This window comes from Blautia sp. JLR.GB0024 (genome assembly GCF_037000545.1).
Taxonomy (GTDB): Bacteria; Bacillota; Clostridia; order Lachnospirales; family Lachnospiraceae; genus Blautia; species Blautia celeris.
The window spans coordinates 1-57,671 of the sequence record NZ_JBANBF010000013.1 but is presented as its reverse complement, the minus strand read 5'-3'; the positions used below and the strand labels follow the sequence as shown (position 1 = coordinate 57,671).

The 57,671-nt window shown below is 47.3% G+C and carries 54 protein-coding genes (1 of these 54 running past the window's edge); 44 read left to right on the top strand and 10 right to left on the bottom strand.

Annotation, left to right across the window (positions count from 1 at the left end; all coding sequences use genetic code 11):
- A protein-coding gene (locus V8Q34_RS21800) for a TM1812 family CRISPR-associated protein (RefSeq protein WP_256282810.1) crosses the window boundary here: on the top strand, positions 1-1,492 show its 3' portion. It extends 158 nt beyond the left edge of the window; the window shows 1,492 of its 1,650 coding nt (coding positions 159-1,650); its start codon lies off the left edge, out of view; the stop codon is at positions 1,490-1,492.
- A 230-nt stretch (positions 1,493-1,722) separates the two neighbouring features.
- Here the strand turns inward: V8Q34_RS21800 and V8Q34_RS21795 are convergent, their stop codons facing one another.
- Entirely contained in the window at positions 1,723-2,079 is a 357-nt protein-coding gene (locus tag V8Q34_RS21795; protein WP_052099077.1) for an ATP-binding protein, read from the bottom strand.
- 511 nt (positions 2,080-2,590) lie between these two features.
- Between V8Q34_RS21795 and V8Q34_RS21790 the strand changes: the two genes are divergently transcribed.
- The 3 genes from V8Q34_RS21790 (at position 2,591) to V8Q34_RS21780 (ending at position 4,235) form a co-directional block, all read left to right on the top strand.
- Positions 2,591-2,923, top strand: coding sequence for a PadR family transcriptional regulator (locus V8Q34_RS21790; RefSeq protein WP_227210353.1), 333 nt, complete (start codon positions 2,591-2,593; stop codon positions 2,921-2,923).
- The gene (locus tag V8Q34_RS21785) at positions 2,904-3,407 is read left to right on the top strand and encodes a DUF2812 domain-containing protein (protein ID WP_158588592.1); all 504 of its coding nucleotides are present in this window, start codon (positions 2,904-2,906) and stop codon (positions 3,405-3,407) included. Before V8Q34_RS21790 ends, V8Q34_RS21785 begins: the two co-directional genes overlap by 20 nt.
- A gap of 78 nt (positions 3,408-3,485) precedes the next feature.
- Positions 3,486-4,235: a creatininase family protein gene (locus tag V8Q34_RS21780; protein ID WP_033140026.1), complete on the top strand. Its 750-nt coding sequence runs from the start codon at positions 3,486-3,488 to the stop codon at positions 4,233-4,235.
- A gap of 256 nt (positions 4,236-4,491) precedes the next feature.
- Here V8Q34_RS21780 and V8Q34_RS21775 read toward each other — a convergent pair whose 3' ends face one another.
- Positions 4,492-5,967 (bottom strand): alpha-L-fucosidase, encoded by a 1,476-nt coding sequence (locus tag V8Q34_RS21775; RefSeq protein WP_227210354.1) that lies wholly within the window; start codon positions 5,965-5,967, stop codon positions 4,492-4,494.
- A gap of 369 nt (positions 5,968-6,336) precedes the next feature.
- Here V8Q34_RS21775 and V8Q34_RS21770 point away from each other — a divergent pair, with 369 nt between their 5' ends.
- Both V8Q34_RS21770 and V8Q34_RS21765 read left to right on the top strand, forming a co-directional pair.
- The gene (locus V8Q34_RS21770; protein WP_227210355.1) at positions 6,337-7,203 is read left to right on the top strand and encodes an AraC family transcriptional regulator; all 867 of its coding nucleotides are present in this window, start codon (positions 6,337-6,339) and stop codon (positions 7,201-7,203) included.
- Between the two features lie 151 nt (positions 7,204-7,354).
- Positions 7,355-9,367 (top strand): DUF2264 domain-containing protein, encoded by a 2,013-nt coding sequence (locus V8Q34_RS21765; protein ID WP_227210356.1) that lies wholly within the window; start codon positions 7,355-7,357, stop codon positions 9,365-9,367.
- Between the two features lie 46 nt (positions 9,368-9,413).
- Here the strand turns inward: V8Q34_RS21765 and V8Q34_RS21760 are convergent, their stop codons facing one another.
- A complete protein-coding gene (locus tag V8Q34_RS21760; RefSeq protein ID WP_227210357.1) occupies positions 9,414-11,660 on the bottom strand; it encodes a helix-turn-helix transcriptional regulator in 2,247 nt (748 codons plus the stop codon).
- Positions 11,661-12,019: 359 nt separating this feature from the next.
- Here V8Q34_RS21760 and V8Q34_RS21755 point away from each other — a divergent pair, with 359 nt between their 5' ends.
- The 8 genes from V8Q34_RS21755 (at position 12,020) to V8Q34_RS21720 (ending at position 21,753) form a co-directional block, all read left to right on the top strand.
- Positions 12,020-12,964 carry an ABC transporter permease gene (locus V8Q34_RS21755; protein ID WP_225305202.1) on the top strand — a complete coding sequence of 315 codons (945 nt, stop codon included), beginning with the start codon at positions 12,020-12,022 and terminating at the stop codon, positions 12,962-12,964.
- Between the two features lie 12 nt (positions 12,965-12,976).
- Positions 12,977-13,876: a carbohydrate ABC transporter permease gene (locus V8Q34_RS21750; protein ID WP_033140021.1), complete on the top strand. Its 900-nt coding sequence runs from the start codon at positions 12,977-12,979 to the stop codon at positions 13,874-13,876.
- Between the two features lie 22 nt (positions 13,877-13,898).
- Positions 13,899-15,461 (top strand): extracellular solute-binding protein, encoded by a 1,563-nt coding sequence (locus tag V8Q34_RS21745; RefSeq protein ID WP_335836310.1) that lies wholly within the window; start codon positions 13,899-13,901, stop codon positions 15,459-15,461.
- A 16-nt stretch (positions 15,462-15,477) separates the two neighbouring features.
- On the top strand, positions 15,478-16,623 hold the full coding sequence (locus V8Q34_RS21740) for a glycoside hydrolase family 88 protein (protein ID WP_148391827.1): 1,146 nt from the start codon (positions 15,478-15,480) through the stop codon (positions 16,621-16,623).
- A 209-nt stretch (positions 16,624-16,832) separates the two neighbouring features.
- Positions 16,833-17,528, top strand: a complete 696-nt coding sequence (locus V8Q34_RS21735; RefSeq protein WP_298077228.1) for a response regulator transcription factor — start codon at positions 16,833-16,835, stop codon at positions 17,526-17,528.
- Positions 17,516-18,436 (top strand): sensor histidine kinase, encoded by a 921-nt coding sequence (locus tag V8Q34_RS21730; protein ID WP_335836309.1) that lies wholly within the window; start codon positions 17,516-17,518, stop codon positions 18,434-18,436. Before V8Q34_RS21735 ends, V8Q34_RS21730 begins: the two co-directional genes overlap by 13 nt.
- A gap of 92 nt (positions 18,437-18,528) precedes the next feature.
- Positions 18,529-19,212, top strand: coding sequence for an ABC transporter ATP-binding protein (locus V8Q34_RS21725; RefSeq protein WP_033140016.1), 684 nt, complete (start codon positions 18,529-18,531; stop codon positions 19,210-19,212).
- A gap of 12 nt (positions 19,213-19,224) precedes the next feature.
- Positions 19,225-21,753, top strand: coding sequence for an ABC transporter permease (locus V8Q34_RS21720; RefSeq protein WP_335836308.1), 2,529 nt, complete (start codon positions 19,225-19,227; stop codon positions 21,751-21,753).
- A 109-nt stretch (positions 21,754-21,862) separates the two neighbouring features.
- On the opposite strand, the gene V8Q34_RS21715 is transcribed toward V8Q34_RS21720, so the two are convergent.
- A complete protein-coding gene (locus V8Q34_RS21715) occupies positions 21,863-22,042 on the bottom strand; it encodes a hypothetical protein (RefSeq protein WP_054351777.1) in 180 nt (59 codons plus the stop codon).
- Positions 22,043-22,179: 137 nt separating this feature from the next.
- Between V8Q34_RS21715 and V8Q34_RS21710 the strand changes: the two genes are divergently transcribed.
- Both V8Q34_RS21710 and V8Q34_RS21705 read left to right on the top strand, forming a co-directional pair.
- Entirely contained in the window at positions 22,180-23,004 is an 825-nt protein-coding gene (locus tag V8Q34_RS21710) for an AraC family transcriptional regulator (RefSeq protein WP_103731157.1), read from the top strand.
- Between the two features lie 13 nt (positions 23,005-23,017).
- Positions 23,018-23,521 carry a GNAT family N-acetyltransferase gene (locus V8Q34_RS21705; protein ID WP_335836307.1) on the top strand — a complete coding sequence of 168 codons (504 nt, stop codon included), beginning with the start codon at positions 23,018-23,020 and terminating at the stop codon, positions 23,519-23,521.
- Between the two features lie 68 nt (positions 23,522-23,589).
- On the opposite strand, the gene V8Q34_RS21700 is transcribed toward V8Q34_RS21705, so the two are convergent.
- Positions 23,590-24,939, bottom strand: coding sequence for an ArnT family glycosyltransferase (locus V8Q34_RS21700; protein WP_148391832.1), 1,350 nt, complete (start codon positions 24,937-24,939; stop codon positions 23,590-23,592).
- Between the two features lie 253 nt (positions 24,940-25,192).
- On the opposite strand from V8Q34_RS21700, the gene V8Q34_RS21695 reads away from it, so the two are divergent.
- Together V8Q34_RS21695 and V8Q34_RS21690 are read left to right on the top strand one after the other, a co-directional pair.
- Positions 25,193-25,732, top strand: coding sequence for a DUF3887 domain-containing protein (locus tag V8Q34_RS21695; protein ID WP_103731142.1), 540 nt, complete (start codon positions 25,193-25,195; stop codon positions 25,730-25,732).
- 99 nt (positions 25,733-25,831) lie between these two features.
- Entirely contained in the window at positions 25,832-26,983 is a 1,152-nt protein-coding gene (locus tag V8Q34_RS21690) for an amidohydrolase (RefSeq protein WP_335836306.1), read from the top strand.
- A 210-nt stretch (positions 26,984-27,193) separates the two neighbouring features.
- On the opposite strand, the gene V8Q34_RS21685 is transcribed toward V8Q34_RS21690, so the two are convergent.
- Both V8Q34_RS21685 and V8Q34_RS21680 read right to left on the bottom strand, forming a co-directional pair.
- The gene (locus tag V8Q34_RS21685; protein WP_335836305.1) at positions 27,194-27,910 is read right to left on the bottom strand and encodes an AroM family protein; all 717 of its coding nucleotides are present in this window, start codon (positions 27,908-27,910) and stop codon (positions 27,194-27,196) included.
- A 56-nt stretch (positions 27,911-27,966) separates the two neighbouring features.
- Positions 27,967-28,899, bottom strand: coding sequence for a DUF1177 domain-containing protein (locus V8Q34_RS21680; RefSeq protein WP_033140008.1), 933 nt, complete (start codon positions 28,897-28,899; stop codon positions 27,967-27,969).
- 239 nt (positions 28,900-29,138) lie between these two features.
- Here V8Q34_RS21680 and V8Q34_RS21675 point away from each other — a divergent pair, with 239 nt between their 5' ends.
- The 7 genes from V8Q34_RS21675 to V8Q34_RS21645 all read left to right on the top strand — a co-directional run bounded on the left by V8Q34_RS21675 (position 29,139) and on the right by V8Q34_RS21645 (position 37,303).
- On the top strand, positions 29,139-30,800 hold the full coding sequence (locus V8Q34_RS21675; RefSeq protein WP_033140007.1) for an ABC transporter substrate-binding protein: 1,662 nt from the start codon (positions 29,139-29,141) through the stop codon (positions 30,798-30,800).
- Between the two features lie 94 nt (positions 30,801-30,894).
- Positions 30,895-31,857: an ABC transporter permease gene (locus tag V8Q34_RS21670; RefSeq protein WP_033140006.1), complete on the top strand. Its 963-nt coding sequence runs from the start codon at positions 30,895-30,897 to the stop codon at positions 31,855-31,857.
- Positions 31,858-32,760, top strand: coding sequence for an ABC transporter permease (locus tag V8Q34_RS21665; protein ID WP_033140005.1), 903 nt, complete (start codon positions 31,858-31,860; stop codon positions 32,758-32,760).
- A gap of 14 nt (positions 32,761-32,774) precedes the next feature.
- On the top strand, positions 32,775-33,956 hold the full coding sequence (locus V8Q34_RS21660) for a M20 family metallopeptidase (protein ID WP_033140004.1): 1,182 nt from the start codon (positions 32,775-32,777) through the stop codon (positions 33,954-33,956).
- Between the two features lie 13 nt (positions 33,957-33,969).
- Entirely contained in the window at positions 33,970-34,989 is a 1,020-nt protein-coding gene (locus V8Q34_RS21655) for an ABC transporter ATP-binding protein (protein ID WP_033140003.1), read from the top strand.
- Complete coding sequence (locus V8Q34_RS21650) at positions 34,979-35,965, top strand: ABC transporter ATP-binding protein (RefSeq protein WP_033140002.1); 987 nt, start codon at positions 34,979-34,981, stop codon at positions 35,963-35,965. Before V8Q34_RS21655 ends, V8Q34_RS21650 begins: the two co-directional genes overlap by 11 nt.
- 75 nt (positions 35,966-36,040) lie before the next feature.
- Positions 36,041-37,303, top strand: coding sequence for a M20 family metallopeptidase (locus V8Q34_RS21645; protein WP_187370538.1), 1,263 nt, complete (start codon positions 36,041-36,043; stop codon positions 37,301-37,303).
- A gap of 729 nt (positions 37,304-38,032) precedes the next feature.
- On the opposite strand, the gene V8Q34_RS21640 is transcribed toward V8Q34_RS21645, so the two are convergent.
- Positions 38,033-38,896, bottom strand: coding sequence for an AraC family transcriptional regulator (locus V8Q34_RS21640; RefSeq protein ID WP_148391837.1), 864 nt, complete (start codon positions 38,894-38,896; stop codon positions 38,033-38,035).
- A 351-nt stretch (positions 38,897-39,247) separates the two neighbouring features.
- Here V8Q34_RS21640 and V8Q34_RS21635 point away from each other — a divergent pair, with 351 nt between their 5' ends.
- The 10 genes from V8Q34_RS21635 (at position 39,248) to V8Q34_RS21590 (ending at position 49,458) form a co-directional block, all read left to right on the top strand.
- Positions 39,248-39,700 carry a VOC family protein gene (locus V8Q34_RS21635; protein ID WP_033139649.1) on the top strand — a complete coding sequence of 151 codons (453 nt, stop codon included), beginning with the start codon at positions 39,248-39,250 and terminating at the stop codon, positions 39,698-39,700.
- 33 nt (positions 39,701-39,733) lie between these two features.
- Complete coding sequence (locus V8Q34_RS21630) at positions 39,734-41,188, top strand: extracellular solute-binding protein (RefSeq protein WP_103731146.1); 1,455 nt, start codon at positions 39,734-39,736, stop codon at positions 41,186-41,188.
- 84 nt (positions 41,189-41,272) lie between these two features.
- Positions 41,273-42,130, top strand: a complete 858-nt coding sequence (locus V8Q34_RS21625; RefSeq protein ID WP_103731147.1) for a carbohydrate ABC transporter permease — start codon at positions 41,273-41,275, stop codon at positions 42,128-42,130.
- Between the two features lie 12 nt (positions 42,131-42,142).
- On the top strand, positions 42,143-43,027 hold the full coding sequence (locus V8Q34_RS21620) for a carbohydrate ABC transporter permease (RefSeq protein WP_103731148.1): 885 nt from the start codon (positions 42,143-42,145) through the stop codon (positions 43,025-43,027).
- A gap of 8 nt (positions 43,028-43,035) precedes the next feature.
- Positions 43,036-43,770, top strand: coding sequence for an SDR family NAD(P)-dependent oxidoreductase (locus tag V8Q34_RS21615; RefSeq protein ID WP_335836304.1), 735 nt, complete (start codon positions 43,036-43,038; stop codon positions 43,768-43,770).
- A 25-nt stretch (positions 43,771-43,795) separates the two neighbouring features.
- Positions 43,796-44,947, top strand: coding sequence for a Gfo/Idh/MocA family protein (locus tag V8Q34_RS21610; RefSeq protein WP_335836303.1), 1,152 nt, complete (start codon positions 43,796-43,798; stop codon positions 44,945-44,947).
- Positions 44,948-44,976: 29 nt separating this feature from the next.
- On the top strand, positions 44,977-45,447 hold the full coding sequence (locus V8Q34_RS21605) for a VOC family protein (protein WP_335836302.1): 471 nt from the start codon (positions 44,977-44,979) through the stop codon (positions 45,445-45,447).
- 16 nt (positions 45,448-45,463) lie between these two features.
- Positions 45,464-46,297, top strand: coding sequence for a sugar phosphate isomerase/epimerase family protein (locus tag V8Q34_RS21600; RefSeq protein WP_054351784.1), 834 nt, complete (start codon positions 45,464-45,466; stop codon positions 46,295-46,297).
- Between the two features lie 152 nt (positions 46,298-46,449).
- Positions 46,450-47,805: a GH1 family beta-glucosidase gene (locus tag V8Q34_RS21595; protein WP_335836301.1), complete on the top strand. Its 1,356-nt coding sequence runs from the start codon at positions 46,450-46,452 to the stop codon at positions 47,803-47,805.
- A 186-nt stretch (positions 47,806-47,991) separates the two neighbouring features.
- Positions 47,992-49,458 (top strand): alpha/beta hydrolase family protein, encoded by a 1,467-nt coding sequence (locus V8Q34_RS21590; RefSeq protein ID WP_335836300.1) that lies wholly within the window; start codon positions 47,992-47,994, stop codon positions 49,456-49,458.
- An 89-nt stretch (positions 49,459-49,547) separates the two neighbouring features.
- On the opposite strand, the gene V8Q34_RS21585 is transcribed toward V8Q34_RS21590, so the two are convergent.
- Entirely contained in the window at positions 49,548-50,861 is a 1,314-nt protein-coding gene (locus V8Q34_RS21585) for an FtsX-like permease family protein (RefSeq protein WP_335836299.1), read from the bottom strand.
- A complete protein-coding gene (locus V8Q34_RS21580) occupies positions 50,851-51,618 on the bottom strand; it encodes an ABC transporter ATP-binding protein (RefSeq protein WP_335836298.1) in 768 nt (255 codons plus the stop codon). The genes V8Q34_RS21585 and V8Q34_RS21580 overlap by 11 nt, the downstream gene beginning before the upstream one ends.
- A 198-nt stretch (positions 51,619-51,816) precedes the next feature.
- On the opposite strand from V8Q34_RS21580, the gene V8Q34_RS21575 reads away from it, so the two are divergent.
- The 9 genes from V8Q34_RS21575 to rplA all read left to right on the top strand — a co-directional run bounded on the left by V8Q34_RS21575 (position 51,817) and on the right by rplA (position 57,618).
- Positions 51,817-52,974 carry a radical SAM protein gene (locus V8Q34_RS21575; RefSeq protein WP_335836297.1) on the top strand — a complete coding sequence of 386 codons (1,158 nt, stop codon included), beginning with the start codon at positions 51,817-51,819 and terminating at the stop codon, positions 52,972-52,974.
- The gene (locus tag V8Q34_RS21570) at positions 52,964-53,578 is read left to right on the top strand and encodes a TetR/AcrR family transcriptional regulator (RefSeq protein ID WP_335836296.1); all 615 of its coding nucleotides are present in this window, start codon (positions 52,964-52,966) and stop codon (positions 53,576-53,578) included. The genes V8Q34_RS21575 and V8Q34_RS21570 overlap by 11 nt, the downstream gene beginning before the upstream one ends.
- A gap of 179 nt (positions 53,579-53,757) precedes the next feature.
- The gene (locus V8Q34_RS21565) at positions 53,758-54,906 is read left to right on the top strand and encodes a hypothetical protein (RefSeq protein ID WP_335836295.1); all 1,149 of its coding nucleotides are present in this window, start codon (positions 53,758-53,760) and stop codon (positions 54,904-54,906) included.
- Between the two features lie 3 nt (positions 54,907-54,909).
- Positions 54,910-55,239 carry a DUF1622 domain-containing protein gene (locus V8Q34_RS21560; RefSeq protein WP_033139662.1) on the top strand — a complete coding sequence of 110 codons (330 nt, stop codon included), beginning with the start codon at positions 54,910-54,912 and terminating at the stop codon, positions 55,237-55,239.
- 193 nt (positions 55,240-55,432) lie between these two features.
- On the top strand, positions 55,433-55,582 hold the full coding sequence (gene rpmG / locus V8Q34_RS21555; protein WP_018597038.1) for a 50S ribosomal protein L33: 150 nt from the start codon (positions 55,433-55,435) through the stop codon (positions 55,580-55,582).
- Between the two features lie 21 nt (positions 55,583-55,603).
- Entirely contained in the window at positions 55,604-55,807 is a 204-nt protein-coding gene (gene secE / locus V8Q34_RS21550; protein ID WP_033139663.1) for a preprotein translocase subunit SecE, read from the top strand.
- Positions 55,808-55,822: 15 nt separating this feature from the next.
- Positions 55,823-56,338 carry a transcription termination/antitermination protein NusG gene (gene nusG, locus V8Q34_RS21545; protein ID WP_033139664.1) on the top strand — a complete coding sequence of 172 codons (516 nt, stop codon included), beginning with the start codon at positions 55,823-55,825 and terminating at the stop codon, positions 56,336-56,338.
- A 79-nt stretch (positions 56,339-56,417) separates the two neighbouring features.
- Complete coding sequence (gene rplK / locus V8Q34_RS21540; protein WP_033139665.1) at positions 56,418-56,843, top strand: 50S ribosomal protein L11; 426 nt, start codon at positions 56,418-56,420, stop codon at positions 56,841-56,843.
- A 79-nt stretch (positions 56,844-56,922) separates the two neighbouring features.
- On the top strand, positions 56,923-57,618 hold the full coding sequence (rplA, locus tag V8Q34_RS21535; RefSeq protein ID WP_033139666.1) for a 50S ribosomal protein L1: 696 nt from the start codon (positions 56,923-56,925) through the stop codon (positions 57,616-57,618).
- Positions 57,619-57,671: the final 53 nt, after the last annotated feature.

Genomic DNA, 57,671 nt, shown 5'->3' with positions numbered 1-57,671 from the left:
GAATATGAGTATATTACGTAGTGACGGGAATATTACAGAAAGCTCATATTGTTATAACGGAATTACAGTTAAAGGATTCGGACAATTGGAAGCGGTTCCTAAATTATTAATAAAGGAAGGTAAAACGCCGGATATTATCATTATACTTGCATCAGCTGCTACGAGAAAAGAAGTGGATTTTTCTATTCAAAGTGAAGATAGTACAATTGCAAAACGAGGTTCGGCAGTAGACTTTTTTAAAGAGCAAATAGCTGAAGCGAGTGGAAATTCTGTTTCCTTTAAAGTGGTAGAACTGGATAAAAGAAATGCATCTCATGTGGAGCATTTAAAAAATGGAGAAAATCGAGAGCAGGAATTGAATAAAAAAGACGTTGTTTCCGCAGTAGGAAATGTAGTTGATATTATCCGATTATTAAAACGTAATAATGAGAAAATTAATTTGTATTTAGATATTCATGGCGGTCCAAGGGAAGATCAGGTGGTAATTGAAGCTATTATTAATCTGCTTGCTATGGAAGATATCTGCATTACAGATGCGTTTAGTATTAGTGGTGGTGGTCAGAATGTTCCTATTATGAACGTTACCGAACTCTTTAAAATCTTTAACTTCGTATCAGCAATGAATGAGTTTACGAACTTTGGGCTGGGTAAAAGTATAAAGGAATATGTGAGTGGACTTTCAAGAGAGGCATATGAGGACGAATTTTATAAGGAAATATCCAACGGTATTGGAAGAATTTCAGATGCATTGCTGTTGTGTAGAGTAAACGAATTTGAGAGTGCGCTAGATAGTATGCAGAAGATTATAGAAAAACGCGATCATAAAATAGTAATAAATGATTACCTGGATATATTTATTAAAAATATTAAAAATAATTATGGTGTTTTGCTGCAAAAAAATAAAAGAAATCTGCAAAACGAAGTGCTTTGGGCATATAAAAAAGGGTTTTATCAGCAGTGCCTTGCAATCATTGAAGCAAAAACACCGGAATATGTATTTACAAATTTTTTTGAATACTCTGAAACAGATGGGGTGAAATGTGAAATATGGAATAAACAGAATAATTGCAGAAAGAAACAGATAAGTAAGCGGTACTTTTTAAACCGTATTTCAAGAGGAAGATGTAAAGATTCGGTAGAATCACAGTATGAGTATTTATCAAAAACATTGTTGTATTCAAAGCAAAAAATTAACCAGCGTAAAATATATGAAGTCATAGATTACGAACTAGAAAATAACAGAAAAGATAACAGAAAAGATAACAGAAAAGAAAAATATGATATTATATTTTATTGCAAATTTACGCAAGGTGAAGATTTTGCGGGATTTTTGAAAGAGTGGAAAGTGATAAAGGAAATCCGTAATAACGTAATGCATTTGAGAGAGGATAAAAAAGTTTCTATTAATCAAGAAAAGGTGTGGGTGACACTTACAGTCGTTCATGATCAAATAAAAGAATATCTACGTTTACTTAATAAACTTAAAATATAATAGTTAAGTAAAAAAATTGTAATCTGTATATGAGAAAGTAACTGCAACTGGTGGGATGACAGGTGAGATAATTTTATGTACAATCGTATCGGAAAGTATAGGATGGTATGAAGGCAAGATATTTGTATTACACAGGGGGGCTGTAGATTACGACCGTACAGGGCCGTAATCTACAGATGCCGATATTATTTAATTATAAATGCAGCAGCCAGTCGATCACATTTATCAATTTAATACCGTTGTAATTGGATGGATTCCAGCGGACGCATTTCTCTGGCAAAAGTTTCATCTCCGGTCATATCAGCTGTTACCTGGAAATAGGTGTATGCATTTTGATTCCTGGCAACAAAATCTACTTCTGTGTTGCCGAGTTTTCCAATATTAACTTGATAACCGTGACGAAGCAGTTCAAAATAGACAATATTCACGATTGAAAATCCCAAAACATACCGCTGCCACGGAAGGATATATCCACTAAGTCCAAAATCAACAATGAACCATTTGGAATTGGTTTTTAAGAGCTGCTTTCCTACAATATCAAAACGGTCTGCTTTGTAGAAGATAAAGGATTCAGAGAGAGCTTCCATATAATCACTTACAGTATTGGCAGATGTTTTTTTTCCATTGGATGTGAGATAATCATTTTTACAGAAATGAGATTGCCGACAACACTGGAAAGATAGCAGACTATTGACTTTAGAAGAGCAATATCTGTAATTTTTCTTTTATTCGGGTCATTTTCACGGCTGATCTGCCGGTCTTCCATATACTTAATAATAACTGTATTATAAATGCCTTTCAGATAGACGTATGCTTTTTCCGAAGTTTTTTTCATGGCGGACAGATAATGGAAGCCGCCATATTGCATATATTCTGCAAATACAATGTCTGCATACCTTCCTGTGTCCTCCATGGTGTAGTAATCCAGAAAGCAAAAGGGGAGTATGGAAATTTCAATGTATCTTCCGGTAAGGAGGGGTGTGAGATCACTGGGAAACAAATAAAATTCCGAAATCGGAATTACAATTACCTCTTGCGTTATGCCTCCCAAAGAGATATAATAATATTACACTAAACGTAATAAAGAAGGGAATATGCATGCGCGAATGCGGAAATGAAATTTTGACCGAAATCTCCTATCTGGTATTGCTGGCATTCTGCAGTCCGAATCATGGATATGGAGTTATGCAGTTTCTGGAGGAGCACACAGAAGGCAGGGTAAAACCCGGGGCAGGAACACTTTACGGGGCAGTGAATGCGCTGCTGAAAAAGGAGTGGATCGCTCTATATGCCCGGGATGACAGGAAAAAGACATATTTGATCACAGATCAAGGCAGAGCTGTTTTGGAAAGGGAAGTGAGAAGGCTAAAGCTGAATTACACATTGGGACAGCAGATATTGAATGGAGGGGATGAGAATGGAAGTGACTAAATTTTTTCTGTCCATAGAAAAGGAAGAAAAGTGGCTGAATGATATGAGCAGTGAAGGCTGCCGTTTCGTCGGAAAGCACGGGTTCTCTTATAAGTTTGAGCCCTGCGAAAAAGGGACATACCGGTACTGTATAGACCAAAGGGGATTTCTTAAAAACAGTGAGGAGTTTGTGGGATTTTTAGACGAGTTAAATATGAAACTTGTCCATAAACAATGGGGATTCTACTATTTTGAAGCAGATAGAAGCTGCAGTACGGAAAAAATATATACGGACATAAAATCTAAGTCCAGTTTTTACCTTCGATGCATTTTATGGCTTGCGTGTATCGGAATATTAAACATCTCCATAATAAACCATGCAAATGGTCCCTATTTTTTAAATATTTCAATTCCTATAGTTGCAAATACGGTTGTGTTATGCCTGGTATTATCTGCAATATTGAAATACGTTTGGAATATCCTTTTGCTGCATCTGAGAAAGTAGTTTGGTATTATGCCGGAGTATATTAAAAAACTTCATGCATCCATACAAAGAAGAGAATAAAAGAGGAGGAAATACCACATGACAGAAAAAGTCCTGTACGAAGAGCTATGCCCGGCAGAATTTCAGGACCGGCTGCAGGCGTGCCCTGTAGCGTACCTGCCGCTGGGGACGCTGGAATGGCATGGGCCTCATCTGCCCCTGGGAGCGGACGGGATTCAGTCTCAGGAGTTATTTATACGGACAGCAGAAAGGATAGGCGGAATCGTATTGCCGAAACTCTTTCTCGGGCCTGACCGGTTTTACCATGACCCGGAGAGGGAGCTTTACGGTATGGATATTTGCACAGGCGGGACCATAGTGCCTTATGAAATGCAGCAGCTTCCCGGAAGTGCCTACTGGATGCCGGATGAGGAGTACCGAGGAATGATTCTGCGTATTGGAGCAAATCTGTCCAGAGCAGGATTTAAAATTCTTGCTGCCCATGGCCATGGGCCGTCCATCCGGCAGTTTGGTGCTCTGAAAGAAGAACTGCACAGCAAATGCGGTCTGATCGGGGTGACAGCTTTTGATTTCATGGAAGATGACAGGCTGAGATTTCAGAATGACCATGCTGCAGCCAATGAGACTTCCATTACCATGGCGGTCCGCCCGGAACTTGTTCAGCTTGAACGGATTCGGAACGGAGAGGAACTGCCCATAGCTGTGGCAGGGGCTGACCCGAGGACAGATGCCTCACGGGAATACGGAATGGAAATATTGGAGATGAATGTAAATGCCCTCTGCCGGGGAATCGGAGAGCTGCTGAACAAGGAAAAACTTACTTTGTAATGGCGAGAGGATGCGAAGATAATACTGTTCAAGTTTAATGGTATATGCCCTGCCGAAAGTACGGGAGGGACTCATCTGCCGGTTTTTGCGGAGACAGGTAAGAACTGCTGGTTAGAGTCACCGTTTAACTGTGATTACGGAGGAGGAAAAGAACATCAAATGCCCCATAAATGTCATGATACAGGCACTTATGGGGCATTTTTACCATTAGAGTTATGACAAATGGCTGTGCGTCTTCTGCCATCCGAAAGAGCGGCTATTTGATTGCAATCTTAAACACTACGGGTTTGTCGGATCTCACATTCTGCGTTTCTATTTCCAGCCCGTTTTCTGTTCTTTTCCATATCGGGGATTCCTCAAAACCGAGCACTTCCACATTTTCAACGATGCCGTGGAATTTCGGCAGTCTGGATGCAGCCTGTTCGGCCAGGGATTTTATGACAATGCGGCCGTCTTCAGGATAGGAAAGGCAGGCGGCATAGAGGTGTGATCCCTTAACTGTGAACCGGAAATCCTCTTTTGTAAAGACCTTGTCCTTACCATCTGTAAACTGTCCTTCTTCCACCTTTGTGGGACCTTCCGCGGCTGTGCGCCACACGCGGGAGCCGTAAATGGCCTCACCGTTTGCCTTCAGCCACGCTCCGATCTGCAGCAGTATCTCCGTGTCCTCCTCCGAGATGGTTCCGTCTGCCTTCGGGCCTACATTCAGCAGAAGATTTCCGTTTTTGCTGACCACATCCACCAGGTCACAGAGGATATCCTTTGCCTTTTTAAATTCGTTGTTCTCTGTATAACACCAGGAATTTTTTGCGGCAGCAGTATCTGTCTGCCAGTAAAATGGCTGTACGTCCGCAAACTGTCCCCGCTCAATATCCACCAGGGCGGTGCCGAACATGAAGGCGTCGTGTTTATAGGCGATCACAACCTCTTCTTTCCACTCTGCGGCGCGGTTATAATAATAGGCAGCGATTTTCTGCAGATAGGGTTTGGCGCTGCTGTGCTGGATCCACCAGTCAAAGTACAGCTCTTTTACGTGGTAGCGGTCTACAAGCTCACAGGTCCGCACCATCCAGTCCTCCAGAAATTCTCTGGTGGGGACGGGTTCGCTGAATAAGTCCTGATGGTCCCCCTCCGGCATGGCAGGCCAGTACAGGTCTCCTTCTTTTTCAAAGCCGGTGATATCGCTGTCAAAATCCCGCCCATGTCCCATAAAAAACCAGTGTTCAATACGGTGGGTGGAGGCTCCGTTCACCAGCCCGTTTTTATGCATTTCCTCTGTCAGTTCTCCCAGGACGTCACGGCGCGGGCCCATTTCAAAGGTGTTCCAGTGGGAAATATCGCTGCGGTACATCTGGAAGCCGTCGTGATGCTCTGCAACAGGAACAACATATTTGGCCCCGGCCTTTTTAAACAGGTCTATCCAGGCAGCAGCGTCAAAGTGTTCCGCTTTGAACAGGGGAATGAAATCCTTATAGCCGAAGTCTTTCTGATCTCCATATACCCGGCGGTGGTGTTCATATTCCGGACTGCCCTGTATGTACATATTCCGCGGATACCATTCGTTTCCGAATGCGGGGATAGAGTAGGCGCCCCAGTGAATAAAAATACCGAATTTTGCATCCCGGAACCAGGCGGGGGTCTCGTGGGCAGAGAGGGAATCCCAGTTGGCTTTGTATGGCCCTCTGTTAATGACATCTTCGATTTGCTGTAAATACATTTCTTTGCTGTACATAGGCGTTCTCCTTTCCGTAACTGTCTCTATTGTATGTCCCGGCACAGGAAATAAAAAGACAGAAAAGCGTCCAGTTTTCTGTCAGGATGTTGTTATTTTCAGGGTGAGGACACCGCGTGCTCAAAACCGGTTTTCATATACGCGGAAAGCATGTATAATTACAAAAAAGGTGTAACTATTCAGCCAGCTGAATAGTTACGGGTATTCGCCCATTAAAAATCGCTTTGCGATGGGACGAATACCTGCTACCACTACTCTTATGCACGGTCAGCGCAGTAAATGCGCAGACCTGACTGAACAGTTATAAAAAGGTAACGATTCCGCCGGCTGAATACTTACCAAGTAAAGCTTCTGAAAAGAGGAAGAAAAATGGCAGATGTGAATTACAAAGTGAATCTGGACGGTGTACCGTTTCATATAGTATCTGTGGGACATGGAATCACAGGTCACATTAAGATGCACGTGCACAGCATAACCAGCTATGAAATTCATTATATAGAATCAGGAGAAGGCATACTGCGCCTCCGCTCGGGAGAGCACGGACTTAAAAAGGGGACCTTTTACCTGACAGGACCGGGAGTGGCACATGAACAGATCACAGTGTCCCGGGAGCCTATGGAGGAGCTGGTCCTCTATTATACGGTTCCCCTGTCCTGCAGGGCGCAGCCGCAGCGGGAGGACTGGATGGAATGCCTGCTGGACCAGCGTTTCTGGATTGGAGATGATGCGGGGGAGGTGTCGGATATCCTTCGGGGGATAATCCGTGAGACAGAGAGGAGACCTGCCGGTTTTCAGGCAATGATACCGCATCTGGCAGGACAGCTTTTTATCACACTTGGCAGAATGTACCGGGCAGGCCAGCCGGAGCAGGGGGAAGTGTACATGCCCTGCTCCGATGAGGGGAAATATCTGCAGATAGAGAGAATGTTTCTGGACGACCCGGTACATATTACCATACACGGACTGGCGGAAGCGCTTGGGCTCAGTGTGCGTCAGGTGCAGCGCCTGATGAAGAGCCATTATGGGATCACATTCCGGCAGATGCAGATGGATAATAAACTGGAGCTTGCCTGCCGTCTGCTGGAGGATACCCATGATTCTGTGGAAAAAATTGCAGAGAAGACCGGGTTTTCCGCGGCGGATTATTTTGGGTACTGCTTTAAAAAGAAATACGGGATGTCTCCCGGTAAGTTCAGAAAAGAGGCGGGCCAAAGACCGTGGATAACCGAGGAATAGAGTACGGTATTTGCAATGTTTTGTATAAAAATAGGAATAAAAAAATTCTTCATTCATGATATCATTCTATAGTGCTGGACACAGCAATACATAACACTGTCCCGACTGTATAATATCTATACATTAGAGTCCGGGCAGGGAGAGGAGATACATGAGGTTCAGAATAAATAACCCGGATCAAGAGAAAAGTCCCTATACCGGAATGACAAGAGAACACTGGCTGGATGCTGCTCAGTTTCTGTTAGATGGGATCTTCTCCAACATCGGGGATTTTGATACGCCCATATACTGTCCGAGAACAGAATTTGCGGTCAGTTATCCAAATAAAAACAGCGGGGAATGGAAAATATTTGCCGCCAGATTCGAGGGTCTGGCAAGGAGTTTCCTGATAGCGGCTCCGCTTCTTCACAACAGACCGGAGGCTGAAGCAGGAGGATTTTCCGTAAAGGAGTATTACAGAGAACATATACTTCGCGCAGTCACAAAGGGAACCGGGGATTATATGCTTACCTACAGAGAACTGGATGCCATGTCCGGGGAAAAGGAGCATTGCTTTCAGCATACCTGCGAGTGCGCGTCGCTGGCGATCGGCCTCTGGCAGTGCAGGGAAGTTATTTGGGATTCCTACACACAGCAGGAAAGGGATAAAATAGCGGAGTATCTGCGTGAATTCGGAGACGCAAGGACAGTGCCCCACAACTGGCGTCTGTTCAATATGCTGATCTTAGGGTTTCTGTGGAGCCAGGGATATGAAATTGATGAGCATAAGATGAAGGATCATGCCCAGACCATTCTTTCCTACTATGCCGGTGACGGCTGGTTCAGGGACGGACACCGTTTTGATTATTACAGCCCCTGGGCCTTTCATGTGTATGCTGCACTCTGGAATGTGTGGTACGGGTACGAGAAAGAGCCGGATATGGCAGAACGGATAGATGCGTATTCCAACTGCCTTCTTCAAAAATACACGGGAATGTTTGACAGAGAGGCCCATGTGACCATGTGGGGAAGAAGCGGTATCTACCGGAATGCCGCCACTGCACCCTTTGCCTCGGTGTTCTTCCTGAAAAGGCACGAGATGGACCCCGGACTTGCCAGGCGGATCAATTCCGGAGCGCTTCTGCAGTTCATACAGAACGATAAAGTGTTTCAAAACGGTGTGCCTGTTCTTGGGTTTTACGGGGAGTTCCCGCCCATGCTTCAGGATTACAGTTGCGCAGAGAGTCCCTTTTGGATGGCAAATCCGTTCCTCTGTCTGAATCTTTCGAAAGACCACCCCTTTTGGACTGCGAAGGAGAATAACGGGGACTGGGACACTTTGAGGGAGGACGCGTACAGCTCTTATGTCATGGACGGACCGGGAATCGCGGCCTTCCATCAGGGGGCCAATGGGGCCGCGGAATTCTGCACAGCTAAAAATGTGTTCCACCCGCAGGATGATTACATCAAGGCATATATACGTCTGGCGTTTCACAGCCGTTTTCCCTGGGAGGATTTTGACCGCCGGGGGGCAGAGGCCATGCAGTACAGCCTGCAGTACGATGGAGAGCATCAGGCACAGATTCCCAATATCATGCTGTATGGCGGGGTGCGGGACGGCGTGCTGTACCGCCAGGAGTATTTTAACTTTCAGTATAATTTTCAGGGGCTGGCATGTATGGATCTGGCGGATATTCCACTGCCTAACGGTATCCTGCATGCGGATAAAATGAGGATACATGAGAAACCCTTCACCCTTACTTTGGGAGCGTATGGTTTTCCGAAGGAGGGGAACGTACAGACAGAGCGCAGGTCAGATGGCACAGCGCAGGCCTTGATCGTGAAAAATGAAAAGCGGAGCCTGGCCTTTGTGAGTTATACCGGCTTTGACAGCGTTGAAATGAAGGAGCGCACAGGCGTAAATGCAGTCGCTGAGAGAAGTATTCTGCTTTACGGAAAATGCAGAAGAGAAGAGTATTATGAGTACAGGCCCTATGTGATGGTCTATGCTGTTCTGACCGCGGAGGGCAGGGAGTTTACCGGGGAGGAATTGTTCCCTGTCAGTGAAATCAAGTTTCAGGATGAGGAGCAATGCGGAGCTGCAGGGCCTGTGAGAATCACGCTGCGTTCAGGGAGAACGGTCTGCGTGGATTATGAAGGGCTTGAAGGTAATTTAAGTCTTTAGACAGGCACGTTTATGAACAAAAAAATGAGTCCGGGTTTTCCCGGACTCATTTTTTTGCTTTATCAATAACATGTTCCGCATACTTCTGCGGTGTCATTCCCGTATATTTACTGAATACCCTGATAAAGGTATTGGAACTGTTGAAACCGGTCATAGCACTTAAATCTTTTGTTTTTAAAGACGGGTCCTTTTCCAGCAGCGCCCTGGCCTGATTGATGCGGTAATTGTTCAGGTAATCCTTAAAGTTATTGTCACTGAGCTGTTTAAAGAGAATCCCGCAGTATTTGGGGGAGATGTTGAACTGGTCTGCCAGGTCGTTGAGCATGATATTGTCCCTGTAATTCTGATGGATATAGTCAAGCATGCGGGACAAAATAGCTTCATCCTGTGTCTGGCTGCGCCTGTTTTTCTCCTTTATGATCTCAGAGATGACGGTTTTGATGCCTGTTATGGTCACGGAATCGGCCCAGTGTGTGTACCAGTGTTCATAATCAATGGACCGGCCGATAAATTCCTCGGGGCTTGTCTTAAGCTCCTGAAAAACCCTGTTTATGGTTCCGATCAGAGCGTAGACAAAGTTCTGGAGAACCTCCATGGACAATACCTTGTGGACAAGATTTTCCCGGATCAGGCTGTCGAACAGTTCCATTGCCTGTTCCCGGCCGTTGATGATCTCCTGGATCAGCTTGTTCTCCGTTGAGAGAGGATAAGAATAGGTGGCGGAATCTATAGCGGCGATCTGTTCGTGGGTAATGATCTTGTCATGGGGGAGCATGGGCAGATACTCTGCTATTTTCAGCGTTTCCTGATAACAGTGGTAGAGATTTTCAAATCCCCGTCTTACTGTGCTGAGCACGGTCTGTTCCTCCCAGTATTTGCCTGATTCGTCACCTTCCATAGGCGCGGACAAAGCCCTGGCGGTCAGTAGTTTTGCGCTCTCCATACTGTCGGTTTTCAGGATCAGGGCGCAGCGGTACATGGAAAGCTTCACGAATACAATATCATCTCTCTTTACGCAGTTCTGGAAGATCAGGTTCTTGTACATTTCAAGCTGGCAGAATCCGCTGTCATCCAAAGTCTGGGAGGCATCCGGTGAAAAACATATAAGCCCCACACAGAACAGGCTGTTGTCAGGGAAATACGGTTTTTCTTTGGGGGCCAGATATCCATTGGGGTCTGTGAGCAGATTCTGGTAATACTGCTGGGCCAGAAGGGTGTTGGTGGTCTTCCTGGTTGCCATCAGGCTGTGGTTCAGACTCTGCATCTTTGCCAGGTTGTCGTTCAGGATCTGGAATTCATCGTAGCTTTTGGAATCTTTCTCTATATGAGGCTGCAGTACCTCGTATATGGGGCGGTACAGAAGGTTCACCACATAATAAAAGGCAGCGCTCAAAAGGATAAAAATGACCAAAACCGCCAGAAGAAAGAGGAATATGTTCATGGCATTGAAGCTATACCGGTCATACAGGTAAGAGATATTCCAGTTCATAGACAAAAGGTGGGCGTTGGCTATGTAATAACCGGATTTTTTTACGATATCCCTGCCTGCGTCCAGATCTGTTCCAAGGGATGTAAAGAGAGACACGTCATTTTCATCCAGGGAACTGGGGATAAACAGACCGTCCGTGTTGGAAATCCAGTATTTTTCCGGTGTGGCAGTACCCACAAGGGAGCTTATGGGGATATCAGCCATGTAAATACAGGTGCGCGGCTGCTTATACCCCTTGATCAGATAATAAAGGGAAGCCAGCTCGCCCCGGTCATTGTAATGCGGAATCACATAGGGAAACATATTTTTATCAAAATATTCCTGTATATCTGTCAGATCATCTTCCGATAATCCCTTTTTCTTTAAAAATTCAGAGACAGAGAAAGAACCCTCAGGGGACAGGACACTGGAATGTGTGTTGTCATCAAGATCTGTCTGTCCGTTGTTGAGCAGAAGATACACCTGAAAGCGTGTTTCCACAGCGCCTGCGTATTTGAGAAGCGCTTTCTGTGCCCGGGAGGAGAGCAGATAAAAATCACGTGTGCCCTCTGAGACAGACCATTCCTTGATCAGGGAATCATTTACGATATCCGTCATGGTGTTGGATATCTCTTTCAGAGAGACTGCGCTCTTTTCCTCCAGGATCGTGCGGGATACAGAGATGGAGGTCTCATAATTCTCTTCTGAGCGCTGAGTCAGCAAGATGCCTGAGACGGAGGCCAAAACAAGAGTCACCACAGCGGCCAGAAGCAGGAATACGATTTTCAGTTTTTGGTGATATAATCCGGATGGCTGTTTCTGCATATCTGCTGTCTCCTTTTTTCTTTGATCCGCGTCAAGTTCCCGCTGCCAGGTTTATGTGCGAAATGGAAGGGGGATTTTCCTGACGAGATTAAATTATAATTGCATTTTGTTGATAATTCAAGTGGAAGCGCCTTTATTTATGGGCCTTGGGATAAAATGGTGATGATTTGAAAAATGGTGATGCCCCGGAAACAAGCGCTTCTTTGAAAAACAGGGACGAAGTGAAAAATGTGTATCCCAAAAACCCGGAAGAAAATAAGCCGTGGAATTTGATGATTTACATTTCAAAAAATTTCCGTTAAGGTGTGGATATCGACTCGAAGCGCTTCGATAAAGGAGAAAGGAGAGAGAAGAGGACTTTGGCTAAACAACAAATAAAAATACAGAAGAAAAGAAATTTTTCTTTTGTCATAAAAAAGATAGCTTCAAGTAAGGAATTATACCTTCTGCTGCTTCCCGGTATTATATGGTATCTTCTATTTGCTTACCGCCCAATGACAGAACTCAAGATAGCATTTTACGACTACAATGTATTTCAGGGTATTAAAGGAAGTACATTTGTGGGACTGCAGAACTTTATGGAATTTTTCAGAGGGAAGGATTTTCCCAGGGTATTAAAGAATACCTTAATGATCTCCTTCTGGCAGCTTTTGATCTGTTTCCCGCTTCCGATTGCCCTGGCAGTCTGTGTGACGGAGATGAAGAACAAGTTTGTCAGCAGGATGACACAGATGTCCACATTACTGACACATTTCATATCAGTCGTGGTTGTCTGCGGTATCGTGATCAACTTCCTGTCTCCAAGTACGGGGGTCATCAACCTGGTGCTGGAGAAAATCGGTGTGGACCCTGTATACTTTATGACGAAACCGGAATATTTCAAGGGAATCTACACATTAATGACCTTATGGCAGAACGCGGGATTTGATGCCCTGGTGTATATCGCGGCGATCATGGGAATTGACCCGCAGCTTTATGAGGCAGCAACCGTGGACGGCGCGGGGAAAATGAAGAAGATTTTCCATGTGACGATTCCCGCCATTGTGCCCACAATCGTGACGATGCTGATCCTGAAGCTGGGAGGTATTATCAAGGTGGGATACGAGGCAATCTTACTGTTATACCAGCCGGCAACGTATTCTGCGGCTGATGTGATCTCTACCTATTCTTATCGTCTGGCATTTGAGAATGGAAACTATGGGCTGTCTGTTGCTGCGGGACTCTTTGAATCCGTGGTGGCATTTATCATGGTAATTCTTGCAAACAGATTCAGCAAGAAGATTTCCGATAACGCGTTATGGTAAGGGGGAAGAGAGATGGCAGGAAATAAAAGAAAACAGGGGCAGGTCATCGGAATGGGAGAGCGTGTCTTCAATGCGGTAATGATCGTTCTCGGTATCGTAATCACATTCATTGCCCTGTATCCCATATATTATGTATTGATCTCCTCCTTCAGCAAGCCTTTCTTCGTGGAGAATGGGGATGTGCTGCTGAAGATCAAAGAATTTACCACAGCCAGCTATGAAGCTGTGTTTAAGAGGGACGGACTGTGGACTTCCTATGGCAATGCCATTTTCTATACCGTGTTCGGACTCATGGCAAATATGTTTTTTACCACGACCATGGCATACGCATTGTCCAAGAAATATCTGATGGGAAGAAAGCTTCTGACCCTGTTTACGGTATTCACCATGTGGTTCAGCGCAGGTATTATTCCGACTTACATGAACTTCAACAACCTGGGTCTGCTGGATACAAGGACAGCGATCATTTTCGGATTTGCCATTGAGACCTATAACCTGATCATTATGAAGAGCTTTTTTGAACAGGTACCGGAAGCGCTGGAAGAAGCGGCATTCATTGACGGGGCAGGGCATTTCAGGGTATTCTGGAATATATATCTTCCCCTTTCCAAGCCGGCGCTTGCCACAGTGGGGCTATTCTATGGTATCAGCCGCTGGAACGGATACTTCTGGGCAATGCAGCTTCTGAAAGATGACAATAAGATACCCCTTCAGGTTTTCCTGAAAAAACTGATCGTAGAGCGGGTTTCCAATCCGTCGGATGCGGCTATTGTGACAAAGGCATCCTTAACATCACCAACTACACAGGTATACGCACTGATCATTCTGGCAATCGTTCCGATGATCGTGGTATTCCCGTTCATTCAGAGATATTTTAAAACAGGCCTCACCGTCGGCGGTGTAAAAGGCTGATCATAAACGGAGGATTATTATAATGAAGAGAAAACAGATCACAGCATTATTACTGACAGCAGTTCTGGGAGCATCCATGGCGTTTGGAGTGACTGGCTGCGGCAAGGAAGAAAGCAGCAAAGAGACAGCATCAGGCAAGGACGGCAGCAAGGAGTTTACTGCCTTCATGTTCCTGTCAGGGACACCGTTCAATTCTGACTGGGAAGTGTGGAAAGAAGTGGAGAAAAAGACAGGCGTGAAACTAAAAGGCGTTGTGGCTTCCTCCAACTCAGACTACGCCACTGCATTCCAGAACATGGTTGCATCCGGTCAGCTTGCCGATATCATTGCCTGCGACCTGACTACAGATATAGAGAAACTGGGCAAGGACGGCGGAGTTATTCCCTTAAATGACCTGATCGAGGAACATGCACCACATATCAAGGAAGCCCTGGACAGCGACCCGAACCTGAAATACCAGGCGACAGCAGAGGATGGGAATATCTACAATATTCCGTTGGGAAAAGAATTAAAATCTTCACAGTTCTACTGGATCCGCCAGGACTGGCTGGATAAGCTGGGCCTGGAAGCACCTACAACCGTAGATGAGCTGCACGATGTACTGACAGCATTCAAAAACAATGACCCAAACGGAAACGGACAGGCTGATGAGATCCCGCTGTTTGACCGCTCCGCTACCGCAGAAACGGAGATGGGTGAATATCTGGCCTTATGGGATTCCAGTGCTTCCTTCTATCCCCGCGACGGCAAGATCACTTACGAACCGCTGACAGAGAATTATAAAAACGCGGTGAAGAACCTTGCCCAGTGGTACAAGGAAGGACTGATCGATCCGGAAATCTTTACAAGGGGAATGTCAGCAAGGGATACACTTTTGAGCAACAACACCGGCGGATTTACCCATGACTGGGTAAGTACAGGAAACTACAATGACTCCCTGGGTGAGGAAATTCCGGGATTCCAGATGACAGCCATCGCTCCGCTGAAGGACCAGAACGGAAATGTGAAAGAGCGTGACTATCGTTACGCAGAGTGCGGATGGGGCATTTCCTCACAGTGTAAGGACCCGGAGAGCGTAATCAAGTTCATGGACTTTATGTTCACAGAGGAAGGTTCCGATCTGATGAACTGGGGCATTGAGGGCAAGACATATACAGTGGATGACAAGGGAAATAAGGCATTTACAGAGGAAGTATTTAATTCCGGGCTGGCTCCTGTGGAGTATCTGCGTTCTTTAGGCTCCCAGTACCGTGCAGGCTATGTACAGGCAGCAGACTATGAATACGCTACCATGAATGAAGCAGGCAAGGCGGCAAATGAGCTGTACGATGCACATGACGAATGGTTCAAGGCACCGAAACTTCCGGAGCTGAAGCTGAGCACCGACGGAATGGATGAATATAAGAGTATCATGTCAGGAATTGAGCCTATTGTATATGAAAAACTGCAGAGCTGGATCTTAGGCTCCAGCAATATTGACGATGAGTACGACGCGTTTATCCAGGAGCTGAAGGACAGGGGCATTGAGAAGGCCATTGAAATTCAGCAGAAAGCATACGATAACTACGTAAAAGTGACAAAATAGACAAAAGGAGGATGTCATGGAGCGGCAAAAATTGCAGAGAGCTGCAGATACGGCGGTATCCATTCTGAAGGAGAACCTGAAGGATTATACCTTTTGTTTTCCCGGTTCCAACAGTGAAAATCAGTTCTACCCTGCAACGGAGAATGTAGAGTGGACCACAGGATTCTGCACCGGGACTTACTGGCTGGCCTATGAGCTGACAAAGGATGAGGCATTCAGAAAGTCAGCGGAAATACAGGCAGACAGCTTCTATAACAGAATAAAAGATAAAATTGACGTGGAACACCATGACATGGGATTCCTATATACACCGTCCTGTGTGGCAGCCTATCAGCTTACGGGAAATGAGAGGGCAAAGGAGGCTGCTGTCATGGCAGCCGAACAGCTTATCAGCCGTTTTCAGGAAAAGGGTGGTTTCATCCAGGCATGGGGGCCTCTGGGAGCGGAGGACAACTACCGCCTGATCATTGACTGCCTGCTGAACCTGCCCCTGCTTTACTGGGCATCCGATGTGACCGGAGACGGAAAGTACAGGGAGATTGCTGTGCGCCATACAAAGACCAGCATACAGAATCTGGTGAGGGAAGATTTCTCCACATACCACACATTTTTCTTTGATCCGAGGACCGGGGAACCGGTGCGCGGAGTGACGGCACAGGGATATAAGGATGACTCCGCATGGGCCAGAGGCCAGGCATGGGGAATATACGGAACGGCTTTGGCATACCGCTACACAAAAGACGAGACATGTAAGGATTTGTTCCGTAAAGTGACGGCGTTTTATATGGATCATCTTCCGGAGGATCTGGTACCCTACTGGGATCTGAGCTTTTCCCGGGGAAGCGGTGAACCGAGAGATACCTCCGCGGCTGCAGCCGCGGTATGCGGTATGATGGAAATGTGCAGGAACGGCAGTTTAGATAAGAAGGAAAAGGCTTTTTATGAGGAAAAGGCAGACCAGATGCTGGAAAACCTTATAGACCACTATGCAGTCACATCCATAAAAGAGTCAAACGGTCTGCTGCTTCACGGGGTCTATGCCAAGAGCAGCCCTTACAACAGTGTGACAGACAGAGGTGTGGATGAATGCAATCTGTGGGGGGATTATTTCTATCTGGAAGCGCTGACAAGAAAACTGACGGACTGGAAAACATATTGGTAAGAAATGAAACAGAGACAGACACGGTTGCCGGTGACGGCAATGGTGTCTGTTTTGTAATTCGGCTGAATGCGGTGCGGGGGAAGAAAAATATGGTTTCTGTCATTCCGGGATAGGATTTCCCATAAGAAAATGCTATACTGATTACAACTTTTATATAACGGATCATCAGGAAATCCCTGAAAATACAGCAAAGGAACGTGCAGCAGCCTATGAATAAAATACTGTTGATCGAAGATGACAAAGACCTGAACACAGGCCTCACCTATGACCTGGAAGCAGAAAACTACAAAGTATACTCCGCGCTGACTCTGGGCGAGGGCATGTCTGTCCTCAGTGAAAATGAGGTGGATCTGATCCTCCTGGACGGCAACCTGCCGGACGGTGACGGGTTTGACTTCTGCAGAGCCATAAAAGCGGAAAAGGACATTCCCATCATATTTCTCACTGCCCGGGATATGGACCGGGACGAGATGCGGGGGTTTGACTGCGGAGCGGATGACTATATCACAAAACCCTTTAAAATGCCTATTCTCCACAGAAGGCTTCAGGCAGCCCTGCGAAGGACTTCTGCAGGCGCAGGGGAGCGGATCCAATACGATGACGGCTGTCTGAAGATAGATTTTGATACCATGACAGCCACCCTGGAGGGAGAACCTCTGGCTATGACACCTACGGAATTTAAGATCCTCCGGCTTTTGATCGCCAACGCCGACAGGGTTATGACAAAAACTCTGCTGCTGGAGAAAGTCTGGGACAACACCGGGAACTTTGTGGATGAGCACGCCGTGGCAGTGAACATCAACAGACTGCGCAGGAAGATTGAATCCGGGGACCATGCCTACATTAAGACGCTGTATGGTATGGGATATCAGTGGAAGGGGAAGAAAACAGAATGGAAAAATTAATATTGGCTGTTTCCCTTATCTGCCTGCTGGCGTCTGCCGTTATCATGGCATTGGTGAGAAAGCGGCTGCTCCAGTACAGCCGTCAAATGGGAGAATGCCTGGATGCCATGATCGCAGGCAGCAAAGAGATCGTATTTCAGGAGGAAGAAGATACCCTGACCGGAAAACTGCAGTCCAAGCTGCACCGCCTCTGTGAGATCCTGAATCAGAAGTCACAAGAGAATGAGATACAGCGCCGGCAGCTTGAAACTATGGTGGCGGATATCTCCCATCAGGTGAAGACACCCATAGCCAATGTAAGGATGTACCACAGTCTTTTAGAGAAGAAGAACCTGGATGAGGAGAAACGGCAGCAGTTCCTGGCAGCAGCGGAACGTCAGACAGACAAGCTGGAATTTCTCATGAAGAGTATGATCAAAATGTCCAGGCTGGAGAACGGTATTGTGAAGGTACAGCCAAAGGAAAACTCCATCCGACAGCTCCTGGAACAGGCAGTCTGCGATGTCGCGCTGAAAGCGGATGAAAAACAGATTCATATAGAGATGGCATGCGAGGACAGCCTGAAAGCCGTCTTCGACAGAAAATGGACTTTGGAGGCAGTGTTTAACATTCTGGATAACGCGGTAAAATACACCGGTGTGGGGGGAAATATCCGCATACAGGCGCAGGTGACGGATTTTTATGTGCGGATAGGCATAGAGGATGACGGAAAAGGCATAGCGGAATCACGAATCACAGAAATCTTCAAGCGCTTTTACCGGGAACCGGAAGTGGCGGACCAGGACGGCGTGGGTGTCGGCCTGTATCTGGCAAGAGAGATTGTCATGAAAGAGAGAGGTTTTATAGAGGTACGGTCAAAAGCGGGAAAGGGCACCAGATTTTATGTCAACCTGCCTGTGGTACAGTAGAGAGATTATCTCAAACTTGTTACTTTTTTGAGAAGAGTTTGAGATAATCTTTTTGTATGCTATATTCATCAAAGGAAAGGCAGGAAAAAAATATGGAATATATTTTAGAGACAAAGAATCTGAAAAAATATTACGGACAGGAACCAAATATCACCAGAGCGCTGGACGGCGTTGACGTACAGGTGGAGCGGGGAGAATTCGTATCCATTATAGGCACCAGCGGCAGCGGAAAATCAACGCTCCTGAATATGCTGGGAGGACTGGACATTCCCAGTTCCGGCAGCGTGAAGATAGGGGGCAGGGAGATTGGTAAGATGAACGATGAACAGCTCACCGTTTTCCGCAGAAGAAATATAGGATTTGTGTTCCAGAACTATAATCTGGTTCCTATTTTAAATGTATATCAGAATATTGTTCTCCCCATAGAGCTGGACGGAAACAAAGTGGATAAAAGCTATGTGAAAGAGATCATCCGGCTGCTCCATCTGGAGGAGAAACTGGACAATCTTCCAAACAACCTCTCCGGCGGCCAGCAGCAGAGGGTTGCCATCGCAAGAGCTCTGGCCAGCAAGCCGGCCATAATCCTGGCAGATGAACCTACCGGCAACCTGGACTCCAGGACCTCTCTGGAAGTCATGCAGCTTCTGAAAATGACCAGCACGGAGTTCAGCCAGACACTGGTTATGATAACCCACAACCCGGAACTGGCGCAGATCGCGGACCGGATGATTCACATTGAAGACGGGAAAATCGTAGAAAGAAAAGAAAACTTTTAGGAGGACAAGGTAATGGTGCTGAACAACAACAATAAAAAATTTATCAAAACCCTGTCCAACAACTGCCTGAAGGCAAACAGAAATAGAAATATCATAGCAGTGCTTGCTATTATTCTTACGGCAGTATTATTTACGGCGCTTGCAACCGTGGCACAGGGGACAATGATATCCACAAAAGAGCAGATGTTCCGCCAGGCAGGGACCAGGTATATGGTATCCATTAAAGGGCTTTCCAAAGGGCAGGCAGATGAGCTGGCAGAGGACCCGGTATTTACAGAGACGGGTATGGAAAGAAGTATTGCCATTGCTGTAAACCCGGAATTTAAGAATTTGACAGCCACAGTCGGCTGGATGAGCAAGGCAGCCGCGGAAAACAGTTTTATGAACCTGGAAAAGGGACATTACCCGGAAAAGGATAATGAGATAGCCTGTGATACCGTAGTTCTGGATCTCCTTGGACTTCCCGAAGAAACCGGCACATCTTTTACACTGGAATATGAAACCATAGAAGGTAAAAAAGAAGCACAGATGACAGTATGCGGAATCTGGAAGGGAATGGAACATGAACAGCGCACCACGATCATGGTAACCGACAGTTTTGCGGATAAAGTGATCGGGGAACTCAGTTCTCAGTATGCCGAATCAGAGAGGGACAGCTATACGGTCAGAGGAACCTTCGCCTCTGAAAAGAAGATTAGGGAAACCCTGGACAGTATCGTGAAAAAGATGGGTTATAACCCGGATGCGGAACGTGGTGAGGAAGGATTTATCATTCACCATGTGAATCCTGTATACGAGACAAAATCCATGGATTCCGGACAGACCATAGTGATCATGGCAGTAGGGGTGCTGCTCATTTTACTGGCCGGTTATCTGATCATATACAACATTTTTAAGATTTCCATTGAAAAGGACATTCGCCTGTACGGTCAGCTCAAGACCATCGGGACTGCACCGAGGCAGATCCGTTACATGGTAAGCCGTCAGGGCATGATGCTCTCCCTGGTGGGGATTCCGGCAGGCCTGGTACTGGGATGGCTGCTGGGCAATGCGCTGCAGCCTTTGGTCATGGCCAGTACATCTTACAGCGAAACCGTATTTATTAAGCCAAATGTGTGGGTATGGCTGTTTGCCGCTGCATTTACACTCCTCACGGTGAGGATAAGCTGCAGCAGGCCCGGAAAAATAGCCGGAAAAATATCCCCGGTGGAAGCCCTAAAATACCATGGAACCGGGAGCGGAAAGAAGAAACAGAAAAAAGGCAAGGATTCCAGGAACCGCATCCTGCAGATGGCAGCAGCCAACCTGGGAAGAAGCAAGGGGAAAACGGTTCTGGTGATCTTATCCATCTGTCTGAGCGTCATTCTCCTGAACAGCGTATTAAATTTTACCGAAAGTATGGATAAGGAAACTTATGTAAACCATCAGACCGCCGCGGATTTTGATGCGCGCAGTGATGAGTATCTGAAAAGTATGACGGAAGATTATCTCAAAGTGGTTCCCCGCAAAGCAGCACAGGAACTTGCCGGACTGGAAGGCATAAAGGATTTCAGCCAGGTATATGTGCGGATGGTCCCCGATGAGGAGAATACAGAGGATCAAGCAGACCTGGCAAAGGTGACGAAGATAAACGGAGAGGCAACACCTGACGATATAACAAAGTTTGACAGAAACAGGATGATGTATGGTTTTGATGAAAATGCTTTTATGAGAGCAGAGGTGATTGAGGGAGAGATTGACTATGAAAAGCTCTGTTCCGGTGATTATGTTGTGGCGAACGGCTTCCTCAGCGACAGGGGAGAATATAATTTTGATGTACAGGAGTTTCACGCGGGGGATAAGATAGAACTGGATATCCAGGGGAATAAGAAGGAATATACTATAATGGCTGTGATCGGTACAATGAATTCTCTGAATATGTCCTACAGTTCAGGCGGATACGAATCGATTACGTTTGCGGAACCGGTCTTTGCACAGATGTTCCCGGACAGCCAAAATCCGATCCACTGTCTGTTTGACACAGAAGAAGGTTATTTTGACAGTATAAATTCCTACATGCAGGATTATTCAGAAAAAAACGGATTGTCCGTGCTGACCAGGCTGACAGCGGAAGAGGAGTTTAAAGAAACCCAGGGAACTTACAATGCGGTGGGAATTATTGTATCCCTGATCCTGGGAGTGATCGGTGTGCTCAATCTGATCAACGTGATCTTTACAGGTGCCATAGCAAGGCAGAGGGAATTTGCGTCTATGAGGAGCATTGGCATGACAAAGGGACAGCTCAGAAAATTATTTATATATGAGGGCATCATGTACGCTATACTGGCAGGTACAGCGGGAATCGCCATCAGTGCAGTGGTTTCCCTGACATTGGTTAAAGGTCTGACGGCAGGATGGTGGTTTGCCAGATACCGGTTTGCTATTCTTCCGGCGGTTGTCACTGCGCTGATCTGTCTTCTTCTCTCAGCCGCTATTTCTGCCATTGTGGACAGACTTTGGAACAAAGGCAGTGTGGTGGAGCAGTTAAGGGAGATCGAGTAGGAAAAATAAAGATGTGAATAAGAAAAACAGCAGGCGGCTTTTGATAGCTTATCCTGCTGTTTATTCGTTCCGGTGTGTTTTGAACTGTTTCTCTCTCATAGCGGTTATATTATTTTTTTGTCGGCACGTAATAACCGCCGTTCATCATAATGATACCCGGTGCGATGATGTCTACATTTTCAATCATATAGTTTATGAAACGCTCCCATAAGGATGCTTTCTTTTCTTCTTTTGCTTCCGCTGTCTGGATAGCCCCTGCAGTACCCGCATACATTGTGTATTTGTTCATAATGAAATCTCCTTTCATTTTTTGCTTTTCCTTACTACGTATATTATGTTATCATGAGTTAACAGCAGATTTTAGATATTTCTTTAGCTATTTATTAGGGCAATGTTGACATTGACGGAGGTATTTATTTGCAGAAAATGATTTATGAGCCGTTGTTCGAGCTTGAGAAAACAGGGATCCATATTGCCTACCATACAAAGAAGGGACGGTACAGCCCGCCCCACTGGCATTCCGCCATTGAGCTAATCTATGTGCTGAACGGGACGGCGACTATTACTATAGAAGGAAAAGACCACAGTCTGGTGGCAGGGGAATTTCTTGTTGTGGATTCCAACCAGATCCATGAGGCACAGTGTGCCAGAGTCTCCATGATGGTGGTGATCCACTATTCCAGGGCCATTATGAAGAATTATATGTCAAAGATTGACGAGTACCGTATCCATTGTTCCAGACAGACGCTGAAAAAGGAAAAACTGGATAAATACCTGGAGATATGCGGACTTTTAAAGCGTCTGCCGCCCCTGTATGTGACCAGGCCTCCGGGTTACCGCCTGCAGAGCCAGGCTGTGGCTATGGAGGTGCTTTTTGAACTGGTGAACCATTTCTCTGCTGCGGAGGATTTTGCAGGAGCGGTGAACGATGAAACTGTTTTGGAACGTTTGGCGGAGATGACGGCCTATATTGAAGAACATCACGCGGAGAAAATATCTCTGGAGGAGATCGCATCCCATTTTTATTTGAGCAGGGAGTATTTCAGCCGTTTCTTCAGACAGAATATGGGCGTGACATTTTCGCGTTATGTAAACCAGATACGGCTGATGCATATTTACCATGATCTGTGCAGTACAGGGGAAGGGGTCATGGAACTGTCGGAGAAGCATGGGTTTGCCAATTATAAGCTGTTTAACAGAATGTTCCGGGAGATATACGGGTGTAAACCCAGTGATGTGAGGAAAAAATAAGGGAGGTGCGGATATGGATGTAAGGCCGGCGTATATGGGAGAGCTGCCGGAATTAAAGGCAATGTTCAGGGAAATAACAGACCATATGAACCACAGCAATGTCCGGATATGGGATGAGATCTATCCCTGTGTGTTTTTGGAGGAGGATATCAGGGCCGGCCGCCTGTATATACTCAAAAATGGGGATGACATAGCGGCAGCGTTTGCCTTATGTGAATCCAATGAGGGGGAACCTTTTGTGAAATGGGAAAATGCAGATGCAAAAGCTCTTTATATAGACCGGCTCGGTGTGAATGTAAAGTACCTGCGGCAGGGATTGGGCAGGGTAATGCTTAGGAACGCGGCGGAACTTGCTTTGCAGAAAAATGCGGAGTATCTGCGCCTGTTCGTTGTAGATATCAATGAACCTGCAGTACATTTGTACCGTAAGAATGGGTTTGCACAGGCAGAGGGCATCTATGAGGAGAAATTTGATGACTTTGTACTGCGGGAATATGGGTTTGAAAAAAGGCTGTAAATACAAGGATACTTTACCGCAGAAACGCAGAAAAAAAGCTTTCCGCACATGGCGTGCGGGAAGCTTTTTTAATAAATACGGAAAAATTCTTTTATGGTGATCAGTACCAGAGCACTGCAGAGAATAGCTGACAGGATATTCCGGTATTTCATTTTAGGGATAAAGCGTTCTGCCAAATATGTGATACCGCATACAGTGAAGTACATCATGGGCACAAGCCCGGGCAGCATATAGCGTCCCTGAGGCTGGTAATCCACCCAGTAGGAGTGATAAAAGTTCAGGATGACAGGCGTGAGGGCAGCGATCAGCATTCCCCAGTTGAAAACAGCCTTTTTCTGTATCTCCCCATCCTTCCGGATTCGGAACATTTTACCCGCCTGCATCAGGCATCCGATCAGTCCTGCTGTGAATAAAATGTAGTAAAGGACAATGATCCAGGAATCCACCCAGTATTGGAACTGCCCGAACACACCCACAAAACTGCGCAGGACATCAAACATCCAGTGTCCGGTGAGCATGGAGAGGATGGTGTAGCCCTGTGCCCGTCCGGAAGAGAGGGCAGTGGAGGGGCGGAACTGCTCCTGTGCATACCGGTCGGCAAAGTCGTTGCTGGTAGCCAGCCCCAGCCAGTCTCCGTCGTAAATCATATAATTGCGGACAAACCACCATCCGCAGATCAGGAGGCCGAAAGCCGCAACCACAAGCCCCCGTTTCAGCCAGTATTTCCAGTCAATCTGCTTTTTACTGTCGGTCAGGCAGCTCAGGGTAAAGACAAAAATGCTGCAAAGCAGAAAGCCGTAAGCGTTCAGATATGACATGGCGCACAGCCCAAGCCAGAGGCCAAGTAGTACACAGCTGGGGATATCCCAATTCCTCTCCATGCCAATGATCCAGTAGTATATGATCGCCGCGCCGCAGCAGATCGCCATGGCGTCGTTATTTACATAGACACCCATGAACAGAGCCTCAGGCAGAACAGCTACCAGACAGACAAAGAACCATTTGCTGTATCCGTCAAACAGTTTTTTGCCGGCGCGGAAGACAAAGAATACAGCTCCGGTGGTAAAGCAGGCAGATACAAGCCTGGCGGCCCACAGAAGATGCTGGGGGTCTGTGGAGAAAATGCTCATGATTTTCATAAACAGGGCTGATATTATATAGGATAATATGGGCAGAAACGCATAGGAGGTTCCCCATATTGGATTTCTTATGGAGGGGTCACCGCCGTGGGGGAGTCTGCCGTGTTCGTAAATGTACATGGGGATATCATAACGCATTTTTTCGTCAGGACCGGCATCCAGAGGCAGCAGGTGTGCCCAGTACGCGCAGAAGACAAAAACTCCCGCGAGAAAGACTAATTCACAGAGAACATAAATGCGTGAACGGTTAGAAAGCATGTTTTTAACTTGTAACTGCATGGTAAATCCTTTCTATCGAATATAGTCAACAGGTCAGTCCTATAGTAACGCATCTTTCCTGAAATGGCAACGGATAATCATCGACAATTTCTGAAGATTGGTAAAGAATGACATTATTATATGAAGAAACTATGTCGTTTTTTGTTTAAAAAACCATATTTTATGTAATGGCGCTTTGCGATTTTTAAAAGACATGGTATAGTGTAAGCAGAAACGAATTAACAGCGGCACTGCCGCGGACAGGAGGAGTATAATGAGAAAAAAAGCGTTAGTCATTTTAATGACAGCAGCAGTATTTGCACTGGCAGGCTGTGGGGATAAGACAGACAAGGCGGATAAGGATACCGTTAAGGATGATAAAAAGCAGGAAGCTTCCGCAGATACGGAGACACCGGGTGAAGATGTACCTGAAGTTGATATGGAAGGCCCGGCAGCAGAGGCAGAACAGATTTCTGAGAGTGACGGAAGGAAGCTCATGGAGACTGCAGTTGCTTTTACGGAGGATCTGATCGCTGCCAATCATGATAATCTGGTGAATGATTACGAATATGATGATGAGATGAAGGCTATTGTAGACAGCGGGGAGCTGGAACAGTCTATAACGGCTGCAGTAGAAGCGTCAGGTGAATATAAAGGAACAAAAGCCGCCTGGCTGGGAGCTCAGGCAGGGGATTATTCCAATGTGCAGGTACCATGTGAATTTGCTGATCAGTCATGGAATATGTTCATAGCTTTTACTGCTGACGGTAAAATCGGCAGTGTACGTACAGATGTGTATAAAGAGACTCCGTAAAGCCGGTGCTGCGAAAGGGTATTACTGAAAGCAGTATTGTCTAACTGCAGGAATTGCAGTATGATAACATAAGAGTAAAATTTTACGGAGGATAAGATTATGTTATGCATTAAAAATGGTCTGATTTACACAATGACACAGAAGGAACCCATCAAAGGAGATGTCTTGATCGAGGATGGAAAAATTCGCGGAATCGGTGCGGATCTGGAAATTCCGGAGGGGACAGAAGTGATCGACGCGGAGGGTCTGGAGGTGTATCCGGGGTTTGTGGAGGCACACTGCCACACCGGTCTGGACGGTTACGGAATCGGTTATGAGGGAAGGGATTACTGTGAACTCAACGATCTGGTGACGCCTCAGCTTCGCGCGATCGACGGAATCAATCCCTTTGACCCATGCTTCCAGCATGCAAGAGAAGCAGGAGTAACTTGCATCGGAACCGGTCCGGGCAGTGCGGATGTACTGGGCGGAACCTTTGCGGCAGTGAAGACTGCGGGTAAACGGATTGATAAAATGGTAGTGAAATATCCTGTGGCAATGAAGTGTGCGTTCGGGGAGAACCCCAAGAATTGTTACCAGGATAAGGGGGATACCTCCAGGATGACAACTGCGGCACTTCTCAGGAATGAGCTGTTTAAGGCAAAGGCTTATATGGAGAAGAAAGAGGCGGCAGGGGATGATGTGCAGAAGCAGCCGGAATTTAATCTGAAGTTGGAGTCCCTGATCCCTGTACTGAAGAAAGAGATACCTCTGAAGGCACATGCACATCAGGCTAATGATATATTTACAGCCCTGCGTATTGCAAAAGAGTTTGGGCTGGATATTACGCTGGAGCATGTGACAGAGGGACATATGATCGCAGATGAGCTGGCGGGTGAGCACGTGCCTATGGCTGTGGGACCGACGCTGACTCATGCCACGAAGTTTGAGCTGCAGAATAAGAGTTGGACGACGCCGGGAGTTTTGGCTTCTATGGGATGCCAGGTTTCTATTATCACGGATGCGCCGGTGATTCCTCAGGAATATCTGCCGCTTTGCGCAGGACTTGCTGTGAAGGCGGGGATGGATGAGTTTGATGCTTTGAAGGCGATTACGATAAATCCTGCAAAACATTTGGGAGTTGAGGATAGAGTCGGGTCGCTGGAAGTGGGGAAGGATGGAGATGTTGTTGTGATGAGTGGGAGTCCGCTTAAGGTGGAGTCTTTGGTGAAGTGGGTTGTTATTGATGGGGTGGTTGTTTATAACAATTAGGGATTTTTAATGGTTTACAGATGAAAGTGGCACACGGATGAAAGTGGCTCACGGACGGCATAAGCGAAGGAAGAGCAGGCAAGAACAGCCGTTCTCTTTCGCGGGCGGCCTTCCCGCGGTGGAAGTCCTGCTAAGTCAAAAAAAGGCCCCGGTCAAGGCACCGGGGTTGCTTGACTCACGGGCTTGAGCTGGGGATGGGGCTCCTGGGGGTCAGGAGCCGTAGAGTTCGTTTAGGAGGGAGGAGATGAAGGTGCGGGGGAGGAGGACTGGGGTTTTTAGGAGGGTTTGGAGCTGGTTTTTTAGGGTGATGCTGTAGCCCATGCAGTCGGGGAGGATCAGGGAGAGGTTTTCCTGCTGAAGGGAGCGGGCGCGCTCTTCCAGGAGGGTGGATTCAAGGTAGGGGGAGAGGGCACGGACCTTGATTTGAATGTCGCTCTCAGAGAACCAGCTTTCCGCCTGGGGGATTTGGGATTCGTCGGGGACCAGGAGGCCTATGGGGCGGTCATCGGCCAGCTTTTTGAGGACGCTGTGTATGAGGGGCTGGGGGATGATGAGCATCTTTTTGTGTTTTAGTTTGGGAAATTTGCCTGTGCATAGGAGGACGGTGGCCTGGCAGCCGTCGGCTTCGGCACGGGTGATGCAGGACTGGACCAGAGGTAGGATGTGCTCCTCACCGATGATGACCTGGGAGGCGTCGCGCATGCGGGTGACCAGAACGGAGCTGTCAGGGCCGGGGGCAAAGTTTTGGTTGATATAGTCAGCGTCAAAAGGGTCCAGGGCACCGTATTCCTGCAGGGTGATGTTGGGAGCCAATAAAGGACAGATGTCCCCGGTAATGTCGGTCCGGGGACTCTGTCCTATGGTGATGGCTCCTATTTTTGTCTGTGTCCGGCTGGCCGGAGTGTTGTTCATATCAGATTTTTTCATAGTGAGCACCTTGTCTTTTGTTGTGAGATTTGTATTTGTTTCGTAACTGTGTTTGTTTATTTGCCGAAGGTCTGGAAGACTTTCATTTCGCCGTAGAGTTCCAGAAGGTGAGCGTATTCCTGTTCGTTGTAGAAGGAAATTTTGCCTTCTCCGTAATCTTTGGCTACCTCAACCGCGAATCTTGCTGCAGATTCTACGTCGAGAGGATGGCTGGCACCTGTTGCACAGCCGGCTACCGGCTGCTCTGTGGTGATGGCTACACCTACTACCGGGGCATCTGTAGCGGTTGCGGGCTGCAGGATGCTGTTTAAGTGGTGCAGGTCATTGCCGTAAGGTGTGATGTCCTGCTGGGAAACCGGGAATACATAGGGCAGTTTTCCGGTCACGCGGGTCATTACGTCTAAGAGGTCATCGCTGACTTCCAGAATGTAGCCGCTTTTGATAGTTGGGGAGATGGCAAAGCCGTTGGTGTTGATGACTTTGTTTCCCTTTGTGGTGTCAATGGAGATAATGGCATCCATGCGCGGGTCCACTTCTTTTTCGTTGTTGGTCTGCATGTCGATGGATGAATCCATGAACGGAACAGGATAGTGGTCCTGTGTAGGAGCATCCGGGCAGATGTGAGTGGCAACCAGGATGTCGCCTTTGAGTACATCGCCGTTTTTATTCATCTCTGCCAGCTTGAGGCCTGCGGAGAGTGCTGCAAGAGCACCGTCGCCGTCGGAAACGAAGCCTGTCAGTTCCGGACGTGCGCCCAGACCGCCCAGACGTCCGATAATACCCAGAGTCGGTGCGCTGCCGCCGCTTGATTTTCCGTTGCTGCCCTTGATCAGTACAGTGATGCAGTCTGTGCTGCCTTTTTCACTTGTGACGGTTTCCACGGTTACTTCGTGTGCGCCGCGCTCTTTTAATAAATCTGTGATCTGTTTTCCGTTTGCTGACGGTGTGTCGAGCAAGTCGAATAATTCCAGAACCTGTCTTAATATCATTACAAATTCCTCCCATAAATGTGCGTTTTTATCCAGTCTATAACAATGACCGCTGAAAATCAATAGGAATTTGCATATTATGTCGAAAAAGGAGTTGCAATTTAAAGCACTAAAAGGTATAATACCTATAAAATTTGTCTCAGGCTACATTTCGTTGAGGAAAATTTGATAGAGATGGGGCAAATAAATAACTTTATCTTGGTAAAGTATTACAACAAGGCAGTAAAAGGAGGAAAATTATGAAAAGAAAGAGTTTAGCATTAGCTCTTGCTGCTGTACTCTGTGTATCCTCCCTGACAGCGTGTGGAAGCTCAGGAAACGACAGCAAAAAAGACACGGCTGACAAGGGAACCGAAGCAGGAACAGAATCCGGCGGCGAAACAAAACAGGTGGAAAAAGAAAAGATTGAAGTGCCTGATGAACCTACAAAGGGTGGTACCCTTACCGTATCCCTGTCCTCTTCACCGAGGAATCTGGACCCGGCTATGTATACAGGTTCCTATGAAGGCCAGGTAATCAACAATGTATGTGACAGAGTTGTTGAGTACAACAAGGATTTATCAGAAATCGTACCTTCACTGGCAGAGAGCTGGACAGTAAGCGACGACGGACTTACATATGTGTTCAAGATCCGCCAGGGTGTTAAGTTCCAGAAAGGTAAATACCAGGATGGACGTGAGATGACAGCAGATGATGTTGCTTATTCCTTAAACCGTTCCGCAAAGGAATCATCCCTGAACCGTCTGGATATGCTGGAGAACGCAGAAGTGACAGGTGACTGGGAAGTTACATGTACACTGGCTGAGCCGAATGCAGCATTCCTGACAGCCCTCACAGACGCAGGAAACTCCGTAGTTCCCAAAGAAGAAGTTGAGGGATGGGGCGATGAGTTCGGTGCGCATCTGGTAGGTACCGGTCCGTTCGCAATGGAATCCTTCGAGCTTGACCAGCAGTCTGTACTGGTTAAGAACCCGGATTACTGGGTAGCTGAACCGAACCTGGACAAACTGGTATTCAAAGTGATCACAGATTCCAACCAGGCAGCAAATGCCCTGAAAACTGGTGAGATTGACATCGCATCCAGTATTACCGGCGAAGCTGTTCAGTCCGTACGTGATGACTCCAAGCTGCAGTTAATGGAGATGCCGGGTCTGCACGTGGCTTACATTTACTTCAATCAGGTAAATGGACCGACAGCCGACATAAAAGTAAGAGAAGCATTGATCAAAGCAATCAACGTAGAGGAAATGACAGCCAGCATCTACCAGTACGGTGAAGCTGTTCCGGCTAAATTATCTCTGCCGCCGGGATCATGGGGATATGACGCATCCTGTGAAGAACTGGTTCCGGATTACGATCCGGAAGGCGCTAAGAAGCTCCTTACAGAAGCTGGATATCCGGATGGATTTGAATGCGACCTTTATATTTCAAACACAGCATTACGTGAAAAAATGGCAACTCTGGTACAGGCTTACTTAAAGACAAACCTGAATGTTACAGTAAACATTAACAAGAGCGAGTGGGGTACCTTCAGTGAGTCCGCATCTTCAGGAAACGCTGATATGTACGGTATGTCCTGGACATGGTATCCGGACCCGTACTTCTTCCTGAACAAACTGTTCTCCAGCAAAGAGATTGGTGCTCTTGGAAACGGACAGGGATTCTCCAACGCAGAAGTTGACCAGCTGCTTGACGATGCATTGAAAGCGACCGACCAGAATGAACGTGCGGAAATGTATAAAAAAGCACTTAGGATCGTTACAGAACAGCTGCCGGGTATCTTCTACTCTAATGAGAATGTTATCCATGGCCTGAATCCGGCTGTGCAGGATTTCGTACAGAAGGCAGACAACCAGATGTTCTTTGTAACACCTTGGACAAATGTCTGGAAAGTGCAGTAATCAGTTAAGTTAAGAGTAAATGAGGTTGCAGGGGGTATTGCTGTTCGCGATGCCCCCTGCTTGTCAGATTAAATGAAAAGGGCGGTAGAAATTCGTGTTAAAAACCATTTTGAAAAGAATTTTACAAAGTATTCCAACCCTCTTGATCGTAGTTACGGTGACTTTTGTTCTGACCAGAATGATTCCAGGTAATCCTGCCCGAAGCGTGCTCGGGCCCCAGGCATCTCCGGACGCCATAGCGGAACTGGAAGAGGAAATGGGACTGAATAAGAGTAAGGCGGAACAGTATGTAGATTACATGTTCAATGTCCTGAAAGGGGATTTCGGAAAATCCTATGTGTACAATAAACCGGTGACAACCCTGATCGCGGAGAGAATCCCAAATACACTTGTCATCACTCTCACAAGTCTTGTGATCGCTCTGATCATCGGACTTGCCATAGGCGTATTTTCTGCACTGCACCAGTATTCAATTCTGGATTACGTGTTCATGATCCTGGCGCTGGTGGGTGTGTCCATGCCAATCTTCTGGTTAGGTATGATGCTGGTTATGACCTTCAGTGTAAATCTGGGGTGGCTGCCGGCTCTGGGTATGGGAGATCTGAGTAATGGCCTGGGTGATTTCATCAGCCATATGATTCTGCCCTGTTTCTGTCTGGCAACCATACCTACAGCTACATTTGCAAGAATCACACGTTCCAGTATGCTGGAAGTTATCAATAATGACTCTATCAAATCTCTCCGTGCAAGAGGTATCAAAGAGAGCGTAGTCATCTGGAAGCATGCACTGAAAAATGCGCTTCCGCCAATCGTTACCGTGCTGGGCCTTCAGCTTGCCCAGGCATTTACCGGTGCTATCCTGACGGAGAGTATTTTCTCCTGGCCCGGAATGGGTACCATGATCGTAAGTGCCATTGACAACAGGGACTATCAGCTGATCCAGGGAACCGTTCTGTTCATCGCAGTGGTGTTCGTTGTGGTCAACCTGCTGGTGGATGTGGTCTACATGCTGATCAACCCGAGAGTAAGCTACGAAAGCGGAAAAGGAGGAAAGTAAATGAGCGCACAGAATACAGAAGCCTTAGGCGCAAAAGCCCATGAGGAAATGCTGAAAAAAGAACGCCGGGCCAATAATGTCTGGAACAAACTGAAAAGAAACAAGACTGCTATGATCGGCCTTGTCATTGTGCTGTTCATGGTGATCATTGCCATTTTTGCTCCTGTCATTACAAGCGTGGACCCGGATGAGATTCATCCTCTGGATACTTTCCTGACACCTGGACAGAACGGCCATATTTTCGGAACGGACGAGTTCGGGCGTGATCTGTTTGCCAGAATCCTTTACGGTTCCCGTGTTTCCATCATCGTTGCAGTGGGCGGTACCATTGTTGCAGGTATTATCGGAATCCTGCTGGGCCTGATCGCCGGTTACATGGGCGGATTCGTGGACGCGGTTATCATGCGTATCATGGACGGTCTTCTGGCTTTCCCATTCGTACTTCTGTCTATCATCCTGATGACAGTTCTGGGGCCGGGCGTGGTCAATGTTATCATAGCCATCGGTGTGGGTAATGTGCCCAGCTTCGCCCGGGTGGTCCGCGGTGAGGTACATATAGTCAAGAACGAGGAATACTGTAATGCGGGAAGAGTTATCGGTGTATCCAATATCAGGATGCTGTTCTCACACATTCTGCCGAACATTCTCTCCCCGGTTATTGTTTACGCTACATTAGGCGTTGCAGGTGCCATTATTTCCGAGGCTGCTCTGAGCTTTCTGGGACTTGGTATCTCCACACCTACTTCATCCTGGGGAAGTATCCTGCGTCAGGGTAAAGACTGCCTGAATACGGCTCCTCATGTAGCCATGATCTCAGGTCTGTTTATCCTTGTTACAGTTCTCGGATTCAACCTTCTGGGTGACGGTATCCGTGATGTCCTTGACCCGAAGATGAAGAAATAAGCAGGAGGTGCCAGATGAGCGATTTTAAAGAGAGAGTACAGAAGAGGGTAGAGGAGATTCTGCCTGAGCTGATCGGACTTTCCAACACAGTTTGGGAACATCCGGAATATAATTTTGAGGAATTTCATGCCTGTAAGTCCATGTCCGAGCTTCTGAAGAAATTCGGATTTGAAGTGACAACAGGTGTCGGAGGGATTGAGACCTCCGTAAAGGCTGTATACGACACAGGAAAAGAAGGACCCAATATCGGTATCTTCGGGGAGTTCGACGCTGTTCCCGGAATGGGTCATTCCTGCGGACATAATCTGATGTGTGCCATGGCTGTAGGAGCCGGCGAAGCAGTTCATTCCGTCATTGATGATATCGGCGGAAAAGTCACCGTATTCGGCACCCCCGCAGAGGAAGGCGGCGGCGGCAAGATCATCATGCTGAACAACGGCGCTTTCAAAGAACTGGATATTGCCATGATTCTGCACTCTGCCAGTGACACCGTGGTAAATGACATTTCCTATTCCAGAACAGACCTGATCGTGGATTACTATGGGAAGACATCCCATGCAGCCACATGGCCGGAGGAAGGTATCAGTGCCCTGAATCCCATCCTGGATCTGTTCCAGATCGTGAACTCCATGCGTCTGGAGCTGGCTGACAAAGGAAAAATTCTGGGTATCATCTCCAAAGGCGGAGAGGAACCCATCTATATTCCGGACCACTGCCAGGCCAGATTTACAATTCGTTCCTTCAGCATGAAGTATAAGCTGGAACTGCTGGAACGCTTTAAAAAGATATGTGAACACGTAGCGGAGATCACCAATACAAGACTTGAGATTTCCGACGACGGACTTGCCTATGAGGATATCCGTAACAATCAGTCTCTGGAAGAGGCTCTTCGGAAGAATTTTACAGATCTGGGCGAAATTGTTAAGCCGAGGGAAAGAGCCCTGGGTATCGGCTGTACAGATATGGGCAATGTGACCCATGAGATACCGGGACTTCAGTCTTATGTCCTGGTAGTGCCTGAGACCAGAGGTCATACAAAAGAGTTTGAGGATGCCTGCTACAGCGAGGCCGGACACAAGACGATCGCTGTTGGCTCCAAGGCTATGGCAATGACGGCAGTGGATGTTCTGACGAATCCGGAACTTTTGGAGGCGATCAGAAGAGACTTTAAGGAAATGAAGGAAAAATACGAATAGATGAGGAGTTATTATGAGTGATACCTTACTGACAGTAAAAGATTTGAAGACATATTTTTTCCTTGCAAGCGGCGTGTCAAAAGCGGTGGATGGTGTCAGTTTTGAGTTGAAAAAAGGTGAGACCATGGGAATCGTGGGAGAATCCGGCTCAGGAAAGAGTGTAAGCTCCTCATCCATCATACGTCTGCTCCCGCCGCGTACCGGAAAGATCGTGGGCGGTGAGATCAACTTTGACGGCAAGGATGTGCTGAAGCTTAATAAAAAAGAGCTTCTGGACTTCCGCGGCAAGGATATAGCAGTTATCTTCCAGGATCCTATGACAAGTCTGGACCCTGTATTTAAGATTGGAAACCAGATGGTTGAGATGATCTGTGCCCATCAGGATGTGGATAAGAAAACAGCCTGGAATATGGCAGTGGAAGCCCTGAATAAAGTGGGCATCCCCCAGCCGGAAAAACGTATGGAGGCATATCCTTACGAGCTGTCCGGCGGTATGTGCCAGCGTGTCATCATCGCTATGGCTGTGTGCTGCAAGCCAAAGCTGGTTATCGCCGATGAGCCTACCACTGCCCTTGACGTTACCGTTCAGGCACAGGTCCTGGCCCTGTTAAAAGAGCTGCAGGATGAGTACAATACCTCCATTCTGCTGATCACCCATAACCTGGGCGTTGTGTGGGAGATGTGCGATACCGTTATGGTCCTGTACGCAGGCAATACTGTTGAGTACGCAACCACCAAGGAGCTGTACTCCAAACCCCTGCACCCGTATACATGGGGACTTCTGGATTCCATGCCAAAGCTCTCTGACGAGAACAAGGGTATGCTGAACACCATTCCGGGTACACCGCCTGATCTGCGTCTGACAGGTAAATGCTGTAATTTCTACAACCGCTGCCCGTATGTGACGGAAAAATGCCGTGCTGAGGTTCCGCCTCTCGTTGAAGTGGAGCCGGGTCATTTTGTGGCATGTCACAGGCAGAATCTGGAGAACAAATTAGTCAGAGGGGAAGTGAACGAAGAAAATGAAGGATGAGAAAAAGGTTCTTATGAAGGTCAGGAATCTGACCAAAGAATTTAAAATAAAAGCCAGTAAATTCGGTGAGCAGCCCCAGATCCTCCACGCGGTCAATGACGTTTCCGTGGATATCTATGAGGGTGAGACACTGGGTATCATCGGAGAATCAGGATGCGGTAAATCCACATTTGGAAAGACTCTCATCCAGCTTCACAAAGCCACTTCCGGAAGTGTGGAGTACAATGGCAGAGACATTTTCTCCTTACAGGGGAAAGAGCTGAAGGATTTAAAGAGGGATATCCAGATGGTATTCCAGGACCCCTATTCTTCCCTGGACCCCAGAAAAACAGCGGCGAAGATCATTGCGGAGCCTCTTGTAGTACACAAGCTGGAGCCGGACAAGAAGAAAAGGGATGACAAGGTGCTGGGCCTCATGCGTGAGGTCGGCCTTGATGTACAGCACGTAAACCGTTTCCCTCATGAGTTTTCAGGCGGCCAGAGGCAGCGTATCAATGTTGCCCGCGCCCTTGCCCTGAATCCCAAGCTGATCATCTGCGATGAGCCGGTTTCCGCACTGGACGTATCTATCCAGGCCCAGGTGCTGAACCTGTTTAACCGTCTGCAAAAGGAATATAACCTGACCTATGTGTTTATCTCCCATGACCTGGGTGTCATCAAGCATGTAAGTGACAGGATCGCCATTATGTATCTGGGAAGGATCGTGGAATTGTGTGACGCGGATAAACTGTACGACAACCCGCTGCATCCCTATACAAAGGCACTGCTGTCCGCGATTCCCACGGAATCTCCTTTTGTAAAGAAAGAGAGAATCGTCTTAAAGGGAGATATCCCCAGTCCTATCGGAGAACAAATAGGCTGTCCGCTGGCAGGCAGATGTCCGCAGTGCATGGAGCGCTGCCGTAAAGAAACACCTAAGCTGATGAATCAGGGAGAGGGCCATCAGGTTGCCTGCTTCCTGTATGATGAGAAATAAAATGGATATCATTTGACAGCAGTGGTTTGGCAAATGAGCCGGATTACTGCATTTGACAAGAAAGTGTGAGCGAAAATGAGTAATATTACAAGAGCAGAGATCCTGAAACTGGCTGAAAGCCAGACAGATGATTTTATTAAACTGGTTTCTGACCTGATCCGGATCCCAAGTGAAAATCCTACGGGAACACAGAGAGAAGTTGTAGACTTTGTTAAGAATTACCTGAAAGAGGCAGGGATTGACAGCGAGGAAGTTGCCGCGCATCCTGATTTCCCGTGTGTACTTGCGAAAATCGGCAAAGAGGACGGCTTCAGCGTGATCTTAAACGGACATGTGGACGTGGTTCCTGCCGGCGACAGAGAACAGTGGGACTTTGACCCCTTCTCCGGTGAAGTGACAGACAAGCTGATTCTGGGAAGAGGAACTTCCGACATGAAAGCCGGTGTGGCAGGCCTTCTGTTTGCCATGAAGATCCTTACAGAGTCAGGTGCTCCTTTAAACGGAAATGTCCGTCTGCACATTGTATCCGATGAGGAGAGCGGCGGAGAATACGGTTCTAAATGGCTGTGTGAAAATGGCTATGCCAAGGATGCAAATGCCTGCCTGATCGCAGAGCCGACATCCAACAATACCATTGAGATCGGCCAGAAGGGTGGTCTGACCCTGATCATGAAGGCCTACGGCAAATCTGCACACGGAAGCCTGGGCGGATTCAAAGGGGAAAATGCCATCATCAAGCTTTCCAAGGTTCTGGATAAGCTGCAGGGTCTGACAAAGATTGAAGGCCATTTCAAGGACAGCCAGGCTCATGCCCTGGAGAACTCCAAGCTCATCGCGCAGCAGGAGATCGGCGAGCCGGGAATCGGTGAGGTGATCAGCCATGTTTCCGCCAATGTCGGCGTGATTCAGGGCGGAACACGCCCGAATATGGTTCCGGATTACTGTGAGGCAATCGTGGATGTACGTCTGCCTATCGGTGTGGACCATGAGGAGATTGAAGAGATGGTGCGCACTATCATCCGTGAGAGCGGTGAGACAGGCATTGAGTACGAAGCGCAGTGGAAGAGTGAAGGAAACTACACAGATGAGGATGCAGCCATTGTCCAGACAGTGAAGAAAAATGCAGAGGCACTGTGGGGAATCGATGTGATCCCGGCTTACCAGTGGGCATCCAGCGATGCCAGAGAGTACCGCGCACAGGGTATTCCGACCATTCAGTATGGTCCGTCCAATACGGAAGGTATTCATTCTTATAATGAGAATGTGGATATTGAGGATGCGGTGAATGCGGGAAGGATTTATATTCTGTCACTGTGTGATCTGATGGGAATTGAGTAAGTTGATATAAAAATATGAAAAACCGGAAAAAGGAATCTAGTCCTTTTTCTGGTTTTTTTCAGGATATAATGACCTTTGGTCTGTTCCTATTGGCATTACTTACATTCATATTTATGTTTTGTAAGTAATCTACATAGAAAAACCACCCTGAAACTTTGACCGGTCGAAGGGTGGTCTCTCTATATCTTATGATGGTCAACTCACCTTGTGGGCGGCTGTCCTTTATATTTTTAATATATCATGCATTCGCATATTTGTAAAGATATACTTTGCAATTTTTATCCGGGAAAAAAATTTACCTTTCTATACGAGTTCGGTGTAGATAAGATTTTCCTAAAGACCGGAAGATGGGAAGTTAATCCTTCTTTCGGTTGTTTTTTGTGCAAAATTACAGATTGCTTATGCTATAACTGGATGCTATAATGTAAAGACGGATAGCCGTGTTGCAGGGTGGGATGGCCTCTATTCTATAGAATGGAGGTGATGTCTATGAAAAATCATTTCGATTTTCAGGATATAATGACCTTTGGTCTGTTCCTATTGGCATTGCTTACATTCATATTTATGTTTTGTAAGTAATCTACATAGAAAAACCACCCTGAAACTTTGGCCAGTGGACGGGTGGTCTTTCTTCTCATCATAACGGTCAACTCACCTTGTGGGCGGCTGTCCTTTATATTTTCAATATATCATGTATTTGCATGTTTGTAAAGACATACTTTGCAATTCCTATCCGGGAAAATGATCAAACATCTTCCTGAATTGGGATGGCGTGCAGTTATTGATCTGTTTAAATGTTCTGTTAAAAGACGGCAGACTGGAAAAACCCGACTGCAGCGCAACATCCATAATGGACAGGTCCGGATTCTCCAGGAGTTCCGTTGCGCGTGATACCCGCAGGGATGTAATATATTCAGGCAGGGACATCTGGTAATATTCCTTGAAAATCCTTGAAAAATGGTATTTGCTGAATCCGGCAAAGGCAGCCAGGTCTTCCAGGCTGATTTGTTCTGTATAATGTTCTTTTATGTATTCTGTAACCGCATCGAATTTTCTGTCGTATGCTTTCTGCTGCGGTGTTTTCTGGGCAGAGAGTGAATTCTTGATCTGATAATTATGTTCCCCTATCACAATGAAAAAATGGAGAAGTTCTTCATACATGCGCATTTCCTTGAAGCTGATATCGCTGTAGAACAGTCCCTTGATCTTTATAAGTGTTTCCAGCGGATTGTCGCTAAATGGTACAGCGTCCGTCACGTCAATGACAGGCTGGCAGCAGAGGAGCTGTCTGTGGATGATGAAATCATGGAGCTGCGGCAGCAGCATATTGGAAAATTGCAGGACCAGACAGGGTACCGTACTATTTTTTGTCAGAGAGTGCAGGCTGCGGGGAGGTACCAGGGCAAACTGGTTTTCCGTGAGTGCATATGTTTCATTTCCAAGGGTGATAGACATGTCATTGGACAGCGGTGCCACAATCTCCATAAAGCTGTGCCAGTGCATGGGAAAGCGGGAATAGTAATGTCCATAGGATACATTGATGGACATATCATGTTCAAAGTACATAGGTTCTGATAAATCGGCTTTGATCATAACAAATTACTCCTTATGATTTTAATTGTAAAAAAGCATAATAAAATATTGCAAATGATAATTAAATAGACAAATTTTAACAAACACACACAATAGATTCTTATACTAGATATTATAGGTTAAATATTGCGATAAATAAATGTGCATATTACACAAAAATGCCACAGTTAATGTGTGAGAATGTGCTAATTGCATATTGATAATTTGCATTACTTCAAAATATAAAGCAATAAATAGTGACTATATAGCAATAAATTAATAGAAAACACTCTGCTTCAATGCTATAGTAAACATATCGAAACCGAAGCGCGTGAAGGTTAAAACGAATACAAGCAAAGAAAGGATTTATTCATGGGAGTAATTGATGGCAAGACGATCTGCCAGGTAGCCCTGGTGGTGAAAGACCTGGAAAAGACAACAGAGGAGTACGCAAAACTTTTCGGCGTTCCGAAGCCGGAGATATTCCGGGTTCCCGAGGAATCCGTGGCTCACACACAATTCAAGGGGATGCCCAGCAAAACAAGAGCAAAACTTGCGGTATTTAATCTGGGCCAGGTAGTTCTGGAGCTTACAGAGCCTGATGAGGAACCGAGTTCCTGGAAGGATTTCCTGGAGAAAAACGGTGACGGTATCCACCATATTGCGTTTATGACAGATGACAGAGACGCGGCAGTAAAATACTTTGAGGAAAACGATATGCCAATCCGCCATTACGGGGAATATGAGGGCGGAAATTACACAGTCTTTGACAGCAAAGAAAAACTGGGGACATTTGTACAGGTGAAATACGAACCGAAAAAATAAGGTATAGAGGGTAAAGCAGGAAAGGAGAAACGTATGAAGAAAAAATTAGTAGCAGCATTCTTAACGTTATGTATGGCAGCAGGTACACTGGCCGGATGCGGCGGAGACAGCAGCTCTGCATCGGGGGACACGTCCACCACGGGGACAGAGGAAAATAAGACGGAAGAAAAAGGGGAAACCACAGAGGCGCAGGAATCCGTAAAGATGTCTGCAGAGGAATTAAAGTCCATGGGGCTGGAGGCCGAGGATACGGATCTGACAGGTGAATTTACATATTGGTCGGCATTTACCGGGGATTCCCAGGTCTGGGACCAGAGCCGCGTGGATGCATTCAATGAATTATATAAAGATAAAGGTATCAAATGCAACGTACAGTTCGTACCTGACGGCGCAGGCATTAACAATGGCAAGCTCCTCTCTGCGATCGCCGGAGGCCAGGCACCTGACCTGGTAATATGCGATAATGCGACAGCGGCATATTCCTATGCGGCCAACGGCAGCTTTGAGATGCTTGAGCCTTATCTGGAACAGGTAAACCTGAATGTGGACAACTTCTTTGACGGCTGTAAGGATGTAATTTACTACAAGGATGAGCCATATCTGATTCCTCAGGATACGAATGTTATGCTTTTATACTACAATCCTGATATAGCAAAAGAAGCAGGGCTTGACCCGGAGAATCCGCCGAAGACCCTGGACGAATTAGATCAGTGGGCGGAGGCCATGACCATTCAGAACGACGACGGAAGCTATGCCAGATTTGGTCTGATCCCGTGGCTGGATCTGAAGGATGACGCATTTACCCTTCCCTTCTTCTTCGGAGCTGATGTGTATGATGCGGATACAAACAAATTAAACCTTACCTCCCCGCAGATGGTATCCTGTATGGAATGGCTGCAGTCCTACGGCGAGAAATATGATCCGGAAAGGATTTCCTCCTTCACCTCAGGTCTCGGCGGAATGTTCTCACCTGACCATGCTTTTATGACAGGAAAAGTCGGCATGACTATCACAGGCAACTGGTTCTCCAATGCACTGCGTGTGTACGCTCCTGATGTAAACTATGAAGTATGCGCAGTTCCGGTACCGGAAGGCGGACGTGCGGACAGTACCACATTCCAGACAAATGTGTTTGCGGTTCCGAAAGGTTCCCAGAATCCTGAACTGGCAGCACTGTTTATCAAATTCTGTATGTCAGGTGCAGTCAATGAGGATAACTTTGCACAGTGGAGAAGTATTCCCACAAGTGATGCTGAGTTTGACAATGTAAGTCTGACAAAAGACGGAGATGAAATGTATAAACTGGAGAGAGAACTTGCCAATTCACCGGAAAACGGAATCCCGGCACTCTGCTCCTGCTCCGCAGAACTTGCAAAAGCATTTGTAACGTTCCGTGAAGGTGTGATTTACGGTAATATTACGGACATTCAGGGTGAACTGCAGAAACTTCAGGATAAATATCAGACGGAACTGGATAACGCCGAATAGGCGGCATAAAATCCCGCGGGAATTCCCGTACAGCAGTTTTGCTGCTGTGCGGGGCACTCCTGCCGGGGAGAAAGGAGATTTGAGATGGCTAAACCACAGAGGAAGAGAAAACAAGGGAAAATTCCCAGCCTGGAAGTCATATTTCTGTATGCGTTTTTGATCGTCCTGGCGATTCTGTTTATTCTGCCCATATTTTATCTGTTTATGGGTTCTTTTAAGGCGGAGAGCGAACTGTTCCGCGTGCCCTTTAAATGGCTGCCGGATAAGTTCCAGTTCGGGAATTTTATCAACATGTTTTCGTCCATTCCCTTTTTTAAATATTTAAAGAACACAATGATCATCGTAGTATGTAATATTGTCGGTTCCCTGCTGTCCTGTTCCCTGGTGGCTTACGGTTTTGCCAGGCTGCGCTGGCCGGGACGTGACAAAGTGTTTATCTTGGTGCTGATCACGATGATCCTCCCTTATCAGGTTACACTGGTTCCTCTGTTCCTGATGTTCACGAAAATGAAGTGGATCGGAACTTTCCTTCCTCTTACGGTTACCTGCTTTTTTGGAAATCCGTTCTTCATCTTTCTTCTGCGCCAGTTCTTCACAGGGATTCCTCAGGATATCTCAGAGGCTGCCAGAATAGACGGGGCAGGGGAGTTTACCATTTTTTCAAAGCTGGTCATTCCTATGGCTAAGCCGGCACTGACAACGGTTGCGATCTTTGCATTTATCCGCTCCTGGAATGACTTCCTGGGACCTCTGGTATTTCTTGGGAAGGATGAGCTTTATACACTCTCCCTGGCAGCTTCCATGCTGAAATCCAATCTGGACCCCAACTGGAGTCTGCTGCTGGCACTGGGCGCTGTGATGATACTTCCTGTACTCATTCTTTTCTTTGTGATGCAGAAGTATTTTATCCAGGGTATCGCAATGTCGGGAATCAAAGGTTAAGGAGGCGGAACAATGAAGAAAATGAATATGAGAAAAAAAGAAGCCATTCATGGTCTGCTGTTCGTCTCTCCGTGGATCATCGGTTTTCTGGTGTTTACCTTGTACCCGATCTGCTCCTCCCTGTACTATTCCCTGTGTGATTATCAGGTCATCAAGGACCCTGTTTTCATAGGACTCGGAAATTATAAGGCACTGTTTCAGGACAAGACATTTTTAAAGGCATTGAGCAATACCGTGTATATGGTTATCTTCGGAGTACCGATTACCACATTCATTGCGGTGGCAGTGTCTATTATCCTCAACAATAAGAAGTTAAAATATACCGGTCCTTTCCGTGTGATCTTCTTTATCCCCACACTGGTGCCCACAGTAGTAGCATGTCTTCTGTGGATTTGGGTTATGCAGCCGGATACAGGTATTGTCAACCGTCTGCTGGGATACATTGGTATCCAGGGGCCGGGATGGCTTTCCAGCATGTTCTGGTCAAAGCCGGCTTTGATCATCATGATGGTGTGGACCTGCGGCAATGCCATCATCATCTATCTGGCAGGACTGCAGGATATACCGGACAGTCTTTATGAGTCAGCGGCTCTGGACGGGGCAGGATTTTTCCGCCAGACTATGTCCGTTACCATACCGCTTCTGCGCTCCACCATTCTGTACAATGTGGTGACACTGATCATTGCCGTGTTCCAGTGGTTTGCAGAGCCGTACATAATGACCAGCGGCGGGCCGGACAATCAGACCATGTTCTATTCCCTGTATTTGTATCAGAACGCGTTCTCTTACTTTAAGATGGGATATGCATCCGCAATGGCCTGGATCCTGCTGTTGATCGCACTGGCGATCATTCTGGTACTGTTTAAGGTCTTCCGGTTCGGAGAGTCAGATTATTAGGAGGCAATATGATTGGATTAGTGACCGGCGCCAACCGGGGGTTGGGCTATGAGATGATAAAAGAAGGGCTGCGCCGCGGCCACACCATGCTGGCAGCCTGCAGAAATACCGGAGATGAGAACTCTGTCGGCGGTCTGCTGAAATTAGAAGAGCAATATCCGGGCAGCCTGAAAATCCTGGAGATGGATGTCACGGACCGGGAAATGACAGAGAAAGCGGCATTACAGGTGCAGCAGGAATTCGGACATATAGATTTCCTTGTGAATAACGCAGGGGTATTGTTTGAAAAAATGGTGATGCCCGGAGATGCCATTGCTGACCTGGATGTGGAGAAGTTCAGAAAAACACTGGATGTAAATGTGACAGGCACTGCCATAGTGCTGAAATACTTTATCCGCCTGCTGTATGCATCCAAAGATGCCTGTATCATGAATATTACATCTGAGGCAGGGCATCTGAGTCCTCAGGGCTACAACTATCTGGCATATTCTGTGTCAAAGCATGCGGCAAATATGTACACCCAGAAGGTACGGAACTATCTGGCAGAGGAGCAGACAGACCGGCATATGCGGATCTACATGATTCATCCGGGCCGTATGGACACCATTATGGGAAAAGAAAATGCCCAGATTCCGCCTTCCGAGTCAGCAGCAGGACTGTATGACATTCTGGACAGGAAGAAACAGATACCGGATATGGATGTCCCCTTCATCAACTACAGGGGTGAGCCAATGCCGTACTGAGGTGCAAGATCGTGAGGAGCCGAATATGAGAAATGTAAATGTGGGAATACTCGGATGCGGAGTTATCAGCAATACCTATATCCGGGATATCAAGCGCTTTTATCCTTCCCTGCATCTGGCAGCCTGTGCGGATGTAAATGTGGAGCTGGCAAGGAGCCATGCAGAGAAATACCAGGTACCTGCAGGCTGCTCTGTGGAGGAGATGCTTGCCATGGAGGAAGTGGAGCTGGTGGTGAACCTGACTCCGCCGCAGTTTCATACGGAGCTGAATAAGAAAATTCTGCTGGCAGGAAAGCATGTGTTTTGTGAGAAACCATTTGCACCAACAGTTGCCGGGGCCAGGGAGGTCATGGCGCTGGCGGATGAAAAAGGACTTCTGGTGGGCAGTGCTCCGGACACTTTTCTGGGGTCTTCCCTGCAGACATGCAGGAAAATACTGGATGACGGATGGATTGGGCGGCCTCTCTATGTGACTGCCAATATGATGTCAAACGGTGTGGAGACCTGGCACCCGGCCCCCGGTAATTTTTACCGGCAGGGAGCAGGGCCTCTGTATGATATGGGACCGTATTATTTTACGGCACTGGCCGCACTGCTTGGACCGGTAAAACGCGTCAGCGCATTTTCCGGCACCGGCTTTCCCGTCAGGCAGATATACACCGGGCCGCTGAAAGGGCAGGAGATACAGGTGGAGACGCCTGCCCATTATTCGGGTACCGCGGAGCTTGCGTCCGGGGTGATCGTGAGTATGAATATCAGTTTTGACATCTGGCATTCCAATCTGCCCATGTTTGAGATATACGGGACGGAGGGAACACTGGAGGTGCCGGACCCCAATATGTCCGGCGGCAGACCAAAGGTCTACAGAAAAGAAAGGACCCTGGATGTGCTGTATGATGACAGTGAAGAGACAAAGGCCAGGCAGAATATCAGCGTGGAGCTGCCCGAGCTGTATCCCCATATAGGTGAGTATACCAGGGGAATCGGTGTACTGGATCTGGCAGATTCCATAGTCAGCGGCAGAAAGCCCAGAGTAAATGCAGAGATGGCCTGCCATGTGATCGAGGCCATCACAGGCATGATGGAATCAGCACGTGATAAAAAAGTATATGAAATGAAAACTGCCTGCGAGAGACCGGAGCCTGTGAGGACCGGAACACCGGTGGGAAGAATATAAAACAAAAAAGGTAAAGTGAGGAAAGAATTATGAATGGAGTAGTAGGTACAGATTTAGTTTGTCAGGTTGGGTTTATTGTAAAGGATATCAACGCCACGAAAAAGAAATGGGCAGAGTTTTTAGGCGTTGAGGAGCCGGAGGCAGCTCTCTGCGGTGAATATGAGACCACACAGACGGAGTTTAAGGGCCAGCCTGCACCGGAGGCCAACAGTTATCTTGCATTTTTTGATGTGGGACCGGGACTGCAGCTTGAACTGATCCAGCCAAATGAAGCACCCTCCACATGGAGGAATTACCTGAACGAACATGGTGAGGGCATCCACCATGTGGCATTCAATATCAAAGGAATGAAAATGCCGGAAGCGGTAAAACGCTGCGAGGTTTTTGGCATGGTTCTGGAGCAGAAGGGCGAATACGGCGATGCCAGCGGAAGATATACTTACATGAACGCTTATAAAGACCTGAAATGTATCGTAGAACTGCTGGAGAGCGACAGATAATCGGGAGGAAATGCGGATGAGACTGGGATTATCCAGCCCTCTGGAGCATAAAAGTCCATGGGAATGGGCTGAAAAAATGCACCGGATGGGATGTACTTCTGTGAATTTTCCTGTGGACTATACCTGTGACCGGGCACTTTTGGAACAATACACGGAGGCTGCCAAAGAGTACGGACTGATGATCGCGGAGGTGGGAGCCTGGTGCAACCCCATTTCCCCGGATGACAAGGTCAGGGAGGCAGCATTTACAAGATGTGTGGAACAGTTAAAGCTGGCAGATAAGATTGGCGCCAGATGCTGTGTAAACGTCTCCGGTTCCAGAGGAGAGCGGTGGGACGGTCCCTATAAGGAGAATCTGACAAAGGATACCTGGGAACTGGTGGTGAAGAGCATCCGGGATATTATAGATGCGGCAGATCCGAAAAATACCTATTATACGATTGAGCCGATGCCCTGGATGTACCCTATGGGTCCGGATGAATACTTAAAGCTGATTCACGATGTGGACAGAGAGCGGTTTGCCGTGCATATGGATGTGTTCAACTGGATCACAACACCTGAACGGTATTTTTATCACGAAGAGTTTATGGAGGAGTGTTTCCGTAAGCTTGGGCCGTACATCAGGAGCTGTCATTTGAAGGATGTGGCGCTTGGACAGGAGTTTACCCTTCAGTTCAGGGAAACTGCCTGCGGCAGAGGCGGTTTGAATCTGGAGAAGTACGCCGGCCTTGCGCGTAAGGCGGACCCGGATATGCCGCTGATCATTGAACACCTGGATGGAGACGAGGCTTATCTGGAAAGTCTTTCCTATGTAAAGCTGCGTTTTGGACGGGCAGGGATAGAAATATAAACATAAAGACCAAGCGGGTACGGAAGTTAAATACTGCCGACGCTTTGGCGCAGGAGTCCGGTTTTCCGGACTCTTTTTCTACGGACAGTTGTAAACAGAGGGTTTTTCACTTAGAATGGAAGTATATAACAGCATATACAGGAGGATATTTTATGGGATTTCCAGAGAGTTTTTTATGGGGTACAGCAACCGCTTCTTACCAGATAGAGGGCGGTGCATTTGAAGACAGCAGGGGGTACACGGTATGGGATGATTTCTGCAGGACTCCGGGCAAAGTCTTCTCCATGCATAACGGAGATGTGGCCTGTGACCATTATCACCGCTACAAGGAGGACGTAAAGATGATGGCGGATATGGGAATCCAGGCATACCGTTTTTCGATTGCATGGTCCAGGATCCTGCCGGAGGGAAGAGGAGAGGTTAATCAGAGCGGGATAGACTTCTACAACGCATTGATCGATGAGCTTTTAAAGTACAATATTAAACCCTGCCTGACACTGTTTCACTGGGATCTGCCCTTTGCCCTGCACCGGATGGGCGGCTGGCAGAACCCGGAAATCGTCAATTGGTTTGCAGAGTATGCGGCAGTGGCGGCCAGGGCATTCGGTGACAGGGTCAAATTCTTCATGACCTTCAATGAACCGCAGTGTTTTGTCGGTCTGGGGCACGTGAGCGGAGAACACGCTCCCGGCAACATTATGTCCCGCCGCAGTGTACTGGAAATGGCCCACCATGTGATGATGGCACATGGCAAGGCTGTACAGGCCATCAGAAGCCTGGTGCCGGATGCGCAGATCGGATATGCGCCTACCTCCAATCCGGTGATCCCCGCGTCGGACACCCTGGAGGATATTGAGGCTGCACGGAGAGCTTATTTCGCGGTGGAGGATAAACCGGATTATATGTGGTCCGTGAGCTGGTGGAGTGACCCGGTCATGCTGGGCAGATATCCGGAGGATGGGCTGAAACTTTTTGAGAAGGATATGCCGGAATTTAAACCGGAGGACCTGGAACTGATGCATCAGCCGCTGGATTTCTACGGACAGAATATTTACAATGGATACAGGGTAAAAAGTGATAAAAAGGGCGGATGGGAGACTGTGGAGCGCCCTGTAGGCTACCCCAGGACAGGCAATGGATGGCCTGTGGTTCCGGAGTCTCTTTACTGGGGCCCGCGGTTTTTGTATGAGCGCTACCGGAAGCCTATCGTCATCACAGAAAACGGATGCTGCTGTGCGGATGTGGTGTCCCTGGACGGTAAGGTCCATGATCCGGGCCGGATTGATTTTTACCATAGATATCTGCGGGAACTTGGGCGCGCCATAGAGGATGGAGTGAGGGTGGATGCTTATTTTGCCTGGTCCGTGATTGATAACTTTGAGTGGGCAAAGGGATATTCCGACAGATTCGGTATGGTTTACGTGGATTTTGAGACACAGGAACGTATATTAAAGGATTCTGCAAACTGGTATGCAGAAGTAATCAGGAATAACGGTGCAAATCTGTAGGGAGAACTGCCAATAATTTAGTGAACAGAGGGTACAGAAAATGTGAGCCTCTGCCGGCACGGATTACAGCAGCTTACGTTATTCTCTGTTTTCTGTACCTTGTGTTAAGGCAGTTGTGATTTTGGGACCGTGTGATATAGTGAAGCCAACAAAGAAAATAACAGACAGTGGTAAGGAGGTTTCGCTATGAAAAAGAAAATGATCATAACCATTCTGGGTATTGCTCTTATGGCGGCGCTTGCAGGCTGTTCCGGCAAGGGCAATGAGAAAGACAAAGGCACAGAGGAAAAGGAAGAGAATACACAGAAGGAAGACAGTACTGCAGAAAAAGAGGACGGAGCATCCGGCGGGAACAGTTCCGGGGATGAGAAAGAAGGGGCTGCAGAGAGTCAGGATAAAGCAGATGCCCGGACGGATGATCAGAAGCTTTTGGAGACTGCCGAGGCATTTGTGAAGGATTTAATTGCAGGCAGTGAAGAGAATATCAAGGGCAATTATGAATACACGGATCAGATGAAAGCTGCTGTGGATAGTGGTCAGATTCTTTCTGCTTTTCAGAGTACCCTGGATGCAGTGGGCGAACTGAAAGAGGTTCAGCCTGCATGGGAGTCGGAACCGCAGGCCGGTTATAATACAATTCAGGTTCCCTGCAATTTTACCGTACAGCCGCTGAATATGGTAATATCCGTGCTGGACGGCAGGATAGGAGGCGTCCATACAGGTGCGTATCAGGAACAGAAAGAAGCGGTATCCATACCGGAAAATGTGACGGAGACAGATATAGATCTGAGTATAGCGGGAGGACGCACGCTGCCCGGAACATTTGCGGCACCTAAAAATCTGAAAGAATATCCCGCTGTGGTATTCGTACACGGCTCAGGCAGCGGCGACAGGAATGAGGCACTTGGGCAGATCAAGCCATTTCAGGATTTGGCATGGGGACTTGCCGAGAGAGGAATCGCCTCATACCGTTATGATAAGATTTCTTATGTGTATGGAAAGGAATTAGCGGAAGATAAAGATTTTACCGTATACGATGAGACGGTAAATGACGCTGCAGCGGCAGTTAAGATGCTGCGTGAACAGGAAGGCGTTTCAAAGGTATATGTGGTTGGCCACAGCCAGGGCGCCCAGATGATGGGGGCAATCGCAAAGGAAAGCCAGCCGGACGGCTGTATCATGATGGCCGGACCGGCAAGAGGGTTTGCGGATACCCTGGAAAGGCAGTATGAGTTTCTTCAAAGCCTGAACTCTGAGCCGACCGAGCAGGAGAAGGCAGCTTTTGAACAGGGGCTTGCAGCAGTGGAACAGATGAGGAATATAGATTCTCTGCCCGAGGATGAGAGGATCATGGGCCAGACCCAGACTTATATTAAGAGTCTCCTGGACTATGATGCCGTAAAGGAAGCGGCAGACATAACCGTTCCTGTGCTTGTCCTGCAGGGTGAGGAAGACTATCAGGTGACCATGGATGATTTTCAGATATGGAAAGAAAATTATGAGGGCAGTGATAACTGGAAGTTTGTGTCCTTCCCGGGACTTACCCATCTATTTACAGAAGGCAGATATGACGACGGCCCTGCCAGCTATCAGGGAACAAAACATGTCCCCGATGATGTGACAGAGACCATCGCTGCATTTATCAATCAATAAAACAGTATCCCGGAGCTTTGCCGGGCATGGATACGGAGCAGCCTGTTCCGTATTCCTGCCGGCGAACCCCGGGATTTCTAATGTTGTTCCTAAGAAATATTCTTTATATTTGTATGGTAAACCAGATAAAAATACAGGAGATAAAGCAGGGTAAAGCAGATCAGAAACCCCACAGCCCCCTGAAGCACCAGATGCGGTGTCCTCAAAGCGAGGGTTAATTTATGGTCAGACAGCAGAACGGCAGGCAGCATCAGAATGGCCCAGGGAATGAGCGGGATGGAAAATTTCAGACAGATCTGCAGGGCCATAAGTCTTGTCACCTGGAGCCGGTTTTTTCCCAGATACTGCAGAACCTGCAGCCCATGAGCCTCTTTGCGGATGCTTACGATCTGCTGCACAGACAGAACGGAAAAATAGATGACAATAAAAGCAGAGCACATGCAGATCTGAAGAAATCCCATCCATCTCTGTGAGACTGCATCCATAACTGCATCCTTGGCCTGCAGCATGACCCATCCGCATAGAAAAGAGGAAAAGGAGAAAAGCAGACAGGTGCAGAGGACACTGTTTATAAGGATATCGGATCTGCTGTCTGAAAGCAGCAGGGCTGCGGTGTAAAGCCGGTTTTTGTGGTACAAGTGTTCATTTTTCTGCTGTCGGTATTTATTGCCGTTTATATAGGACGCCTTATAAAAAGAAAAGACGAAAAACAGCATAACCGGAGCGATGCAGGAAACGAACGCCATACCTTCATTTCCCGGAAGAAAGGCAATGGCAGACACGAGAGAGCAGAAAAGAAGAAAGCTGATAAGCGAAGCTGCCGGCCATATTCTGCTGAAACGGGTGACAGCGGCCTGCCGGTTCTTCTTTTGAACGGTCATAAGCTGGATGATCTCCAGACGGCTGATAATCCTCCGGCAGTTCAGGAGGGACAGAACCTGTATGGCCATAAAGTAAAGACCGGTCTGTGCAGCAGCCTGCAAAATCAGGATAAGGTTTATCTGTGATCTGTCAAGGAAACGGGAAAAGGGGAGGGAAAGCCCATAGTATAACAGTATTCCCACAGCAAGTCCCAATATAAAACAGAACAGTCCGAGAAACAAAAATTCTGTAAAGTACATCCAGGACAATCTGTTTTTTTCCATTCCCATCAGAGCATAGGCAGCAAACTCCCGTGCTCTCTGGTTCAGAATAAAGCGATTCATGTAATTCAGCAGAAGAAGGATAATGACTGTTATGATGAGCGGCAGAGAACTCGTCTCAAAGCCTGCCTCCATTTTTCCCGCAGCGGCAGTGAGGTTGGACAACATCATGACCCCGATCAAAATAGTAAGCGTAGTCATATAGATCAGATAATCATGGCCGGAACGCCTGGCGTTTCGGAGAGCAAGTCTAAGATACATATCCGGAATCCCCCATTACTTTTGCAGTGGTATTTAATATTTCCATAAAATAACCCCATTGGTCCTGTTTTTGGTGTGCCAGGGAATGGACAATCTTCCCATCCTTCATAAACAGAATCGTCTTGCAGTAGCTGGCTGAGAAGGCGTCATGGGTGACCATAAGGATTGTCGCGTCAAACTCCCTGTTAAGCATCACCAGGGTCTCCATCAGGTTTCTGGCAGAGTGGGAATCCAGGGCACCGGTAGGCTCATCAGCCAGTATGAGCCGGGGACTGGCAGCGACTGCCCTTGCACAGGCGCATCTCTGCCGCTGTCCGCCGGATACCTGGCAGGGGAACTTGTCCAGGATATCTTCTATTTCCAGTCTGGCTGCAGTCTCCAATGTGATTTTGGTGATCTCTGCCCGGGGAAGTTCTTTTATTGTGAGGGCAAGCGCTATATTTTCCCGCAGGGTCAGAGTGTCCAGCAGGTTATAATCCTGGAAAATGAATCCCAGATGCTCTCTGCGGAACTGTGCCATTTGGTTTGGGTGTATCTGGGAGAGGTCTGTACCGTCAAGTATGATCCGGCCGGAGGTGGTCCGGTCAATGGTGGAGATAAGGTTCAGCAGTGTGGATTTTCCGGAGCCGGAGGCCCCCATAACTCCTATAAAACTTCCCTCAGGTACAGAAAAACTGACATCGTCCACGGCCAGGGTCTTCAGGCCGTCGGCGGAGTATTCTTTTTTTACATGGTTTAATTCCAGTATATTTTTCAAAGAGGTTTCCTCATTTCATATGCGTGCGGATGCGGGTGCCATTTACTGTGATTCTTATATTTTAACATTCATTTCCAAAGAAGTCATGATTTATTTTGCTTGACAAGCTAGTGAATACTAGCTACAATGAGATAAAGAGCTAGTGATTGCTAGCCTGAGGAGCAGAGAGTCTATGCAGAGAAAGGGAGAGGGAAGTGTATGGAAAAATTACAGTTGGAACAATATCTTAACCGCGGAGTGGAAAATATTATCAGAGGCATGAAGAAAGCGTCTCTTACAAATCCGAGATCCGCCGTATTTCTGGTGAAATATGCACAGGCTGCCAGACAGGCGGCGGGGAAACGAAGGAAGGCTGAAAAAAATGGGGAGCATATCCCGCCGTTTCTAATTGCCAGCATCACCAGCCGGTGCAACCTCCGCTGTAAAGGCTGTTATGCATGGGCCAATCGTGCCTGCAGCAGCGGGGCTGAGCATAATGGGATGCGCGCTGAACAGTGGGATGATATTTTTGCGCAGGCAGAGGATATGGGGGTGGGCTTCATACTGCTGGCAGGCGGGGAGCCTTTGATGAGGCCGGATGTGCTGAAAGCAGCAGGAATGCGAAAAAATATCTTGTTCCCTGTTTTCACCAATGGTACTATGATTATTAATAATACTCTGCCGGACAGCGGGAAAAGCGGGCCGGACCCGGAGGGAGATGCCTGCCTGCAGCTATTTGCGGATAACAGGAATCTTCTGCCGGTTCTCAGCATTGAGGGGGACAGAGAGAAGACGGATGCCAGAAGAGGCGCCGGGATCTATGACTGTCTGCTGCAGACCATGGAGGCGCTAAAGGCGCGGGATATCTTATATGGAGTGTCTGTTACGGTGACAAAAGAAAATATGGAGGAAGTAACTGCAGATACTTTCTCTGAAAAACTTTCCCTATTGGGCTGCAGAGCTGTGATTTATGTGGAATATGTACCTGTGGACAGAGATACGGCAGGTCTTGCACCGGATGATGAGGATCGGGTATATATGGCAGACAGGCTGGATGCGCTGCGGGAGACGCAGAGGGATATGCTTCTGATTTCTTTTCCGGGAGATGAGAGGGCATCCGGAGGGTGTCTTGCCGCAGGGCGGGGATTTTTCCATATCAATGCCCGGGGCGGGGCGGAACCGTGTCCCTTCTCCCCCTATTCGGACACCAGTCTGCAGGATGTAAGTCTTAAGGAAGCTATGCGTTCTCCGTTGTTTCGCAGACTGCGGGAGGATGGAAACCTCACCGGTATACATACAGGGGGCTGTGCATTGTTTGAACAGGAAGAAACTGTGAAAAAATATCTGGAAGGGAAACAGCAAAGTTATGTCAACTAAAGAGCGGATTGTGGAGGAGGCCCTGACACTTTTTTCAAGCAGGGGGTATCAGGGGACCAGTGTAAAAAATATCGCGGATGCGGTGGGAATCAAAGATAGTTCCCTGTATAAGCATTTTAAAAGCAAAAAGGAGATTTTTGAGACCATTGTGGAGGAGATGGCCAGAAGAATGGAGGCCATGAGCCACACGTTTGGCCTTCCGGATGATACCACTGTGGAGGCGGCAGCATTTGCCTACGGCGTCATAAGCGTGGAGGAGTTGGTGGAGCTGAGCAGGAAGGTCTTTCTGTTTTACCTGCAGGACCCTTTTGCGGGCAGATTCCGCAGAATGCTCACCATAGAGCAGTACAGGGACAGGGAGATTGCGGCAGTGTACAGGAAGATTTATATGGAGGACAGTATCCATTATCAGACGGTTTTGTTTGAGGAAATGATACGTCAGGGAGTCTTTCGAGAGGCGGATGCCAGGGCCATGGCAATTAATTTTTATGCCCCCATATTTTTTCTGCTGAATAAATATGACAGCCCGGAATGCAGTGTGGAGGACGGACTTGAGGAACTGGAGCGGCAGGTAAGAGAATTTGCCCGCATTTACCACAAATAAAAGAAATGTGGAGTGGTTCGGCTGCCCTGCAGTCCGATATTTTAGCCGTAGCACCTGAAGCTGTGGGCGGGATACAGGGTAAGATGATATGTAACTGTAGAAATTAAGAGACAGCAGATTGATCAATAGCCGGGCGTATTTGCCGTACAGGCTGTTTTGGGAGGATGAATGAGCAGATTATGGGCAGAATAAAAAAGAAAAGACAGAGACTGTGGCCGCAGATGATCGTGGGAGCCGTGATCGGCGGAGCGTGCGGGTACTTTGGCATGATGTTTGTGGAGAGAATGCATGGAGGAAAGGTCAGGATTGCGGAAATTCTGGCAGGTCTTGCGTGGATAATCCTGTGCCTTTATGCGGCAGCATTTCTGCAGACGATCGTACATGAAGGGGGACATCTGGTCTGCGGGCTTCTGAGCGGATATAAGTTTTCTTCCTTCCGTGTGGGAAAAGTGATTCTGGTTAAGAAAAGAGACGGAATTAAGCGGGGCAGGTATTCCCTTATGGGTACAGGGGGACAGTGCCTTCTGGCACCGCCTGACTTGGTGAATGGAAGTATGCCGTATCTGCTGTACAATCTGGGCGGAAGCCTTTTTAATCTGCTGTCTGCTGCCATATCCTTAATGATCTGTTTTGCAGCAGACGGACACGGGTATCTGCAGATCCTGTTTATGGCATTTGCTGTTGTCGGTGTCTTTCTTGCACTGATGAATGCAGTGCCCATGCGGCTTGGCGGGATAAACAATGATGGATACAATGCGCTCCATCTGGGGAAGGATAAAGAGGCAGTGCGCTGTCTGTGGCTGCAGCTAAAGATAAATGAACAGTTTACATTGGGAGTACGCTTGAAGGATATGCCACAGGAGTGGTTTGAACCTGTACCGGAAGCGCTGTGGGATAATGCCCTGTGTGTGGCAACCGGTGTATTTGCCGCCGGCCGGAATATTGACAGGCAGGACTTCCCCGCAGCCCTGAAAATAGGGGAAAGGCTGCTGGAGCATGCATCCGGTCTTATAGGAATCCAGAGGTCCATGCTGGAGGCGGAGATGATATTCTGCAGACTTATGCTGGATGGCCCCGGAGAAGAACTGAGCAGAGAGTATGAGAAGACCGGGATTCAGGAGTTTTTGAAGCGCTCCTCCTCAATGCCGTCCGTGCTGCGTATCCAATACGCCTATGATCTGATCCAGAATCAGGACAGGGAAGCGGCACAGAAATGGAAGCGGCTGTTTGAGAAAGTGGAAAAAAACTATCCCTTTGACGGCGATATTGCCAGTGAGAGGGAGTTGATGGCATATGTAGATAGTTTACATAATGACGAGAGAGGGTAGTCTATGCTGTTTTTAGAAGAGGTGCTGGGTATAATCGTGGACCTGGCGATTCTGTTATTTGAATATATCGGCGTGGGAGTTATTATATTTGCAGGGATCAGAGGGATAATCCACTATGTCAAGCGGGACCCGGGTACAAAGCTGCTTCTTGCAAAAGGACTTGCCATGGGGCTGGAGTTCAAGCTGGGAAGTGAGATCCTGCGCACGGTGGTGGTGAGGGAGCTGTCCGAGATTTATATTGTGGCGGGGATCATTGTGCTGAGGGCAATCCTGACGATTTTGATCCATTGGGAGATCAAGAATGATGAAGGCGAAAAAATGGCCGGGGGTTGAGATAACAAAAGAAAAATAAATTGACAAAGACCTATTTCTATGCTAAACTGGACAAGCGACAGTGGAAGTAGGTCTTTTTTTTGTGCCTAATTTTCAGGCAGAAAATAGGATCTTGTCGCAGGAAACCGAAACGTTGCATGCGGCAGAGACGTGAATCTGCCGGAGATAAAAGACACATGGAGGTGGAGAAGTCGTGCGCGTAAAAATAACATTGGCATGTACTGAATGTAAACAGCGTAATTACAACATGACAAAGGAAAAAAAGAACCATCCGGAACGTATGGAGACAAAAAAATACTGTAAGTTCTGCAAGGCTCACACTATGCACAAAGAAACCAAATAATTTGGCTTGAGAGGTGAAGCTATGGATGCAGAAAAGAAGGTAAAAGCTCCTAAAAAGAACTGGACCAAAGGACTTCAGGCTGAATTCAAGAAGATTATCTGGCCTGACAGGCCGACGCTGGTAAAGCAGACAGTTGCGGTTGTGGTGATCACTGCCATTCTGGGAGTGCTCATTGCCGTGATTGACAGCGGAGCCCTGCAGATTCTGAATCTATTAATCAAATAAGGACAAGGTGATTTTATGTCAGAAACAAATTGGTATGTTGTGCATACCTATTCAGGGTATGAGAACAAGGTAAAAGCCAACATTGACAAGACAATTGAAAACAGACACCTGGAAGATCAGATTTTGGAAGTCCGTGTTCCCATGGAGGACGTTGAGGAAATGAAAAACGGCCAGAAAAAACTGGTGCAGAAGAAGATGTTTCCGGGCTATGTCCTTATTAACATGGTGATGAATGATGATACCTGGTATGTTGTCAGAAATACACGAGGTGTCACAGGATTCGTTGGTCCGGGGTCAAAACCGGTTCCTTTGACAGAGGAAGAGATGGATCGTCTGGGTATCCAGAACGTAACGCTCCAGATCGACTTTGAAGAGGGTGACAGTGTTGTTGTTACAGGCGGTGTTTGGAAAGATACTGTGGGCGTTGTCCAGAGCATCAATGAAGCAAAACAGATTGTAACAATAAATGTTGAGCTGTTTGGCCGCGAAACGCCAGTTGAAATCAGTTTCGCAGAAGTTAAGAAAATGTAACGAAGATGAAGGGCCATACGTCACATGGCTCGTGGGAGGGAAATCCCCGACATTACCACATAATTAGGAGGTGCCGAAAATGGCAAAGAAAGTAACAGGCTATATTAAATTACAGATTCCTGCTGGAAAGGCAACACCAGCACCACCGGTTGGACCTGCTCTGGGTCAGCACGGTGTAAACATTGTACAGTTTACAAAGGAATTCAATGCGAGAACAGCAGACAAGGGTGATCTGATCATCCCGGTTGTTATCACAGTATATGCGGACAGAAGTTTCAGCTTTATAACCAAAACTCCGCCGGCAGCAGTTCTGTTAAAGAAAGCCTGCAACCTGAAATCCGGTTCAGGTGTACCGAACAAAACTAAAGTTGCTACAATTTCCAAAGCGAAAGTTCAGGAAATTGCAGAGATGAAAATGCCGGACTTAAATGCAGGTTCCTTAGAAGCAGCAATGAGCATGATCGCAGGTACTGCAAGAAGTATGGGAATCACTGTAGAGGAATAAGGCCAGGCCTTGCCTTTTGAACTATTGAAACGAACGTGGGAGGGACATTCCCGCAATTACCACTAGGAGGTTATTTAATATGAAACGCGGAAAGAAATATGTAGAGGCTGCAAAAGCAGTTGATCGCGCAAACTTATATGATACAGAAGAAGCTATCGCTTTAGTTAAAAAAACAGCAGTAGCTAAATTTGACGAAACAATCGAAGCTCATATCAGAACAGGTTGTGACGGACGTCATGCAGACCAGCAGATTCGTGGTGCGGTTGTACTGCCGCACGGAACCGGTAAAACTGTTCGTGTATTAGTATTTGCAAAGAATGCCAAAGCTGACGAGGCTCAGGCTGCAGGTGCAGACTATGTTGGAGCAGAGGAACTGATTCCGAAGATCCAGAACGAAGGATGGTTAGATTTCGACGTTGTTGTTGCTACACCGGACATGATGGGTGTTGTTGGACGTCTGGGTCGTGTACTCGGACCGAAAGGCTTAATGCCAAACCCGAAAGCCGGAACCGTAACAATGGACGTTACAAAAGCTGTTCAGGATATCAAAGCTGGTAAGATTGAATATCGTCTTGATAAAACAAACATCATTCACGTGCCAATCGGAAAAGCTTCTTTCACAGAGGAGCAGTTAGCGGACAACTTCCAGACGCTCATGGGAGCTATCACAAAGGCTAAGCCAAGCACACTGAAAGGTCAGTACCTGAAGAGTGTAACACTCGCTTCCACAATGGGACCGAGCGTTAAGCTTAACCCGGTTAAGTTAGCTCAGTAATAGATGAAATGAAACAGGCCGCCGCATTGAGAAATCAATGCGGCGGCCTGTTT

What these genes read in the sequence shown, in the direction of transcription:
- V8Q34_RS21795 (WP_052099077.1), bottom strand. Translation starts at nt 2,079, where the DNA reads ATGGAAGCTCTCTCTGAATCCTTTATCTTCTACAAAGCAGACCGTTTT.
- V8Q34_RS21790 (WP_227210353.1), top strand. Translation starts at nt 2,591, where the DNA reads ATGCGCGAATGCGGAAATGAAATTTTGACCGAAATCTCCTATCTGGTA.
- V8Q34_RS21785 (WP_158588592.1), top strand. Translation starts at nt 2,904, where the DNA reads ATGAGAATGGAAGTGACTAAATTTTTTCTGTCCATAGAAAAGGAAGAA.
- V8Q34_RS21780 (WP_033140026.1), top strand. Translation starts at nt 3,486, where the DNA reads ATGACAGAAAAAGTCCTGTACGAAGAGCTATGCCCGGCAGAATTTCAG.
- V8Q34_RS21775 (WP_227210354.1), bottom strand. Translation starts at nt 5,967, where the DNA reads ATGTACAGCAAAGAAATGTATTTACAGCAAATCGAAGATGTCATTAAC.
- V8Q34_RS21770 (WP_227210355.1), top strand. Translation starts at nt 6,337, where the DNA reads ATGGCAGATGTGAATTACAAAGTGAATCTGGACGGTGTACCGTTTCAT.
- V8Q34_RS21765 (WP_227210356.1), top strand. Translation starts at nt 7,355, where the DNA reads ATGAGGTTCAGAATAAATAACCCGGATCAAGAGAAAAGTCCCTATACC.
- V8Q34_RS21760 (WP_227210357.1), bottom strand. Translation starts at nt 11,660, where the DNA reads ATGCAGAAACAGCCATCCGGATTATATCACCAAAAACTGAAAATCGTA.
- V8Q34_RS21750 (WP_033140021.1), top strand. Translation starts at nt 12,977, where the DNA reads ATGGCAGGAAATAAAAGAAAACAGGGGCAGGTCATCGGAATGGGAGAG.
- V8Q34_RS21745 (WP_335836310.1), top strand. Translation starts at nt 13,899, where the DNA reads ATGAAGAGAAAACAGATCACAGCATTATTACTGACAGCAGTTCTGGGA.
- V8Q34_RS21740 (WP_148391827.1), top strand. Translation starts at nt 15,478, where the DNA reads ATGGAGCGGCAAAAATTGCAGAGAGCTGCAGATACGGCGGTATCCATT.
- V8Q34_RS21735 (WP_298077228.1), top strand. Translation starts at nt 16,833, where the DNA reads ATGAATAAAATACTGTTGATCGAAGATGACAAAGACCTGAACACAGGC.
- V8Q34_RS21730 (WP_335836309.1), top strand. Translation starts at nt 17,516, where the DNA reads ATGGAAAAATTAATATTGGCTGTTTCCCTTATCTGCCTGCTGGCGTCT.
- V8Q34_RS21725 (WP_033140016.1), top strand. Translation starts at nt 18,529, where the DNA reads ATGGAATATATTTTAGAGACAAAGAATCTGAAAAAATATTACGGACAG.
- V8Q34_RS21720 (WP_335836308.1), top strand. Translation starts at nt 19,225, where the DNA reads ATGGTGCTGAACAACAACAATAAAAAATTTATCAAAACCCTGTCCAAC.
- V8Q34_RS21715 (WP_054351777.1), bottom strand. Translation starts at nt 22,042, where the DNA reads ATGAACAAATACACAATGTATGCGGGTACTGCAGGGGCTATCCAGACA.
- V8Q34_RS21710 (WP_103731157.1), top strand. Translation starts at nt 22,180, where the DNA reads ATGATTTATGAGCCGTTGTTCGAGCTTGAGAAAACAGGGATCCATATT.
- V8Q34_RS21705 (WP_335836307.1), top strand. Translation starts at nt 23,018, where the DNA reads ATGGATGTAAGGCCGGCGTATATGGGAGAGCTGCCGGAATTAAAGGCA.
- V8Q34_RS21700 (WP_148391832.1), bottom strand. Translation starts at nt 24,939, where the DNA reads ATGCAGTTACAAGTTAAAAACATGCTTTCTAACCGTTCACGCATTTAT.
- V8Q34_RS21695 (WP_103731142.1), top strand. Translation starts at nt 25,193, where the DNA reads ATGAGAAAAAAAGCGTTAGTCATTTTAATGACAGCAGCAGTATTTGCA.
- V8Q34_RS21690 (WP_335836306.1), top strand. Translation starts at nt 25,832, where the DNA reads ATGTTATGCATTAAAAATGGTCTGATTTACACAATGACACAGAAGGAA.
- V8Q34_RS21685 (WP_335836305.1), bottom strand. Translation starts at nt 27,910, where the DNA reads ATGAAAAAATCTGATATGAACAACACTCCGGCCAGCCGGACACAGACA.
- V8Q34_RS21680 (WP_033140008.1), bottom strand. Translation starts at nt 28,899, where the DNA reads ATGATATTAAGACAGGTTCTGGAATTATTCGACTTGCTCGACACACCG.
- V8Q34_RS21675 (WP_033140007.1), top strand. Translation starts at nt 29,139, where the DNA reads ATGAAAAGAAAGAGTTTAGCATTAGCTCTTGCTGCTGTACTCTGTGTA.
- V8Q34_RS21665 (WP_033140005.1), top strand. Translation starts at nt 31,858, where the DNA reads ATGAGCGCACAGAATACAGAAGCCTTAGGCGCAAAAGCCCATGAGGAA.
- V8Q34_RS21660 (WP_033140004.1), top strand. Translation starts at nt 32,775, where the DNA reads ATGAGCGATTTTAAAGAGAGAGTACAGAAGAGGGTAGAGGAGATTCTG.
- V8Q34_RS21655 (WP_033140003.1), top strand. Translation starts at nt 33,970, where the DNA reads ATGAGTGATACCTTACTGACAGTAAAAGATTTGAAGACATATTTTTTC.
- V8Q34_RS21650 (WP_033140002.1), top strand. Translation starts at nt 34,979, where the DNA reads ATGAAGGATGAGAAAAAGGTTCTTATGAAGGTCAGGAATCTGACCAAA.
- V8Q34_RS21645 (WP_187370538.1), top strand. Translation starts at nt 36,041, where the DNA reads ATGAGTAATATTACAAGAGCAGAGATCCTGAAACTGGCTGAAAGCCAG.
- V8Q34_RS21640 (WP_148391837.1), bottom strand. Translation starts at nt 38,896, where the DNA reads ATGATCAAAGCCGATTTATCAGAACCTATGTACTTTGAACATGATATG.
- V8Q34_RS21635 (WP_033139649.1), top strand. Translation starts at nt 39,248, where the DNA reads ATGGGAGTAATTGATGGCAAGACGATCTGCCAGGTAGCCCTGGTGGTG.
- V8Q34_RS21630 (WP_103731146.1), top strand. Translation starts at nt 39,734, where the DNA reads ATGAAGAAAAAATTAGTAGCAGCATTCTTAACGTTATGTATGGCAGCA.
- V8Q34_RS21625 (WP_103731147.1), top strand. Translation starts at nt 41,273, where the DNA reads ATGGCTAAACCACAGAGGAAGAGAAAACAAGGGAAAATTCCCAGCCTG.
- V8Q34_RS21620 (WP_103731148.1), top strand. Translation starts at nt 42,143, where the DNA reads ATGAAGAAAATGAATATGAGAAAAAAAGAAGCCATTCATGGTCTGCTG.
- V8Q34_RS21615 (WP_335836304.1), top strand. Translation starts at nt 43,036, where the DNA reads ATGATTGGATTAGTGACCGGCGCCAACCGGGGGTTGGGCTATGAGATG.
- V8Q34_RS21610 (WP_335836303.1), top strand. Translation starts at nt 43,796, where the DNA reads ATGAGAAATGTAAATGTGGGAATACTCGGATGCGGAGTTATCAGCAAT.
- V8Q34_RS21605 (WP_335836302.1), top strand. Translation starts at nt 44,977, where the DNA reads ATGAATGGAGTAGTAGGTACAGATTTAGTTTGTCAGGTTGGGTTTATT.
- V8Q34_RS21600 (WP_054351784.1), top strand. Translation starts at nt 45,464, where the DNA reads ATGAGACTGGGATTATCCAGCCCTCTGGAGCATAAAAGTCCATGGGAA.
- V8Q34_RS21595 (WP_335836301.1), top strand. Translation starts at nt 46,450, where the DNA reads ATGGGATTTCCAGAGAGTTTTTTATGGGGTACAGCAACCGCTTCTTAC.
- V8Q34_RS21590 (WP_335836300.1), top strand. Translation starts at nt 47,992, where the DNA reads ATGAAAAAGAAAATGATCATAACCATTCTGGGTATTGCTCTTATGGCG.
- V8Q34_RS21585 (WP_335836299.1), bottom strand. Translation starts at nt 50,861, where the DNA reads ATGTATCTTAGACTTGCTCTCCGAAACGCCAGGCGTTCCGGCCATGAT.
- V8Q34_RS21575 (WP_335836297.1), top strand. Translation starts at nt 51,817, where the DNA reads ATGGAAAAATTACAGTTGGAACAATATCTTAACCGCGGAGTGGAAAAT.
- V8Q34_RS21570 (WP_335836296.1), top strand. Translation starts at nt 52,964, where the DNA reads ATGTCAACTAAAGAGCGGATTGTGGAGGAGGCCCTGACACTTTTTTCA.
- V8Q34_RS21565 (WP_335836295.1), top strand. Translation starts at nt 53,758, where the DNA reads ATGGGCAGAATAAAAAAGAAAAGACAGAGACTGTGGCCGCAGATGATC.
- V8Q34_RS21560 (WP_033139662.1), top strand. Translation starts at nt 54,910, where the DNA reads ATGCTGTTTTTAGAAGAGGTGCTGGGTATAATCGTGGACCTGGCGATT.
- secE (WP_033139663.1), top strand. Translation starts at nt 55,604, where the DNA reads ATGGATGCAGAAAAGAAGGTAAAAGCTCCTAAAAAGAACTGGACCAAA.
- nusG (WP_033139664.1), top strand. Translation starts at nt 55,823, where the DNA reads ATGTCAGAAACAAATTGGTATGTTGTGCATACCTATTCAGGGTATGAG.
- rplK (WP_033139665.1), top strand. Translation starts at nt 56,418, where the DNA reads ATGGCAAAGAAAGTAACAGGCTATATTAAATTACAGATTCCTGCTGGA.
- rplA (WP_033139666.1), top strand. Translation starts at nt 56,923, where the DNA reads ATGAAACGCGGAAAGAAATATGTAGAGGCTGCAAAAGCAGTTGATCGC.